General features: G+C 58.8%; 57 protein-coding genes and 1 riboswitch (2 of these 58 cut by a window edge). Of the genes, 31 read left to right on the top strand and 26 right to left on the bottom strand.

Going from position 1 to position 55351, the window contains the following annotated elements:
• Positions 1-284 carry the 5' portion of a manganese-binding transcriptional regulator MntR gene (gene mntR / locus WFN61_RS02250; RefSeq protein ID WP_144813263.1) on the bottom strand. 190 nt of this gene lie to the left of the window's left edge, so only the first 284 of its 474 coding nucleotides appear in the window; the start codon lies at positions 282-284; its stop codon lies off the left edge, out of view.
• 189 nt (positions 285-473) lie between these two features.
• Here mntR and mntS point away from each other — a divergent pair, with 189 nt between their 5' ends.
• Positions 474-602 carry a manganase accumulation protein MntS gene (gene mntS / locus WFN61_RS02245; protein WP_144813266.1) on the top strand — a complete coding sequence of 43 codons (129 nt, stop codon included), beginning with the start codon at positions 474-476 and terminating at the stop codon, positions 600-602.
• Positions 603-879: 277 nt separating this feature from the next.
• Positions 880-2463: a phosphoethanolamine transferase gene (locus tag WFN61_RS02240; RefSeq protein ID WP_144813269.1), complete on the top strand. Its 1584-nt coding sequence runs from the start codon at positions 880-882 to the stop codon at positions 2461-2463.
• 125 nt (positions 2464-2588) lie between these two features.
• Here WFN61_RS02240 and ompX read toward each other — a convergent pair whose 3' ends face one another.
• A complete protein-coding gene (ompX, locus tag WFN61_RS02235) occupies positions 2589-3098 on the bottom strand; it encodes an outer membrane protein OmpX (protein ID WP_144813277.1) in 510 nt (169 codons plus the stop codon).
• Between the two features lie 352 nt (positions 3099-3450).
• On the opposite strand from ompX, the gene rhtA reads away from it, so the two are divergent.
• The 6 genes from rhtA to ybiO all read left to right on the top strand — a co-directional run bounded on the left by rhtA (position 3451) and on the right by ybiO (position 10079).
• A complete protein-coding gene (gene rhtA, locus WFN61_RS02230) occupies positions 3451-4338 on the top strand; it encodes a threonine/homoserine exporter RhtA (protein ID WP_313575457.1) in 888 nt (295 codons plus the stop codon).
• A gap of 273 nt (positions 4339-4611) precedes the next feature.
• The gene (gene dps / locus WFN61_RS02225) at positions 4612-5115 is read left to right on the top strand and encodes a DNA starvation/stationary phase protection protein Dps (RefSeq protein ID WP_042392299.1); all 504 of its coding nucleotides are present in this window, start codon (positions 4612-4614) and stop codon (positions 5113-5115) included.
• 372 nt (positions 5116-5487) lie between these two features.
• The gene (gene glnH / locus WFN61_RS02220) at positions 5488-6228 is read left to right on the top strand and encodes a glutamine ABC transporter substrate-binding protein GlnH (RefSeq protein ID WP_042392298.1); all 741 of its coding nucleotides are present in this window, start codon (positions 5488-5490) and stop codon (positions 6226-6228) included.
• Positions 6229-6321: 93 nt separating this feature from the next.
• Positions 6322-6981, top strand: a complete 660-nt coding sequence (gene glnP, locus WFN61_RS02215; RefSeq protein ID WP_222889971.1) for a glutamine ABC transporter permease GlnP — start codon at positions 6322-6324, stop codon at positions 6979-6981.
• Entirely contained in the window at positions 6978-7700 is a 723-nt protein-coding gene (gene glnQ / locus WFN61_RS02210) for a glutamine ABC transporter ATP-binding protein GlnQ (RefSeq protein WP_337037438.1), read from the top strand. The genes glnP and glnQ overlap by 4 nt, the downstream gene beginning before the upstream one ends.
• A 123-nt stretch (positions 7701-7823) precedes the next feature.
• Positions 7824-10079 (top strand): mechanosensitive channel protein, encoded by a 2256-nt coding sequence (gene ybiO, locus WFN61_RS02205; RefSeq protein WP_337037436.1) that lies wholly within the window; start codon positions 7824-7826, stop codon positions 10077-10079.
• On the opposite strand, the gene rlmF is transcribed toward ybiO, so the two are convergent.
• Positions 10069-11007, bottom strand: coding sequence for a 23S rRNA (adenine(1618)-N(6))-methyltransferase RlmF (gene rlmF / locus WFN61_RS02200; protein ID WP_312235050.1), 939 nt, complete (start codon positions 11005-11007; stop codon positions 10069-10071). The two genes, ybiO and rlmF, sit on opposite strands and share 11 nt — an antisense overlap.
• A gap of 161 nt (positions 11008-11168) precedes the next feature.
• On the opposite strand from rlmF, the gene mcbA reads away from it, so the two are divergent.
• On the top strand, positions 11169-11432 hold the full coding sequence (gene mcbA / locus WFN61_RS02195; RefSeq protein ID WP_257757004.1) for a DUF1471 family periplasmic protein McbA: 264 nt from the start codon (positions 11169-11171) through the stop codon (positions 11430-11432).
• Between the two features lie 63 nt (positions 11433-11495).
• Here mcbA and WFN61_RS02190 read toward each other — a convergent pair whose 3' ends face one another.
• From WFN61_RS02190 to WFN61_RS02160, 7 genes are read right to left on the bottom strand one after another with little or no spacing between them, the layout of a single operon-like run.
• On the bottom strand, positions 11496-12731 hold the full coding sequence (locus WFN61_RS02190) for a Zn-dependent hydrolase (protein ID WP_337037434.1): 1236 nt from the start codon (positions 12729-12731) through the stop codon (positions 11496-11498).
• Positions 12731-13219 carry an L-2-amino-thiazoline-4-carboxylic acid hydrolase gene (locus tag WFN61_RS02185; RefSeq protein ID WP_103819927.1) on the bottom strand — a complete coding sequence of 163 codons (489 nt, stop codon included), beginning with the start codon at positions 13217-13219 and terminating at the stop codon, positions 12731-12733. The genes WFN61_RS02190 and WFN61_RS02185 overlap by 1 nt, the downstream gene beginning before the upstream one ends.
• Before the next feature lie 14 nt (positions 13220-13233).
• Positions 13234-14406: a branched-chain amino acid ABC transporter substrate-binding protein gene (locus tag WFN61_RS02180; protein WP_222889965.1), complete on the bottom strand. Its 1173-nt coding sequence runs from the start codon at positions 14404-14406 to the stop codon at positions 13234-13236.
• 27 nt (positions 14407-14433) lie between these two features.
• Entirely contained in the window at positions 14434-15156 is a 723-nt protein-coding gene (locus WFN61_RS02175; protein ID WP_312274511.1) for an ABC transporter ATP-binding protein, read from the bottom strand.
• On the bottom strand, positions 15149-15916 hold the full coding sequence (locus WFN61_RS02170) for an ABC transporter ATP-binding protein (protein WP_238083895.1): 768 nt from the start codon (positions 15914-15916) through the stop codon (positions 15149-15151). The genes WFN61_RS02175 and WFN61_RS02170 overlap by 8 nt, the downstream gene beginning before the upstream one ends.
• Positions 15913-17013: an ABC transporter permease subunit gene (locus WFN61_RS02165; RefSeq protein WP_144813319.1), complete on the bottom strand. Its 1101-nt coding sequence runs from the start codon at positions 17011-17013 to the stop codon at positions 15913-15915. Before WFN61_RS02165 ends, WFN61_RS02170 begins: the two co-directional genes overlap by 4 nt.
• A 7-nt stretch (positions 17014-17020) precedes the next feature.
• On the bottom strand, positions 17021-17971 hold the full coding sequence (locus tag WFN61_RS02160; protein ID WP_257756999.1) for a branched-chain amino acid ABC transporter permease: 951 nt from the start codon (positions 17969-17971) through the stop codon (positions 17021-17023).
• Between the two features lie 169 nt (positions 17972-18140).
• Here WFN61_RS02160 and WFN61_RS02155 point away from each other — a divergent pair, with 169 nt between their 5' ends.
• The 3 genes from WFN61_RS02155 (at position 18141) to ybiJ (ending at position 19900) form a co-directional block, all read left to right on the top strand.
• Positions 18141-19049, top strand: a complete 909-nt coding sequence (locus WFN61_RS02155; protein ID WP_222889962.1) for a LysR substrate-binding domain-containing protein — start codon at positions 18141-18143, stop codon at positions 19047-19049.
• A gap of 38 nt (positions 19050-19087) precedes the next feature.
• On the top strand, positions 19088-19354 hold the full coding sequence (locus WFN61_RS02150) for a DksA/TraR family C4-type zinc finger protein (protein WP_042392278.1): 267 nt from the start codon (positions 19088-19090) through the stop codon (positions 19352-19354).
• A 285-nt stretch (positions 19355-19639) separates the two neighbouring features.
• Positions 19640-19900 carry a DUF1471 family protein YbiJ gene (ybiJ, locus tag WFN61_RS02145; protein WP_042392277.1) on the top strand — a complete coding sequence of 87 codons (261 nt, stop codon included), beginning with the start codon at positions 19640-19642 and terminating at the stop codon, positions 19898-19900.
• Positions 19901-20035: 135 nt separating this feature from the next.
• On the opposite strand, the gene ybiB is transcribed toward ybiJ, so the two are convergent.
• The 3 genes from ybiB to rhlE all read right to left on the bottom strand — a co-directional run bounded on the left by ybiB (position 20036) and on the right by rhlE (position 24650).
• Complete coding sequence (gene ybiB / locus WFN61_RS02140; protein WP_144813329.1) at positions 20036-21001, bottom strand: DNA-binding protein YbiB; 966 nt, start codon at positions 20999-21001, stop codon at positions 20036-20038.
• Positions 21002-21029: 28 nt separating this feature from the next.
• Positions 21030-23174, bottom strand: a complete 2145-nt coding sequence (gene dinG / locus WFN61_RS02135) for an ATP-dependent DNA helicase DinG (RefSeq protein WP_222889961.1) — start codon at positions 23172-23174, stop codon at positions 21030-21032.
• Positions 23175-23273: 99 nt separating this feature from the next.
• Positions 23274-24650 (bottom strand): ATP-dependent RNA helicase RhlE, encoded by a 1377-nt coding sequence (gene rhlE, locus WFN61_RS02130; protein WP_144813336.1) that lies wholly within the window; start codon positions 24648-24650, stop codon positions 23274-23276.
• Between the two features lie 232 nt (positions 24651-24882).
• On the opposite strand from rhlE, the gene cecR reads away from it, so the two are divergent.
• Genes cecR through WFN61_RS02105 form a run of 5 tightly spaced genes read left to right on the top strand, consistent with a single transcriptional unit; the run spans position 24883 to position 30523 of the window.
• A complete protein-coding gene (gene cecR / locus WFN61_RS02125; protein WP_312174279.1) occupies positions 24883-25560 on the top strand; it encodes a transcriptional regulator CecR in 678 nt (225 codons plus the stop codon).
• Positions 25557-26552, top strand: a complete 996-nt coding sequence (hlyD, locus tag WFN61_RS02120; RefSeq protein ID WP_144813342.1) for a secretion protein HlyD — start codon at positions 25557-25559, stop codon at positions 26550-26552. The genes cecR and hlyD overlap by 4 nt, the downstream gene beginning before the upstream one ends.
• Positions 26545-28284 carry an ATP-binding cassette domain-containing protein gene (locus WFN61_RS02115; RefSeq protein ID WP_337037423.1) on the top strand — a complete coding sequence of 580 codons (1740 nt, stop codon included), beginning with the start codon at positions 26545-26547 and terminating at the stop codon, positions 28282-28284. Before hlyD ends, WFN61_RS02115 begins: the two co-directional genes overlap by 8 nt.
• Positions 28274-29407 (top strand): ABC transporter permease, encoded by a 1134-nt coding sequence (locus WFN61_RS02110; RefSeq protein ID WP_257756988.1) that lies wholly within the window; start codon positions 28274-28276, stop codon positions 29405-29407. The genes WFN61_RS02115 and WFN61_RS02110 overlap by 11 nt, the downstream gene beginning before the upstream one ends.
• A 9-nt stretch (positions 29408-29416) precedes the next feature.
• Positions 29417-30523 (top strand): ABC transporter permease, encoded by a 1107-nt coding sequence (locus WFN61_RS02105; RefSeq protein WP_144813350.1) that lies wholly within the window; start codon positions 29417-29419, stop codon positions 30521-30523.
• Here WFN61_RS02105 and WFN61_RS02100 read toward each other — a convergent pair.
• A complete protein-coding gene (locus tag WFN61_RS02100) occupies positions 30485-30895 on the bottom strand; it encodes a YbhQ family protein (protein ID WP_222889955.1) in 411 nt (136 codons plus the stop codon). The genes WFN61_RS02105 and WFN61_RS02100 overlap by 39 nt on opposite strands.
• Before the next feature lie 133 nt (positions 30896-31028).
• Between WFN61_RS02100 and WFN61_RS02095 the strand changes: the two genes are divergently transcribed.
• The 3 genes from WFN61_RS02095 to WFN61_RS02085 are packed head-to-tail and all read left to right on the top strand — an operon-like array spanning position 31029 to position 33996.
• A complete protein-coding gene (locus WFN61_RS02095; RefSeq protein WP_144813358.1) occupies positions 31029-31790 on the top strand; it encodes an endonuclease/exonuclease/phosphatase family protein in 762 nt (253 codons plus the stop codon).
• Positions 31787-33034, top strand: coding sequence for a cardiolipin synthase ClsB (gene clsB / locus WFN61_RS02090; protein ID WP_312282240.1), 1248 nt, complete (start codon positions 31787-31789; stop codon positions 33032-33034). The genes WFN61_RS02095 and clsB overlap by 4 nt, the downstream gene beginning before the upstream one ends.
• Positions 33034-33996 carry a lysylphosphatidylglycerol synthase domain-containing protein gene (locus tag WFN61_RS02085; protein ID WP_144813365.1) on the top strand — a complete coding sequence of 321 codons (963 nt, stop codon included), beginning with the start codon at positions 33034-33036 and terminating at the stop codon, positions 33994-33996. Before clsB ends, WFN61_RS02085 begins: the two co-directional genes overlap by 1 nt.
• A 50-nt stretch (positions 33997-34046) precedes the next feature.
• On the opposite strand, the gene WFN61_RS02080 is transcribed toward WFN61_RS02085, so the two are convergent.
• The 6 genes from WFN61_RS02080 to moaA all read right to left on the bottom strand — a co-directional run bounded on the left by WFN61_RS02080 (position 34047) and on the right by moaA (position 37513).
• Positions 34047-34751, bottom strand: a complete 705-nt coding sequence (locus tag WFN61_RS02080) for a Bax inhibitor-1/YccA family protein (RefSeq protein WP_144813368.1) — start codon at positions 34749-34751, stop codon at positions 34047-34049.
• 58 nt (positions 34752-34809) lie between these two features.
• Positions 34810-35262: a molybdopterin synthase catalytic subunit MoaE gene (gene moaE / locus WFN61_RS02075; RefSeq protein ID WP_144813372.1), complete on the bottom strand. Its 453-nt coding sequence runs from the start codon at positions 35260-35262 to the stop codon at positions 34810-34812.
• A gap of 1 nt (position 35263) precedes the next feature.
• Entirely contained in the window at positions 35264-35509 is a 246-nt protein-coding gene (gene moaD / locus WFN61_RS02070) for a molybdopterin synthase sulfur carrier subunit (RefSeq protein WP_042392254.1), read from the bottom strand.
• Positions 35502-35987, bottom strand: a complete 486-nt coding sequence (gene moaC, locus WFN61_RS02065; RefSeq protein ID WP_042392252.1) for a cyclic pyranopterin monophosphate synthase MoaC — start codon at positions 35985-35987, stop codon at positions 35502-35504. The genes moaD and moaC overlap by 8 nt, the downstream gene beginning before the upstream one ends.
• Positions 35988-35990: 3 nt before the next feature.
• Entirely contained in the window at positions 35991-36503 is a 513-nt protein-coding gene (gene moaB, locus WFN61_RS02060; protein ID WP_257756986.1) for a molybdenum cofactor biosynthesis protein B, read from the bottom strand.
• A gap of 20 nt (positions 36504-36523) precedes the next feature.
• Entirely contained in the window at positions 36524-37513 is a 990-nt protein-coding gene (gene moaA / locus WFN61_RS02055) for a GTP 3',8-cyclase MoaA (protein WP_144813379.1), read from the bottom strand.
• Positions 37501-37633, bottom strand: a riboswitch (molybdenum cofactor riboswitch). (Overlaps the previous gene by 13 nt.)
• A gap of 219 nt (positions 37634-37852) precedes the next feature.
• Here moaA and yvcK point away from each other — a divergent pair.
• The 4 genes from yvcK to pmrB all read left to right on the top strand — a co-directional run bounded on the left by yvcK (position 37853) and on the right by pmrB (position 42266).
• On the top strand, positions 37853-38761 hold the full coding sequence (yvcK, locus tag WFN61_RS02050) for a uridine diphosphate-N-acetylglucosamine-binding protein YvcK (RefSeq protein WP_337037419.1): 909 nt from the start codon (positions 37853-37855) through the stop codon (positions 38759-38761).
• Positions 38762-38854: 93 nt separating this feature from the next.
• On the top strand, positions 38855-40492 hold the full coding sequence (gene eptA / locus WFN61_RS02045) for a phosphoethanolamine transferase EptA (RefSeq protein ID WP_337037417.1): 1638 nt from the start codon (positions 38855-38857) through the stop codon (positions 40490-40492).
• A gap of 3 nt (positions 40493-40495) precedes the next feature.
• Positions 40496-41167 carry a two-component system response regulator PmrA gene (gene pmrA / locus WFN61_RS02040; protein WP_257756981.1) on the top strand — a complete coding sequence of 224 codons (672 nt, stop codon included), beginning with the start codon at positions 40496-40498 and terminating at the stop codon, positions 41165-41167.
• Between the two features lie 4 nt (positions 41168-41171).
• A complete protein-coding gene (gene pmrB, locus WFN61_RS02035) occupies positions 41172-42266 on the top strand; it encodes a two-component system sensor histidine kinase PmrB (RefSeq protein ID WP_337037413.1) in 1095 nt (364 codons plus the stop codon).
• 9 nt (positions 42267-42275) lie between these two features.
• On the opposite strand, the gene uvrB is transcribed toward pmrB, so the two are convergent.
• Positions 42276-44297 (bottom strand): excinuclease ABC subunit UvrB, encoded by a 2022-nt coding sequence (gene uvrB / locus WFN61_RS02030; RefSeq protein WP_154057303.1) that lies wholly within the window; start codon positions 44295-44297, stop codon positions 42276-42278.
• Between the two features lie 712 nt (positions 44298-45009).
• On the opposite strand from uvrB, the gene WFN61_RS02025 reads away from it, so the two are divergent.
• Positions 45010-45732: an ABC transporter ATP-binding protein gene (locus WFN61_RS02025; RefSeq protein ID WP_144813396.1), complete on the top strand. Its 723-nt coding sequence runs from the start codon at positions 45010-45012 to the stop codon at positions 45730-45732.
• Here WFN61_RS02025 and bioD read toward each other — a convergent pair.
• From bioD to bioB, 4 genes are read right to left on the bottom strand one after another with little or no spacing between them, the layout of a single operon-like run.
• Positions 45674-46396, bottom strand: a complete 723-nt coding sequence (bioD, locus tag WFN61_RS02020; protein WP_312178151.1) for a dethiobiotin synthase — start codon at positions 46394-46396, stop codon at positions 45674-45676. The two genes, WFN61_RS02025 and bioD, sit on opposite strands and share 59 nt — an antisense overlap.
• Positions 46389-47144, bottom strand: coding sequence for a malonyl-ACP O-methyltransferase BioC (gene bioC / locus WFN61_RS02015; RefSeq protein ID WP_337037411.1), 756 nt, complete (start codon positions 47142-47144; stop codon positions 46389-46391). Before bioC ends, bioD begins: the two co-directional genes overlap by 8 nt.
• Positions 47128-48285 carry an 8-amino-7-oxononanoate synthase gene (bioF, locus tag WFN61_RS02010; RefSeq protein ID WP_312273684.1) on the bottom strand — a complete coding sequence of 386 codons (1158 nt, stop codon included), beginning with the start codon at positions 48283-48285 and terminating at the stop codon, positions 47128-47130. Before bioF ends, bioC begins: the two co-directional genes overlap by 17 nt.
• A complete protein-coding gene (gene bioB, locus WFN61_RS02005; RefSeq protein ID WP_312178154.1) occupies positions 48282-49322 on the bottom strand; it encodes a biotin synthase BioB in 1041 nt (346 codons plus the stop codon). Before bioB ends, bioF begins: the two co-directional genes overlap by 4 nt.
• A gap of 85 nt (positions 49323-49407) precedes the next feature.
• Between bioB and bioA the strand changes: the two genes are divergently transcribed.
• The 5 genes from bioA to WFN61_RS01980 all read left to right on the top strand — a co-directional run bounded on the left by bioA (position 49408) and on the right by WFN61_RS01980 (position 53376).
• Positions 49408-50697, top strand: coding sequence for an adenosylmethionine--8-amino-7-oxononanoate transaminase (bioA, locus tag WFN61_RS02000; protein WP_436880842.1), 1290 nt, complete (start codon positions 49408-49410; stop codon positions 50695-50697).
• Positions 50698-50749: 52 nt separating this feature from the next.
• Entirely contained in the window at positions 50750-51226 is a 477-nt protein-coding gene (locus WFN61_RS01995; RefSeq protein WP_144813411.1) for a kinase inhibitor, read from the top strand.
• Positions 51227-51337: 111 nt separating this feature from the next.
• Complete coding sequence (locus WFN61_RS01990) at positions 51338-52621, top strand: putative acyl-CoA thioester hydrolase (protein ID WP_144813413.1); 1284 nt, start codon at positions 51338-51340, stop codon at positions 52619-52621.
• A 141-nt stretch (positions 52622-52762) separates the two neighbouring features.
• Positions 52763-53041 carry a type II toxin-antitoxin system RelE/ParE family toxin gene (locus WFN61_RS01985; RefSeq protein WP_144813416.1) on the top strand — a complete coding sequence of 93 codons (279 nt, stop codon included), beginning with the start codon at positions 52763-52765 and terminating at the stop codon, positions 53039-53041.
• A complete protein-coding gene (locus WFN61_RS01980) occupies positions 53041-53376 on the top strand; it encodes a HigA family addiction module antitoxin (protein ID WP_238083828.1) in 336 nt (111 codons plus the stop codon). The genes WFN61_RS01985 and WFN61_RS01980 overlap by 1 nt, the downstream gene beginning before the upstream one ends.
• Before the next feature lie 57 nt (positions 53377-53433).
• Here WFN61_RS01980 and pgl read toward each other — a convergent pair whose 3' ends face one another.
• Positions 53434-54429 carry a 6-phosphogluconolactonase gene (pgl, locus tag WFN61_RS01975; protein WP_238083826.1) on the bottom strand — a complete coding sequence of 332 codons (996 nt, stop codon included), beginning with the start codon at positions 54427-54429 and terminating at the stop codon, positions 53434-53436.
• A gap of 153 nt (positions 54430-54582) precedes the next feature.
• On the opposite strand from pgl, the gene WFN61_RS01970 reads away from it, so the two are divergent.
• On the top strand, positions 54583-55351 hold the 5' portion of the coding sequence (locus tag WFN61_RS01970; protein ID WP_312178157.1) for a pyridoxal phosphatase. It continues 50 nt past the right edge of the window; 769 of the gene's 819 nt are visible here — the first part of the coding sequence; it begins with the start codon at positions 54583-54585; its stop codon lies off the right edge, out of view.

Genomic DNA, 55351 nt, shown 5'->3' with positions numbered 1-55351 from the left:
GTCAGGAATACGCCGCGCCAGGGGATCTGCTCGATCAGCCCTACCGTTGCCAGACGTTTAAGCATTTTTGCCACCGTCGGCTGGGACACCCCCAGTCGGGCAGCCATATCCACCTGACGGGCTTCCCCTACCTCGCGGATCAGATCGGAGATCAGTTCCACATAGTCATCAATCAGCTCCCGCCGGTGCGCTTCCCGCACCTGTCGAAAGCCCTCAACGTGCTCCTCGACATTCACCAGCTGCGTCACTTTTTTTGTTGTTGTCTTGCCTACGCGACGGCTCATTGGACTTCCTCATGGGTAACGCGATAAATGCATCATATACGGTTGCGCTCAGTGTAAACCATAAGTAGACCAGCACAAAAAATTTGGCTAATAGCCGTAGCTATACAATATAGCCTGTGCTATATCTGTATGTAATGCAGACAACCTTCGTAGATTGAACGTCACGATATCATGCAGGAGGAGGTTGATATGAACGAACTCAAGAGGTGCCTAACCGTGTTTACCCACTCGCCATTCCAGGTCCGGCTGCAGTTGCTCAACATGCTGTGCGATATGTTTAACGGCAAACCGCAGCAGGACGATAAAAAATCCCATTAATGCGGCGTCGCGGTACGCCGCTTCATTTTTCTGTCACATTCTCTCGCCATACTGTCTCTCTGTCATAGAAAACCTTACTATTTGCTGATTTTGCAACCATCCTCGCAAAAGATTGCCCCGTAATCTGTTGATCTTCGTCTGCTCTCGCTCTATCTTCTCGCAGCCCTGCACAAATGCGGCTCGCGGATGCGGAACTCTTCCTCTTCTCCACGCCCTCTCCAGCAGGTTTTGACCCTCTACGCCAGGGTGAGCACATGGCGTTTTGTGATACAGCTATATGAATTTAACTATAAAAGAAACGCTTGCTGCCCGTAGCCAGGCTCTTAGCCCGTGGACGGGTTTCTATTTTCTTCAGTCGTTACTGATTAACTACGCGCTTGGCTACCCCTTTAGCCTGCTCTATACCACGGCGTTCGCCTGCCTGCTGCTGCTGCTGTGGCGTCATGCACCGCGTGCGCAGAAGGCAATCGTCGCGGTCTTCTCTCTGCTTGCCGCCTCCTACTACCCGTTTGGCCAGGCCTACGGCGCACCCAACTTCAATACCCTGCTGGCGCTGCACTCCACTAACATGGAGGAGTCCACGGAGATCCTGACCATTTTCCCGTGGTACAACTACGTGATTGGCCTGTTTATCTTTGGCCTTGGGGTGATGGCTATCCGGCGTAAGCAGAGCGAACGCGCCACCTGGGGAAAATGGGATCATCTTGGCGTCGCCTTCTGTCTGGCGACCGTCTTTGTCGCCCCGGTGCAGAACCTGGCGTATGGTGGCGTCTTTAATCTGAAAGATACCGGCTACCCGGTGTTTCGCTTTGTGAAGGACGTGGTGGTTAACAATCAGGAAGTGCTGGATGAGCAGAGCCGAATGGCACAGCTGGCCGGGATGAAAGACAGCTGGAACGTGATGGGCGTTAAGCCGAAGTATCACACCTATGTGGTGGTGATCGGCGAGAGCGTGCGCCGCGATGCAGTGGGCGCATTCGGCGGCCACTGGCAGAACACCCCCTTCGCCAGCAGCGTCAACGGCACCTTTTTTACCGACTACGTAGCAGCCAGCGGCTCGACGCAAAAATCGTTAGGCCTGACCCTGAACCGGGTAATGGACAACAAGCCCCAGTATCAGGATAACTTTGTTACCCTGGCCAACCGGGCGGGCTTCCAGACCTGGTGGTTCTCTAATCAGGGGCAAATTGGCGAGTATGATACCGCCATCGCCAGCATTGCCAAACGCGCCGACGAGGTGCAGTTCTTAAAAAGCGGTGACTTCGAGGCCGATAAGAACACCCGCGACGAGGCGCTGCTGAAGATGACCGAGCAGGTGTTAAGCACCGCCCGTAGCCAGCCGCAGCTGATCGTCCTGCACCTGATGGGCTCACACCCACAGGCCTGCGATCGCACCGGCGGCAAGTACACGGACTTTGTGCAGTCGAAGGAGACCTCGTGCTACCTCTACTCGATTACGCAAACCGATACCCTGCTCAGCAAGCTTTACGACCAGCTGCGTAACAGCGGCAGCACCTTCTCGATGGTCTACTTCTCCGATCACGGTCTGGCCTTTAAGGAGCGTGGCAAAGAGGTGCAGTATCTGGCCCATGATGATAAGTTCCAGCAGAACTTCCAGGTGCCGTTTATGGTGATCTCCAGCGACGATACCCGCCACCGGCTGATCAAAGCCCGCCGCTCGGCCAACGACTTCCTCAGCTTCTTTTCGCAGTGGACCGGCATCACGGCCAAAGAGATCGCCACCCGCTACCGCTTTGTCTCTAACGATAAAGCCGGGCCAACCTGGGTGACCAACTTCAAGCTGCAAAAGGTGGATTACAACCATCTGGGCACGGACCTGTTTGAGACCCGTTCCCGGTAAGGGATACCCACGCCCGGCGGCGCTCCGCTTGCCGGGCCTACGGCTTTTGCCGGGATCAATAAACTGCACCCATAAAAAAACGGCCCCTGAGGGCCGTTTTTGTGTCTAGACTATCACCGGGGTGATTAGAAGCGGTAACCCACGCCTGCGATCCAGGTGCCAACGTCAACGCTACGGATGCGGCTCTGCTCGTAGGAAACGTCGATAGCAACGTCTTCGATCGGGTTGAACTGCATGCCCGCACCGTAAGAGAAGCCGTAGTCGCTGCTGTCAGAATGGTTTACAACATCCTGAGACTGCTGGAATTTACCGTAGCCAACACCCACTACACCGTACACGCTTGCCCAGTCGTTCAGACGGAAAGCCGGACCAGCAGTTACGCCGTAGTACTGGGCTTTGTTGTACACGTTGCTTTCGGTACGATCTTTTTCAGTGTAGGTAAAGGAACCGATGTAACCCAGCGGAGTGTCGTTTTCGTAGCGATACTTCAGGTTGAAACCGTTAGCTTTGTTCGCCACGCCCTGCATGTCGCTCTGAGCATAACCGCCGGTAACAGTAGAGGTTGCCGCTACAGCGGAACCTGCGGATACAGCCAGAACAACTGCCAGTGCTGAAAGACATGCAATTTTTTTCATAACCACCTCAAATGTGCTTCAAGTAAGTCCTAAGTATTAAATATAACAAAAAAAAGTGAGAAACTCTTTGCGCATCACGCTGTCTAACCGGCCTTTTGATGTAACAGAACGTTTCCTCTTGCTCGTATCTCTTTCAAAAAAAAGCCTTTTTTCCGCTAATGCCGCTATTATGCCGCCATAAAAGCGACATATTCATCCAGATTATTCCTAAAGATACGGTGATTAATCCAGCAACTTGTCGCCATTGTACTGCTTTCGTGACATTTATTTTCAACGGCGTCTCAACCGCTGACATCTATTTCCATTACACTGCCCTCTCTACTCGGTTTGACATAAATTGACAGGAGAAAGGATGCCTGCTTTACCCCGGAAGTTGCCCACCTGGTTACCTATATTCATACTACTTGTCGCAATGGCGTCGATTCAGAGCGGTGCCTCGCTGGCAAAATCGCTCTTTCCGCTGGTCGGCGCGCCCGGCGTGACTGCCCTGCGTCTGGCGCTTGGGACAATTATCCTCGTGATTGTCTTCCGGCCGTGGCGGCTGCGTTTTACGCCCGAGCAGCGTAAGCCGCTGCTATTTTATGGGCTGTCGCTGGGAGCGATGAACTATCTCTTCTATCTCTCTATCCAGACGGTGCCGCTGGGTATTGCGGTGGCGCTGGAGTTTACCGGCCCGCTGGCGGTCGCGCTGTTCTCCTCCCGGCGTCCGATAGACTTTATCTGGGTAGTGCTGGCCGTGCTGGGGCTGTGGTTCCTTTTGCCGTTGGGGCAGGATGTCTCCCATGTCGACCTGACCGGGGCAGCCTGTGCGCTTGGCGCAGGTGCCTGCTGGGCTATCTACATTCTCTGCGGCCAGCGCGCCGGAGAGGATCATGGCCCGGCCACCGTGGCGCTGGGCTCTCTGATCGCTGCCGTGGTGTTTGTGCCTCTCGGCGCGATTCAGGCAGGCGATGCGCTCTGGCACTGGTCGATCCTGCCGCTGGGCCTGGGCGTGGCCATTCTCTCTACCGCCCTGCCCTACTCGCTGGAGATGATGGCCCTGACGCGCCTGCCCACCCGAACTTTCGGTACTCTTATGAGTATGGAGCCTGCGATGGCGGCGGTATCCGGGATGATCTTCCTGAGCGAAACGCTGACCCTTGTGCAGTGGCTGGCCCTGTCGGCCATTATTGCCGCGTCCATTGGCTCTACGCTCACCCTGCGCCGTGAGAGTAAAATTAAAGAAGTTGATATTGGTTGATTATTTATCTGCACGGCGTTGCGTCGTGCAGAATATCATTTCCTGCCTCGCTTATTTTGCTAATTAATATTCATTTACATTCTCAATGTCTGCCGTAAAATTAAGAATCATCTCCCGCAAGCAATATAACATACTGATAATTAAACGATTAATTTTGATCCCTCTTTATTTCTATCGAACCGATAGGTATATACTCGTCAGCAGAGCCGAAAACCGGTGCTATACTTAGCTCCAGTAATTACCTGGGAACACACATCAAGAGGATATGAGATTATGAGTACCGCTAAACTGGTAAAAACGAAATCATCCGATCTGCTTTATACTCGCAACGATGTAGCGGATAACGATAAAAAAGCGACTATTGAGCTGCTGAATCGCCAGGTGACCCAGTTCATTGACCTGTCTCTGATCACTAAACAGGCCCACTGGAATATGCGCGGCGCTAACTTTATTGGCGTGCACGAGATGCTGGACGGCTTCCGCACTACGTTGACCGATCATCTGGACACCATCGCCGAGCGTGCGGTTCAGTTAGGTGGCGTTGCACTGGGTACTACCCAGGTTGTTAACAGCAAGACCCCGCTGAAAAGCTACCCGCTGGATATTCACAGCGTTCAGGACCACCTGAAAGAGCTGGCCGATCGCTATGCCATTGTTGCTAACGACGTGCGTAAATCTATCGAAGAAGCGAAAGACGAAGATACCGCTGACATCCTGACCGCGGCATCCCGCGACCTGGATAAATTCCTGTGGTTTATCGAATCGAACATCGAATAAAGCATACGTTTTATTTATGACCCTCTCCCCTCCGGGAGAGGGTTTTGCACTTCTCTGGTGCAACCCCTCTGTTCTGCCGCGCTCTGCCCCCTCTACAAAGTAAATCACTTGTAATAATTACCTCACACAATCGTTAATCAAGGGTTGTTTTATCGCCGCTTTCTGCGCTTAATAGCAGCATATTGTGCAACATGCCAGCAACGCACCAGCATGGAGCCCCAACATGGTGCATTACGGCTGACAGAGCATAATTTTTGTACAGCGATAGAATATATCGTCTTTACAAAACAATGGGTTGTAAACCTGGCACGATTTTTTCATACTGCGTACGTTCTCTCAGGGGATCGCCCCGTGGATATAAAAGGAAATGTTATGAAGTCTGTGTTTAAAGTTTCCCTTGCTGCACTTACCCTGGCTTTTGCGGTCTCTTCCCACGCCGCCGATAAACTGGTGGTCGCGACCGATACCGCGTTTGTTCCGTTCGAATTTAAACAGGGCGATAAATACGTTGGTTTTGACGTGGACCTGTGGGCTGCCGTAGCGAAAGAGCTGAAGCTGGATTACACCCTTAAGCCGATGGACTTCAGCGGCATTATCCCGGCGCTGCAAACCAAAAACGTTGACCTGGCGCTGGCTGGGATCACCATTACCGACGAGCGTAAAAAAGCGGTCGACTTCTCTGACGGCTACTACAAGAGTGGTCTGCTGGTAATGGTCAAAGCCAATAACAACGATGTTAAAAGCGTAAAAGACCTCGACGGTAAAGTGGTTGCGGTGAAGAGCGGTACCGGCTCCGTTGACTATGCGAAAGCCAATATCAAAACCAAAGATCTGCGCCAGTTCCCGAACATCGACAACGCCTATATGGAGCTGGGCACTAACCGCGCTGACGCGGTACTGCACGATACGCCGAACATTCTCTACTTCATTCAGACCGCTGGCAAAGGCCAGTTCAAAGCGGTTGGCGACTCTCTGGAAGCGCAGCAGTACGGTATCGCCTTCCCGAAAGGCAGCGACCTGCGTGAGAAAGTGAACGGCGCGCTGAAAACCCTGAAAGAGAACGGCACCTATAACGAAATCTATAAAAAATGGTTCGGTACTGAACCTAAATAATTTTGCCTGAATTCAGGCTTGTAACGCCCGGTGGCGCTCGCGCTTACCGGGCCTACATTTTTAGTTTTTCACCACGGTATACAGGAATTCATCATGCAGTTTGACTGGAGTGCCATCTGGCCTGCCATTCCCATTTTGTTTGAAGGCGTCAAAATGACCCTGTGGATCTCGGTCCTCGGTCTGGCGGGCGGTTTACTTATCGGCCTTGCAGCCGGTTTCGCCCGCAGCTTCGGCGGCTGGATAGCAAACCACATTGCACTGGTATTTATCGAGATCATTCGCGGGACGCCTATCGTCGTTCAGGTGATGTTTATCTACTTCGCCCTGCCGATGGCCTTCAACGATCTGCGCATCGACCCATTCAGCGCCGCCGTTGTCACCATCATGATCAACTCCGGGGCCTACATCGCTGAAATTACCCGCGGCGCGGTGCTCTCGATCCACAAAGGCTTCAGCGAAGCGGGCCTGGCGCTGGGGCTCTCTAAGCGCGAAACCATTCGCCGGGTGATCCTGCCCCTGGCGCTGCGCCGTATGCTGCCGCCGCTGGGTAACCAGTGGATCATCAGCATTAAAGATACCTCGCTGTTTATTGTTATCGGCGTGGCCGAACTGACTCGCCAGGGCCAGGAGATTATTGCCGGTAACTTCCGTGCACTGGAGATCTGGAGCGCCGTGGCGGTGTTCTATCTCATCATTACTCTGGTACTGAGCTTTATTTTGCGTCGTCTTGAAAGAAGGATGAAAATCCTGTGATTGAATTTAAAAACGTCTCCAAGCACTTTGGTAAAACCCAGGTGCTGCACAACATCGACCTGAACATCACCCAGGGCGAAGTGGTGGTTATCATTGGCCCTTCCGGCTCCGGTAAGTCGACGCTGCTGCGCTGCATCAACAAGCTGGAAGAGATCACCAGCGGCGATCTGATCGTCGACGGTCTGAAGGTCAACGATCCGAAAGTCGACGAGCGCCTGATTCGTCAGGAAGCGGGCATGGTGTTCCAGCAGTTCTACCTCTTCCCGCACCTGACGGCGCTGGAAAACGTGATGTTTGGCCCGGTGCGCGTGCGTGGGGCAAGTAAAAGCGAGGCGGAGACGCTGGCGAATGCGCTGCTGGCGAAGGTTGGTCTGGCTGAGCGTGCGCACCACTATCCGTCTGAACTCTCCGGCGGCCAGCAGCAGCGCGTGGCGATTGCCCGTGCGCTGGCGGTGAAGCCGAAGATGATGCTGTTTGATGAGCCGACCTCTGCCCTTGACCCTGAGCTGCGCCACGAGGTGCTGAAGGTGATGCAGGACCTGGCCGAAGAGGGCATGACGATGGTGATCGTGACCCACGAGATCGGCTTTGCAGAGAAGGTTGCCTCGCGGCTGATCTTTATTGATAAGGGCCGCATTGCCGAAGACGGCAACCCGCAGGCGCTGATCGAAAACCCGCCCAGCCCGCGTCTGCAAGAGTTCCTCCAGCACGTCTCCTGAGTTATCAACGCTCTCCTTTCGGGGAGCGTTTTTTTTCTTCTCCCCGGATTCTTCCCATTTCCAGACGCAGCGCTGGCAGCATCTATACTTATCTTTTTGCACTATTTTCTCAGGAGAGAGACCGTGCCTTGGTTACTGCTGCTGCTTAGCCTGTTCATCATGCCGCTCCATGCGGCGAGCATCCCTGGCGTCACTTCCACATCCGCAGCGCCTGCTACCAGCGAGACAGCACCTGCCGCCGAGCCGGATCTGGAGCAGAAGAAAGCCGCCTACGGCGCGCTGGCGGACGTGCTGGAGAACACCAGCTCCCGGGAAGAGCTGATCGGCCAATTGCGTAAGGTTGCCGCCACGCCGCCACCGGAGCCGGTACCGACCATCGTTCCACCGGAAGAGGTCGGCGAAGAGAAGACGGTGCTGGAGAACGTCCAGGACGTTGGCCGACACTACGGTCAGGCGCTGTCGTCGCGCTTTGCCCAGCTCTACCGCAACATTACCGGCTCGCCGCACAAGACCTTCAACCCCCAGACGTTTATCAACGCCGCCGGGCACTTCCTGCTGCTTGCCGGGCTGGTCTTTGTCTTCTACTGGCTGGTGCGCCTCTGCGCCTTCCCGCTCTACCGCAGGATGGGCAAATGGGGACGCCGTAAGAATCATGACAGGGCCAACTGGTTACAGCTGCCCGCGATGATCGTCGGGGCATTTATTATCGACCTGCTGCTGCTTACGCTCACCCTCTTTGTCGGCCAGCTGCTGAGCGATAACCTCAACGGCGGCAACCGCACCATTGCCTTTCAGCAGAGCCTGTTTCTCAACGCCTTTGCGCTTATTGAGTTCTTCAAAGCGATCCTGCGCCTGATCTTCTGCCCGCACATCCCCGATCTGCGGCCTTTCTCGATGAAAAACGAGGCGGCGAAGTATTGGCACCTGCGCCTGAGCGCGCTGAGCAGCCTGATTGGCTATGGGCTGCTGGTAGCCGTGCCGATTATCTCGAACCAGGTTAACGTCCAGTTTGGCGCACTGGCCAACGTGCTGATCATGCTCTGTATCACCACCTGGGCGCTCTATCTTATTTTTCACAACAAGATGCAGATCCAGGAGCACCTTACCCAGCTTGCCGACCGCTCGCTGGCCTTCTTTAGCCTGTTTATTCGCGCCTTTGCACTGATCTGGCACTGGCTGGCCTGCGCCTATTTCGTGGTGCTGTTCTTCTTTTCGCTGTTCGATCCGGGCAACAGCCTGAAGTTTATGATGGGCGCGACGGTGCGTAGCCTGGCGATTATCGGCATTGTGGCCTTTGTTTCCGGCATGCTGTCGCGCTGGATTGCCAAGCGGATCACCCTCTCCGCTCAGGTGCAGCGTAACTACCCTGAACTGCAGAAACGGGTCAACGGTTGGCTGTCGACGGCGCTAAAGGTGGCGCGTTTTCTTACCGTGATTGTTGCTATCATGCTGCTGCTCAGCGCGTGGGGCCTGTTCGATTTCTGGAACTGGCTGCACTATGGGGCGGGAGAGAAAACCGTTGATATTCTGATCCGTATCGCGCTGATCCTCTTCTTCTCAGCGGTGGGCTGGACGGTGCTGGCGAGCCTGATCGAAAACCGGCTCTCCTCTGATATTCACGGTCGGCCGCTGCCCAGCGCCCGTACTCGCACCCTGCTCACCCTGTTCCGCAACGCGCTGGCGGTGGTGATCAGCACCATTACGGTGATGATTGTGCTCTCCGAGATCGGGGTGAACATCGCCCCGCTGCTGGCCGGGGCCGGGGCACTGGGTCTGGCTATCTCCTTCGGGGCACAAACCCTGGTAAAAGATATTATCACCGGGATCTTTATTCAGTTTGAGAACGGGATGAACACCGGGGATCTGGTCACCATCGGGCCGCTAACCGGCACGGTAGAGCGAATGTCGATCCGCTCCGTCGGGGTGCGTCAGGATACCGGGGCCTACCACATCATTCCGTGGTCGTCGATTACTACCTTTGCCAACTTTGTCCGGGGGATTGGTTCGATAGTGGCGAACTACGATGTCGATCGCCATGAGGATGCAGAGAAAGCCAATAACGCGCTGAAGGCAGCGGTGGGTGAGCTGATGGAGCAGGAGGAGATCCGCAAGCTGATCATTGGCGAGCCGACCTTCGTGGGCATTGTGGGTCTGACCAACACCGCCTTCACGCTGCGGGTGACCTTTACCACCCAGCCGCTGAAGCAGTGGACGGTGCGCTTTGCTCTCGACAGCATGGTGAAAAAGCACTTTGACCTTGCCGATGTGCGCCCGCCGGTGCAGACCTACCAGATGCTGGCTAACCCAGCGGCCGCGCAGCCGGGGGCCGCAGAGCCAGGGGGCGGACAGGCCCTGCCCCCTGCGCAACCTACGCTTTAAATCGCGTCTGTGCCCAGCGGCGACGCTGGGCCTCATCTAAAAAGGTCCAGGCAATGAAGCGGCTCTGCTTCTGCCCCTGGGCCATCTCTTTTTTTACTACCTTCACCGCGCCGGCAGCGGTCAGAGCGCGATAGAGCGGAGGCAGGTTCTCGCCGCGTGACACCAGCGAGGTGAACCACAGCACCTGACGGCCAAAGGCCTGACTCTCGGCAATCATCTTGCTGATAAACGCCACTTCCCCACCCTCGCACCACAGCTCCTGCTGCTGACCGCCAAAGTTAAGCCCGCTCGCCTCGCTCTGGCCAAGGTTGCGCCGCTTGCGGTCGTTGCCCGCCTGCGCCGCTGCCGCCGAGTCATGGAACGGTGGGTTGCACATCGTGGCATCGTACTGTTCGTTCTTGTGGATCATGCCGTTGAGAATGGCGGCCGGATCTTTCTGCCGACGCAGGCGTACCGCACGGGTCAGACCCGGATTGCCAGTCACAATAGCCTGGGCGCTGGCAAAGGCCGCATCACCTACCTCGGTGCCGGTAAAGCGCCAGCCGTATTCGTGGTGGCCAATCAGCGGATAGATGCAGTTTGCACCGGTGCCGATATCCAGCACGCTCGTCTGGCGTGGGATCGCACCGTCGACGCTGGTTTCGGCCAGCAGATCCGCCAGATGGTGGATATAATCCGCGCGCCCCGGCACCGGCGGGCAGAGAAAACCGTCAGGAATATCCCAGTGCTTCACGCCATAGAAGTGCGCCAGCAGCGCTTTGTTTAACGCCTTGACGGCCTCGGGATCGGCGAAATTCACCGTCGGCTCACCCGCAGGCGTCGCGATAATAAACCCGCGCAGGTTGGGTTCGTCGATACAAAGGGCGTCGAGATCGTAGCGGCTGCGGTGACGGTTACGCGGGTGTAACCCCGGCTTCTGGGCATTCATGGCATTCTCCTGTAATAAGCGGCGTAAGATACCCCCTGAAGCCAGCGCGGTAAACAGCCATTCATGCAAAAAAGCGCAGCATGTTGCCGAAATTTTTGCCCGTAAGCCTCTCTTCGCCACGCCTAAACTTAAGCTGCGGTTCCCCTATTAGAGGATGTCATATGAAAAAATATCTGGCACTGGCTGCCGCCCTGGCGTTTTCCGCCATGACGGTCAGCGCCTTTGCCGCACCACAGCAGCTAATGAGAGACGATACCGGGACGTTGCGCCCGGCGGGCACGGTCTCTGCCCACGGCGCGCTAAGCCTGGACGATCTCCAGGACGAACTGGCGCAAAAAGCCCGCGAGCAAGGCGCAAAAGGGTTTGTGATTGACTCTGCTGGCGGTGAAAATCAGATGTACGGCACGGCAACCATCTACAAATGAGTTACCTTCACCTCGCCCCGAAAAGCCACTATGACTTTTACGGGGCGTTGCGCTGAACGGCTGTCAGCGTTCGTTAGCCGCCAGCAGCAGGGTATTGAGCAGCACGTTTGCCCCGCGCTCTGCCCACTGCGGAGTGATATTTTCCGCCTCATTATGGCTGATGCCCTTTTCACAGGGGATAAAGATCATCGCGGTAGGTGCCACGCGGTTAACGTAGCAGGCGTCGTGACCAGCACCGGAGACCATCCGACGCTGGGAGTAGCCCAGCTCGCGGGTAGCCTGCTCGATGCGCGTGATGCAGTGCTTATCAAAGTCCACCGGGGCGTAATCAAAGATGCGCTCCCAGGCGACGTCGATACTGCGGGCCAGCAGCCCGTTCAGCGCCTCGATCAGCGCCGCCTCCATTGCCACCAGCGCAGCAGTCTCTGGATGGCGAAACTCCACGGTGCAGAAGACCGCTGACGGTACGACGTTGCGCGAGTTAGGTGTCGCCTGCACGCTGCCTACGGTGGCGCGCCCGTCCGGCGCAAAGCGGCGGCCAATGGCCTCAACCGCCAGGGTCAGCTCGGCAAAGGCACACAGGGCGTCGCGACGCAGATCCATTGGCGTGGTGCCCGCGTGGGCAGCAAAGCCGGTCAGGTTGATCTCGTACCAGCGCTGACCCATGGCAGCATGAACCACGCCGATATCCGTCTCCTCTGCCTCGAGCAGCGGCCCCTGCTCAATATGCAGCTCATAGCAGGCATGCAGCGGAATAGCCGCCGCCGGACGCTGGCCCTGATAGCCGATAGCCGCCAGCGCCTGGCCCACGCTGATGCCGTCGCGATCCTCCCGCGCCAGGGCATAGGCTTCGCTGAATACGCCCGTCCAGACGCCGGAGGCCAGCATCGCTGGGGCAAAACGCGCCCCCTCTTCGTTGGTCCAGTTCACCAGAATGAGGTCGCGCTCGGTAGTGATACCGCGATCGTTAAGGGTGCGCAACGCCTCCAGCCCGGCGAGCACGCCGTAGATACCGTCGTAGTTGCCGCCCAGCGGCTGGGAGTCGCCGTGTGAGCCGGTGAGCACCGGGGCCAGATGGGGATTGCTGCCCGTCCGGCGCATAAACATATTCCCCAGCCGGTCAACTTCACAGCTAAAACCCGCTTCACGCGCCCAGGTGGCGAGCAGGTCGCGCCCGCGCCGATCTTCATCGCTCAGCGCCAGCCGGGTCACCCCGCCCCCCGCCGTTGCGCCAAGCGTGGCAAACTCGTTGAGGGTCTGCCACAGACGCGCGCTATCAACCTGTAGAGGAGAGGCCATCACGCCTCCTTGTCTTTGACGCGATAGCGGAAATCGCAGCACGGCGCGCCGGACATAATGGTCTGGGTGCGGGTTAGCTCAACGTCCGGCGCGTAGCCAACGATAAACTTGTCATCCCTGGCACAGGAGAGCAGGTGGCCGATCTCGCCGAGCCCCATCTCGTGGTACATCTCGGCGTAGCGGCAGCGCGTCACGTCATAGTCGTAGCGCTGGCCGTCGTCCTCAATCACCCGCACGTCGAGGGCGTTATCCTTCTCCCAGAGATATTGCAGATCGACAAAGCTGCGCAGATCCGCTTTTTTCGGCTCCGCAGCGGCAAAGTTCTGCCCGGCCTGGATGGCCGCCTGCTCGATGGCTTCGCCAATCACCGCCTGGGCGCGGGCTTTACCCACCTCACGCACCAGGATCTCATAGATAGGTTTAATTATTTCAGCTTCAATTTTACGGCGGGCGAGAATGCCCAGCTCTTGTTTTTGCTCACAGCTCATCATTGCCTCACAAATTACTTCGCGCTACCGCCCAGCACGGTCTGGGGTTCCCACTTACCGTTCACCACTTTGTAGACGGTAAAGGATGGATTTTTCAGGTTGCCCTGCTCGTCAAAGGCAATATTGCCGGTCACGCCGGTATAGTTAATGGCGCGCAACGCAGGCAGATAGTCCCCGGCGTCAACGGAGTCGGCTTTCTGCATCGCAGCAATCAGCACCCGGGTGGCGTCGTAGGCAAACGGCGCATGAAGTTCGATATGGGTATGGTATTTAGACTGGTAGGCCTGCTCGAACGCTTTCCCGCCCTGCATCTGATCCACCGGCAGACCCGGCTCCAGGGCCACGACGCCTTCGCCCTCTTTCTGCGCCAGGCTCAGGAAGGTCTGGCTAACGAAGCCGCCCGCACCCATCAGCGTGGCCTTCATGCCCAGCTGCTTGAGACGACGCGCCAGCGGAGCCGCCTGGCTATCCACGCCGCCGAAGAAGACCAGGTCAGCATTTTTGCTACGGATGGCGGTCAGCACGGCGTTGAAATCCACGGTCTTCTCATCAACGTACTGGCGGTCAACCGGCTTGATGCCCTGCGCTTCCAGCGACTTGATAAACTCGTCGGCCAGGCCCTGACCGAAGGCAGTACGATCGTCGATCACCGCGATGCGCTTCGCCTTCAGCGTCTGCACGGCATATTTTGCCGCGTAGTCGCCGCCGTCATCGTCGTGGCCCATCACGCGGAAGCTGGTGTCAAAACCCTGCTGGGTATAGGCGTGACCGGTGGCGACCGGAGCAACCTGAGCGATGCCCGCATCGTGATAGATACGCGCCGCCGGAATACTGGTCCCGGTGTTCCAGTGACCGACAACCCCTGCCACTTCGCTGTCGACCAGGCGCTGAGCCACAGCGACGGCGGTACGCGGATCGGACTGGTCGTCCTCGGATTGCAACTTAAAGGTCACCGCTTTGCCGCCAATCGTCGGGTGGGTTTTATTCACGTCGTCGATGGCAAGTTGCGCGCCGTTCTCCAGATCCTTGCCGATACGCGCCGACGGGCCGGTCAGCGGGCCAGCCAGACCGATAATCACGGTGTCATCGGCCTGGGCCGGATTTACCGCTGCTCCGCCGAGGGCGGCGAGTGCGATCGTGGCGCTTAGCACTTTATATCGCATGGTTTTACGCTGATTAGTTTTCATTATTGTTTCCCTGATGTTGGTGGTGTTTTAAACGGCAACTTCGCCTAAATAAATTTCCTGAATTCGGTTATCGGCCAGCAGTGCAGCAGAGTCGCCGTGATGGGCGACAGAGCCGCTGTCCATCACCCACGCGCGGTGTGTGACCTCCAGCGCCAGCCGGGCGTTCTGCTCAATAAGCAGCAGCGTGACGCCGGCATCACGCAGGGCGGCAATCTCTTTAAAAATGGTTTCGACCATGATCGGGGCCAGCCCCATCGACGGCTCGTCAAGGATCAGCAGGCGCGGCTGGCTGAGCAGCGCCCGGCCGAGGGCCAGCAGCTGCTGTTCGCCGCCGGAGAGCAGCCCGGCCAGCTGATCTTTGCGCTCACCGAGGCGGGGGAAACGCGCATAGAGCTGGGCCATCTCCTGCTTCACCGCCTGGCGTCCCTTGCGCTGCCAGGCCCCCATGAGCAGGTTCTCCTCTACCGTCATACGGGTGAAGATGCCCCGTCCCTCGGGCACAAGAACAATCCCGTCGCGGAGCAGATCCTGCGGGGCGCGGCGGTGAATCGATTTGCCGCGCCAGAAGATCTCCCCGCCGTAGGGTTGCAGCCCGGCGATGGCCCGCACGGTGGAGCTTTTGCCCGCGCCGTTGGCGCCCAGCAGCGTGCCCTGCTCACCTTCGTTGAGGCTAAATTCGATCCCGCGAACGGCCTGGATGCCGCCGTAGTGCACGGAGAGGTTGCGCACCTGCAAAACAGGTTCAGACATGGGCGTTTCCTCCCAGATAGGCGCGGATCACTTCCGGATGGCGACGAATGGCCTCCGGTTCTCCTTCGGCAATCACTTTGCCGTAGTCCAACACGCTGATGCGGTCGCAGAGGCTCATAATCAGCTTCACGTCATGCTCAATAATTAAAATGGTTTTGCCATCGTCACGAATACGGCGCAGCAGCTCGCCGAGGGCGACTTTCTCCGCCGCGTTCATGCCTGCCGCCGGCTCGTCGAGGGCCAGCAGCTTAGGGTCGGTTGCCAGCGCGCGGGCAATCTCAAGACGACGCTGATGGCCATAGGCGAGATCGCAGGCGCGGTAGTGGGCAAACTGGGCAATGCCGGTATACTCCAGCCAGTACCAGGCCTGGCGCTCGGTCTCGGCCTCCTCCTCCCTCGCCCGCTTATGCCGGGTAATGGCGGCCCACAGACCGTTGCGGGTGCGGACGTGGCGACCGATCATCACGTTCTCCAGCACGCTCATGTCGTTAAACAGGCGCAGGTTCTGGAAGGTGCGGGCGATGCCCGCCTGGGTCACTTTCTCAATCGCCTTTGGCGAGTAAGGCGCATCGGCCAGGCTAAACTCGCCGCTGTCAGCGGTATAAAGACCGGTGATCAGGTTGAAGCAGGTGGTTTTGCCCGCGCCGTTGGGGCCAATCAGGCCGTAGATCTCCCCCGCCTTCACCGACAGGCTGACGTCGTTGACCGCCACCAGGCCGCCGAAGCGTTTGTTCAGATTACGGATCGTTAACAAGCTCATGCTTTTACCCCCGCGTGTTTAGCGGGCCAGACGCCCCCCGGACGGAAAATCATCACCAGCACCAGCGCCAGGCCGTAGAAGAGCTGACGCAGGATCTCCGGATCCACCAGCACGGTACCGAACAGCGCCTCCTGCACCGGCACGGCCTGGCTGCGCAGCAGCTCCGGCAGCGCCGAGAGCATCACTGCGCCGAGGATCACGCCCGGCACGTGGCCGATGCCCCCCAGCACCACCATCGCCAGCACGACGATGGACTCCTGCAACGTAAAGGATTCCGGGGAGACGAAGCCCTGGAATGAAGCAAACATCACCCCGGCGACGCCGCCAAAAGAAGCGCCCATTGCGAAGGCCAGCAGCTTAAAGTTGCGCACGTTGATGCCCATCGCCCGCGCCACGTCCTCATCCTCGCGGATGGCGTGCCAGGCCCGCCCTACCCTGGAGCGTTGCAGACGGATACAGATAAAGACGATCGCCACAATCAGCGCGGCAAACAGGTAGTACCAGAGATAGAGCGCGGGAATTTTCACCCCCAGCAGGTGGTAGACGCCGCGGAATTGCAGGCCAAACAGGCTCAGGGAGTCGATACCCGAGATGCCCTTCGCGCCGTTGGTAATATTGACCGGGCGATCGAGGTTGCGCATCAGGATGCGGATAATCTCCCCGAAGCCGAGAGTCACAATCGCCAGATAGTCCCCGCGCAGGCGCAGGGTCGGCGCGCCGAGCAGGATGCCGCAGATCCCGGCAATGAAGGCCGCCAGCGGGATTAGTACCCCGTAGGAGACGTGCAGCCCATCGCTAAAGTAGCCCTGCAATACCGGGAAGGCATCGAGCAGGTGCGGGGAAGCGAGCAGCGCCGCAAGGTAGGCCCCGACAGCGTAGAAGGCGATAAAACCCATATCCAGCAGACCGGTAAAGCCGACCACAATATTCAGTCCCAGGGCGAGCATGATGTAGAGCAGGGTAAAGTCGATCACCCGCACCCAGTAGTTGCCACCGGCGGCAGAGGCCAGCCACGGCGCAAGCAGCAGTCCGGCCACCAGCAGAATAATGCCAAGGTTAAGACGCGGTGCGCTGCGTTCGGAGGTTAAAATAGTCATAGGATCCTCAGGCACGCTGTGCAACCCGCTCGCCTAACAGGCCAGCGGGACGGAAAACCAACACCAGGATCAGCACGATAAACGCCAGAATGTCCTGATAGTTACTGCTGAACGCGCCGCCGGTGAGATCGCCCAGGTAGCCAGCGCCCAGCGCCTCGATCAGCCCGAGCAGGATCCCACCCAGCATGGCACCGCGAATGTTGCCGATACCTCCCAGCACCGCGGCGGTAAAAGCTTTGATGCCCGGCAGGAAGCCCATAGAGAAGCTGGCACTGCCGTAGTTGCTGGCCATCATTACCCCCGCCAGGGCGGCAAACGCGCCGCCGATAGCGAAGGTCAGGGTGATAATCCGGTTGGGTGAGACGCCCATCAGGCTGGCAACCTGCGGGTTTTCCGCGACGGCGCGCATCCCGCGCCCCAGACGGCTGTACTCCACCAGCAGCCACAGGCCAAACATGACCAGAAAGGTGACGGCCAGAGTCACTATACCGGTCACGGTGATAATCGCGGGCGGATGCTCGGCGCTGCCCGCAGTGATCGCAATGGGATCCATAGGCAGGATCTGCGGAAACATCAGCGGGTTACGGCTCCAGATCAGCATGGCGACGGTTTGCAGCAGCACTGAGATGCCGATCCCGCTGATCAGCGGGGCCAGCCGGGGCGCGTTGCGCAGGCGACGATAGGCAAAACGCTCTACCGCCATCGCCAGCAGCGCGCAGACCACCATCGCCGCCAGCAGGGCAAGGGTGAGCTGCACCAGCAGGTTCATGCCGGGAAACCACTGGGAGAGAAGAGTGATCCCTGAAAGGGTGGTAAGCGCGCCGACCATTAAGATGTCGCCGTGGGCAAAGTTGATGATGCGCAGAATGCCATACACCATGGTATAGCCGAGGGCAATCAGGCCATAGATGCTGCCCAGCATCATACCGTTGATCAATTGCTGAATTAGTGTGTCCACAATACGTGCCTGCTGAGAATTTTTTCAGCGTAAGCATCCAACAATTGAATTTAATTTTGAAATACGGATATATTCTTTCTTATTATAAAAGCGTATTTCATTAACTTACTGATATTCAATTATAAAATAAAAACGTTTTTTAGGAATCAGACAGGGTTTGCTTCAACATATGAAAAAAACAGAAGAGTCAGGTGAAAGCGGGCTGGCGGACGATCCGCCCCTGCGTGCGGTACGGGCGTTTGAGGCCATCGCCCGGCTGGGCAGCGTCTCCGCCGCCGCGGAGGAGCTGAACGTCTCTCCCTCGGCGGTCAGCCACCAGCTCAAGGTGCTGGAAAGCTTTCTCCAGCTTCCGCTGACCCATCGTCAGGGACGCCATCTGGTCCTCAGCAGCGAGGGGCGCGAGTATTACCGCTCGATACGCGCCGCCTTTAGCGTGCTGCGCCAGGCCACCGGTCAGCTGTTTGAGCAGGGCCGCTCGCGTCAGGTGACGATCAGCCTGATCCCGCTCTTCGGCATGGGCTGGTTTATTCCCCGCCTGCCGCGCTTTATCCAGGCCCACGCCCAGATGGAGATCAACGTGGTCTACGCCAACCATCGCAACTATCTGAGCGACGCTTCGGATATGTCGATCCGCTTTGGTACCGGGCAGTGGGTGGGCTACCGCAGCGAGAAGCTGATCTCCGGGCGCATGATCCCGGTATGCAGCCGGGAGTTTATTCGTCTGCATGGCTACATCGAGACGCCTACGCAGCTGGCGCAGATGCCGCTCCTGCACGACGAAGAGCGCGCCACCTGGACGCAGTGGTTTAGCGAGCAGCAGGTGAAGCGGGTGCGCCGGGACGGGGCGATGTTTGAAGATGGGCTGCTGACCCTGGCCGCCGTGCAGGCCGGTCTGGGCTGCGCCCTGATGCGTGAGCCGATGATCCTGCCCTATCTGCAAACCGGCGAGCTGGTGAAGATCTTCGACCTGCCCATTGACGACGGTCGCGACTACTACCTCTGCGTGCGCCAGGACGTGGAGATGACCCACGAGGGTAAGCTGCTCCAGCAGTGGCTGCGTGAGGAAGCCGGGAGATAGTCTAAACTTAAGTCATACTTCTCACTAAGGAGAGCGCTATGGCTTCAGGTTGGGCAAACGACGGTGCTGTTCAGGACCAGATCGACAGCACCATTGACGATGCGGTCGCCCGCGCGCGCCGCGAACTGCCGAAGGGTGAGAGCCTGCACGAGTGTGATGAGTGTGGCGCAACTATTCCCGAAGCGCGCCGCAAAGCGATCCCAGGCGTACGCCTGTGCGTGGCGTGCCAGCAGAAGAAAGATTTGAAAAATGCCTCGTTTTCAGGATATAACCGTAGGGGTTCGAAAGACAGCCAGCTTCGTTGACCACAGAACAGGGGTTAGCCCAGGGCAAGCGGTTGCTATCCGCATCACAAAAAACAGGGAAAGAAGTGGCATTTCGTGCCGCTAACGCAGCGGCACGGCGACGGTTCGCTTTCACTTGAATAATTCTTGTTAAAAATCATTCGTTTTCAATATATTAACGATCGTTCAAAATTTTAGATGAAGGTCGTCAATTCTATTCGATTTAATCTCTCGCAAAAAAACGTGATACTCATCACATCGACGGAACATCGTCCCCCATACAGAATAAACTGCGAGAATCGAACCGTGAAAACCATTAAATATGCTGTTGCTGCTCTGGCCCTGACTACCCTCTCCTTCGGCGCATTCGCTGCCCAGCCGGTGACCGCTGAGCAGGCGCAGAGCATGCACAAAATGGGCGTTGTGACTGCGCAGGGCGCGACTACGCTGGATGGCCTGGAAGCACAGCTGGCTGAGAAAGCCGCTGCCGCAGGCGCAAAAGGCTATAGCATCACCTCTGCTAACGCCTACAACAAAATGAGCGGTACTGCGGTTATCTATCAGTAATCGCCTTACCGTGTCTGCCCCGCTGGCTCATCATCGGCGGGTTGTATTACCCCTCATTATTACTGCATTGACCCTGTTTGTTGTTACCCTTGTTGCCCGTCCGGTTTGGACGGGCTTTTTTTTGCCCGCGGTTTATTAAAAAGCGCTCGCTACCCGTGCCAGACCCTCTTCCAGGGTTTCTACTTGCCCCGTTCCCACAAAACAGCAGGCGATCTGACGCTTCAGCGATTCCGGCACCGGCTCGCTGCCGACCAGGCAGCGCTCTGTCCAGCGGGCGGTCACCTCGGGATCTTTGCTGGCGGGCAGCACAGGCTGGAGCGCCGTTTCATCTTGCCGCTCGCTTAAGACGCGCGTGCCCTGGGCATCAATCAGCGTGAGCTGTGGGCAGCGCTGGGGATTGGCATACACCTCCCCCTCCGTGCCGTGCATCAGCAGCCCGCGCCCGCCGATATCGCCAAAGAACTTCGCTACCCGCGTGACGTATTCAGGATGGGAGACGCTGGAGAGGCGCAGCGCGGCGTCCTCAGCAAAGGGCGTTGCCAGCTTGGCCAGGGTGTGGGCGCTGTTACGCACTCCCATGCGCCAGCGCATATCCAGCTGTTTCTCCAGCGGCGGACAGAGCGCGCTAACGGGCACGTACACCGGGTTACGCCCCTCCAGCTTCGCCTGCGCCTGCCCGGCGGTCAGGGTCGGCTCAATACCCAGCAGGGTAAAAATGGTTTCCGAGATCACGCGATCGCGATCCTCGCTCACGCCGTGAACCAGCACCGGAAAACCCAGCCGCTGTAGCAGCATCGCCAGCAGCGGGGTCAGGTTCGCCTGCCTGCGCGCGCCGTTATAGCTGGGAATGACGATGGGCATCGGCTTCGCCACCGGCGGCGTCAGGCGCATGGTCTGGGCCTGCATCGCCTCGTAGAAGCCCAGCATCTCCGCCTCGCCCTCACCTTTAATGCGCAGGGCGATCAGGATCCCGCCCATCTCCAGATCCGCTACTTCGCCGTTCAACATGTGGGTGTATAACGCGCGTGCGGTATCAAAATCCAGATCGCGGGCGTGATTTTTACCGCGCCCAACCTCTTTGATGATGTGGCGGAAATCCATAGCTAACTCCTTGCGTCATAGGTGATGGTCAGCGTCGCCGACGACGATTCTGTTTTGGTTTACTTTTTACTATAACGTCAGGCACGTCCGGTTGGGAAATAGGAAAAACAGGCAGGGCGTCGAGCAGCCGTTTTCCATAGCCTTTCGAGAGCAGCCGCCGGTCGTAGATCACCACTTCGCCCCGGCAGCTGTGGCTACGGATCAGCCGTCCCACCTGCTGGATCAGGTTAAAGGAGGCGCTCGGCAGACTCTGCACCTCAAACGGGTAGCGGTTGAGGCTCTTCAGCCACTCACCTTCGGTGATCACTACCGGGCTGTCGATAGGCGGAAAGGCGATCTTGTGGATGTGTACCTGGGTCAGGTAGTCCCCTTTCAGATCCAGCCCCTCGGCAAACGACTGGAGCCCGACCAGCACGCTGCGCCCGCCCTCGTCGATGCGCTTGCGGTGTAGCTCCACCAGCCGGTAGCGGGGCTGATCCCCCTGCACCAGCAGCATCAGGCGCAGATCGGTGACAAAGGTCAGAAAGAGCTGCATAGCGCGATTGCTGGCAAACAGTACCAGCATGCCGGGGTGCACTTTTTTCTCAACCTGCTCGCGGAAGTAGGCCGCCATTTCGGCGATGTGCTTCTCTTCATGCTCCATCAGCGGCTCGTAGCGCATCTGCGGGATCACAAGCTGGCCCTGCTCAATGTGGTTAAAGGGCGAGTCGAGGGTCACAAAGCGATCCCCGGCCTTCTCTTTCAGGCCGCTCATCTCCTGCAAACGGGAGAAGCTGTTCAGGGAGCGTAAGGTGGCCGAGGTCACGACGATATGCGGCACGCTGCGCCACAGCAGCTTCTCCAGCTGGTCGCTGACGCGAATACCGACGCAGTGGAAAAAGAGGTGCATCTGCCCCTCAACCAGCTCACGTGTGGCCCACTTGGTCACCGGCGCGCCCGACGCCTGGGCCATCGAGGCCAGTCGCCACAGCTTGCTCTGGCTCTCGAACATACCCAGGGCGCGGTTCATCTGTAAAATGACCCGGTGCAGGCGGACGATATCGTGCTGGCCGGTCTTTTCGCTGAGATCGTTTAAGAACAGCTCTGCCAGCCCACGCAACATCTCGGTCAGCTTCGCCAGCCGCAGGCAGATCTCCATCACTTCGTCAGGCAGCTCGCCCATGGCAAAGCGATGCTCTGCCTCGGTGCCGGCAGGCATGTAGAGCCCGAGGATAGAATTCAGCGAGGCGATAAGCTCATACAGCTCTTCGCAGTGGGCGTTGAGCCGCTCCGGCAGCGCCAGCGGCGGCGTGGTCTTCGGACGAAACTGCTCCATGCAGGTCGCCACCAGCTTGGTAAAGAGATCGAGCTGGAGTCGATACCAGGGGGCGGTGATCTCGGCGCTCATCTCCAGCGCGTCGCGGGCGACGTCCGGCAGATGATGGCCCTCGTCCAGCACCAGCAGCAGGTTTTTCGGCTCCGGCAGCACCGCTTCGGACTCCATCGCCGCCATGACTAAGGCGTGGTTGGCCACCACGACTTCGACCTCCTGCACCTCCCGGCGGGCGACAAAAAACGGACACTCGCGGTAGTAGTGGCAGTTGCGGTTCAGGCAGCTGGCTTTGTCGGTGCTGAGCCGCCGCCACAGGTTATCTTCAATGTTCTGATCGGTGTGATCGCGCAGGCCGTCCCAGCGGTAGCTGTCGAGATCGGCCTTGAGTTTGGCGCAGCGCTGCTGCTCCTCTTTGCTGTTCGGCGTCAGCTCGTCGTCGAGAAAGGCCAGCAGATCCTGCTGGGTAGCCTCGCTGCTGGCAAGGGCCGTCAGATTGCGCGGACAGACGTAGCGCCCGCGGCCAAAGGCGGCGGTAAAGCGCAGATCGGGGATGATCTTCTTCAGCAGAGGCAGATCTTTACTGAAGATCTGATCCTGTAACGCCACGTTGGCGGTGCTGATCACCAGCGTCTTCTGCTCTTCGCGAGCGATGGCGATGCCGGGAATAAGATAGGAGAGCGTTTTGCCGACGCCGGTGGGCGCCTCAATGGCCAGATGCCGCCCCTCTTCCCCAGCTAGGGTTTTGGCGACGTCAGCAATCATCTGCCGCTGCGGTGCGCGCGGAATAAAGTCGGGGATCTGTTGCTGTAGCGCCTTATACCAGGCGGCAATCTGCGCTTTCAGCGCGGCGGAAAGAGCCATCGGGAGACCTGAAATACTGTATAAACAGCCACTATTGTCTCACGATCGCCGGTCTGCGGCAAAAGAAAAGCCCGGCTTTGCGGCCGGGCTTCAGGATTATTACTGCGATGCCGCGGGTTTACGCGGACGGCGACGGCGCGCCTGCTCCCCGGCGGGTTTCGCATCGCCGCTGCGGCGCGGCTGGCTTGATTTCGGCGCACCACCTTCGCTGCGACCTTCGCTGCGTCCTTCATTACGGCGCGGCTGCTGCTGACCACGACCGCCGCCCTGTCCGCGTCCACCGCCGCCGCCGCCACGCTGCTGGCGACCGTTTTGGATCGGCTCGGCTTTGATAGAGGCGTCCGGCTCATAGCCCGGCAGGGCAATGCGTGGGATCTCTTTTTTCAGCAGGCGCTCGATGTCACGCAGCAGCTTGTGCTCATCGACGCAGACCAGCGACAGCGCTTCACCGGTAGCCGCGGCACGGCCGGTACGACCGATGCGGTGCACATAGTCTTCCGGCACGTTCGGCAACTCGTAGTTAACCACGTGCGGCAGCTCTTCAATATCCAGACCACGAGCCGCAATATCGGTTGCCACCAGCACGCGGATGTCGCCGGATTTGAAATCGTCCAGCGCGCGAGTACGTGCACCCTGGCTCTTGTTACCGTGGATCGCGGCGCTGCGAATACCGTCTTTATTCAGCTGCTCTGCGAGGTGGTTGGCACCGTGCTTGGTGCGGGTGAAGACCAGCACCTGCTGCCAGTTACCCTCGCCGATCATCTGCGACAGCAGCTCGCGCTTGCGTTTCTTATCAACAAAGTGCACATGCTGAGTGACCTGCTCGGAAGCGGTGTTGCGACGCGCCACTTCGATCTCCAGCGGGTTATGCAGCAGCTTCTCCGCCAGGGTTTTGATCTCATCCGAGAAGGTCGCAGAGAAGAGCAGGTTCTGGCGCTTGGCCGGCAGCTTCGCCAGCACGCGGCGAATATCGTGGATAAAGCCCATGTCGAGCATGCGGTCAGCTTCGTCCAGCACCAGGATCTCAATGCCGTCGAGCTTAACGGCGTTCTGGTGCTCCAGATCCAGCAGACGGCCTGGGGTAGCGACCAGCACATCAACGCCGCCGCGCAGCTTCATCATCTGTGGGTTAATACTCACGCCACCGAAAACCACCAGCGAACGCACGTTGAGGTACTGACTGTACTCCCGCACGTTCTCACCCACCTGGGCCGCCAGCTCGCGGGTTGGGGTGAGGATCAGCGCCCGCACCGGGCGACGGCCTTTGGCATGGGGTTCGCTGGAAATAAGACGCTGCAACAGTGGCAGGGTAAAGCCAGCGGTTTTACCAGTACCGGTCTGGGCGCTGGCCATCAGGTCGCGCCCCTGCAGCACGGCGGGGATCGCCTGCTGCTGGATAGGGGTAGGTTCGCGGTAGCCCTGCTCGGCAACGGCGCGCAGGATCTCAGGGTCTAAACCCAGTGCTTCAAAAGACATAACAACTCCGAACCGCCCCGACCGTTTCAGGTGTAGTTTTCAGGGAGATAGGTAACGAAACAGATGACAAAAACCACAGTGTCATGAAGGGGCGCAGTGTAGCAGCTTTTGTGATGCGGCGCATAAAATATCCCGTGTCCATTCATTAACAAAATAATTCTCCGGCTGCATAGACATGCTCAAAAAACCGACATAATATTAATCAATCGATTGATTAATTTTTTGCGACGCTATGAATACTATCCCGACCACAACGAAAGGTGAGAACGCGAAGCGTCAGCTTATTGCCGCCGCCCTTGCCCAGTTTGGCGAATACGGTCTGCACGCCACGACCCGCGATATCGCCGCGCAGGCTGGACAGAACATCGCGGCAATCCCCTACTACTTCGGGTCGAAAGAGGATCTCTATCTCGCCTGCGCCGACTGGATCGCCGACTTTATTGGCAGCCAGTTTCAGCCGATGGTGGAGGCCGCCGCCGCGCTGCTTAGCGCCCCGGTGCCGGATCGGGATGCTATTCGCCAGCTGATCCTTAACGCCTGCGGCAATATGATCCAGCTCCTGACCCAGGACGATACGCTGAGCCTGAGCAAGTTTATCTCGCGGGAACAGCTCTCCCCCACCGCGGCCTATCAGCGGGTTCACGATCGCGTCATTGCGCCTATGCACACCCATCTGACCGAGCTTATCGCCGCCTATACCGGCCGCGATCCCGCTGATACCCAGACCATTTTGCATACTCATGCCCTGCTGGGGCAGGTGCTCGCCTTCCGTCTGGGTCGGGAGACCATTTTGCTCCGCACCGGCTGGACACAGTTTGATGAGAGTAGCGTCGCGCAGATTAATGAGGTTATCGCCTGCCATCTTGATCTGATCCTGGTTGGCCTTACGCAAAGGAGCCTGAAGCCATGAAAAAACCCGTCATCGCCCTGCTGGCGGTGGTTGTTGTCATCGCTGCCGCCGTCGGCGGCTGGCTGTGGTATCAAAGCCAGCAGGAGCGCGGTTTGACCCTCTACGGCAATGTCGATATCCGCACGGTCAATATGAGCTTTCGCGTGGGCGGTCGCCTCGCGTCCCTTGCCGTTGACGAAGGGGATGCGATTAAAGCTGGTCAGGTATTGGGAACGCTGGATAAAGCGCCCTATGAAAATGCGCTGATGCAGGCCAAAGCGAGCGTCGCCGTTGCCCAGGCGCAGTACGACCTGATGCAGGCGGGCTATCGCGACGAGGAGATCGCCCAGACCGAGGCGGCGGTGCGACAGGCCAAAGCCGCCTACGACTACGCACAGAATTTCTATGCCCGCCAGCAGGGGCTATGGAAAAGCCGCACCATCTCCGCCAACGATCTGGAAAACGCTCGTTCGTCCCGGGATCAGGCCCGGGCGACGCTGAAATCTGCCGAGGACAAGCTGAGCCAGTACCGCACCGGCAATCGCCCGCAGGATATCGCTCAGGCGAAGGCCAGCCTGGAACAGGCCCAGGCCCAGCTGGCACAGGCCGAACTGGATCTGCATGATACCACCCTGGTCGCGCCTGCTGACGGCACGCTGATGACGCGCGCCGTGGAGCCTGGCAGCATGCTCAATGCGGGTAGCACCGTGCTGACCCTGTCGCTCACCCGCCCGGTATGGGTGCGTGCCTATATTGATGAACCTAACCTGGGCCGGGCTAAACCCGGCAGCGAACTGCTGCTCTATACCGACGGCCGCCCGGACAGGCCATATCACGGCAAGGTAGGTTTCGTCTCCCCCACCGCCGAATTCACGCCGAAAACCGTGGAAACGCCGGATCTGCGCACCGATCTGGTCTATCGCCTGCGCATTATTGTGACCGACGCCGATGACGCCCTGCGCCAGGGGATGCCAATCACCGTTCGGTTTAACGATGGGCAGCGCAATGAGTGACACGGCGATCCAGCTTAATGGCCTGGTAAAACGCTTTGCCGGCATGGAGAAGCCCGCCGTCGCGCCCCTGACCTGTACCATCCAGAGCGGGTACGTCACCGGGCTGGTTGGTCCCGACGGGGCGGGTAAAACCACGCTGATGCGTATGCTTGCCGGGCTGCTCAAGCCCGACGCGGGGAGCGCCCGCGTGCTGGGTCTCGATCCCATTCACGACGATCGCGCCCTGCACGCCTCGCTGGGCTATATGCCGCAGAAGTTCGGCCTGTATGAGGATCTGACGGTAATGGAGAACCTGACCCTGTATGCCGATCTGCGCAGCGTGGTGGGTGAGACGCGGCAGAAAACCTTTGCCCGGCTGCTGGAATTTACCGCCCTCGGTCCCTTTACTAACCGGCTGGCGGGCAAGCTCTCCGGCGGGATGAAGCAGAAGCTGGGCCTGGCCTGCACCCTGGTGGGCGAACCGAAAGTGCTGCTGCTGGATGAACCCGGCGTCGGCGTGGATCCGATTTCCCGCCGCGAGCTGTGGCAGATGGTGCACGAGCTGGCGGGCGAAGGGATGCTGATCCTCTGGAGTACCTCCTATCTTGATGAAGCCGAGCAGTGCCGCGACGTGCTGCTGCTCAACGAAGGGGAGCTGCTGTATCAGGGCCAGCCCACCACGCTGACCCAGAGCATGGCCGGGCGCAGCTTTCTGCTGCACAGCCCGCAGGAGTCCAACCGCAGGCTGCTGCGGCGGGTGCTGAGGCTGCCCCAGGCGAGCGACGGCATGATCCAGGGTCGCTCGGTGCGCCTGATCCTCAAGAAAGAGGCCAGCGCAGAGGATATTCGCCGCGCGGAGGGGATGCCGGAGATTGAGATAGCCGAAACCACGCCGCGCTTTGAAGATGCGTTTATCGACCTGCTTGGCGGGGCGGGAACCCAGGAGTCACCGCTCGGGGCGATCCTGCATACCGTGGAGGGATCGCCGGAGGAGACGGTGATTGAGGCAAAATCGCTGACCAAAAAATTTGGGGATTTTGCGGCGACGGATAACGTCGATTTTGCCGTGAAGCGCGGCGAGATCTTCGGCCTGCTGGGACCAAACGGTGCAGGCAAATCCACCACCTTTAAGATGATGTGCGGCCTGCTGGTTCCCACCGCCGGTAAGGCGCTGGTGCTGGGCATGGATCTCAAGGTCAGCTCTGGCAAAGCCCGCCAGCGGCTGGGCTATATGGCGCAGAAGTTCTCTCTCTACGGCAACCTCACCGTGGAGCAGAACCTGCGCTTCTTCTCCGGGGTCTACGGCCTGCGCGGGCGGGCGCAGAACGAGAAGATCGCCCGCATGAGCGAGGCGTTTAGCCTGACCAGCATCGCCTCCCACGCCACCGACGCCCTGCCGCTGGGCTTCAAGCAGCGGCTGGCGCTGGCCTGCTCGCTGATGCACGAGCCGGACATCCTGTTTCTTGACGAGCCGACTTCCGGCGTCGATCCCCTTACCCGCCGCGAGTTCTGGCTGCATATCAACAGCATGGTAGAGAAAGGTGTTACCGTGATGGTGACCACCCACTTTATGGATGAGGCAGAGTATTGCGACCGCATCGGGCTGGTCTATCGCGGGAAGCTGATCGCCCATGGCACGCCGGACGATCTGAAAGCCCAGGCCGCAGACGCTGAACAGGCGGACCCGACCATGGAGCAGGCGTTTATTCGGCTGATCAACCGCTGGGATAAGGAGCATACCGATGAGCGCTAGCGCAGTGTCATGGCGGCGGGTACGCGCCCTGTGCGTTAAAGAGACGCGGCAGATCGTCCGCGACCCCAGCAGCTGGCTGATTGCAGTGCTGATCCCGCTCCTGCTGCTGTTTATTTTCGGCTACGGCATTAATCTCGACTCCAGCCGTCTGCGGGTTGGGATCCTGCTGGAGCAGCGCAGCGAAGAGGCGCTGGACTTCGCTCACGCCATGACCGGCTCACCCTATATTGATGCCACTATCAGCGACAGCCGTCAGGAATTAATTGCCAAAATGCAGGCCGGACGCATACGCGGCATGGTGGTGATCCCGGTGGATTTCGCCGCCAACATGGCACGCCCTGGCGTTGATGCTCCCATTCAGGTGATTACCGACGGCAGCGAGCCGAACACCGCCAACTTCGTGCAGGGCTACACGGAGGGGATCTGGCAGCTGTGGCAGATGCAGCGGGCGGAAGATCGGGGCGAAACGTTTGAGCCGCTGATCGACGTCCAGACCCGCTACTGGTTTAACCCCGCCGCCATCAGCCAGCACTTTATTATCCCTGGCGCGGTGACCATCATTATGACGGTGATCGGGGCCATCCTGACCTCGCTGGTGATCGCCCGCGAATGGGAGCGTGGCACCATGGAGGCCCTGCTCTCGACGGAGGTGACCCGCGTAGAGCTGCTGCTCTGCAAGCTGATCCCCTACTACTTCCTCGGCATGCTGGCGATGCTGCTCTGCATGCTGGTCTCGGTGTTTATCCTCGGCGTGCCCTACCGGGGCTCGCTGATCCTGCTGTTTTTTATCAGCAGCCTGTTTTTGCTCAGCACGCTGGGGATGGGGCTGCTTATCTCCACCGTGACCCGCAACCAGTTTAACGCCGCGCAGGTGGCGCTCAACGCCGCGTTTCTGCCGTCGATTATGCTGTCGGGCTTTATCTTTCAGATCGACAGCATGCCGGCGGTGATCCGCGCGGTAACGTGGATTATTCCGGCGCGCTATTTCGTCAGCACCCTACAAAGCCTGTTTCTGGCTGGCAATATCCCGGTGGTGCTGATTGTAAATACGCTGTTTTTGCTGGCGTCGGCGGTGATGTTTATCGGCCTGACATGGCTGAAAACCAAACGGCGACTGGATTAAGGAGCACATATGTTTCACCGCTTATGGACGCTGATTCGCAAAGAGCTGCAATCCCTGCTGCGGGAGCCGCAGACGCGGGCGATCCTGATTGTTCCGGTGCTGATCCAGGTGCTGCTGTTCCCCTTTGCCGCTACTCTTGAGGTGACCAACGCCACCATCGCCATCTACAGCGAAGATAGCGGCAGGCATTCGGTGGAGCTGACCCAGCGCTTTGCCCGCGCCAAAGCCTTTACCCACGTTCTGCTGCTACACAGCCCGCAGGCGATCCGGCCCACCCTCGATACGCAAAAGGCGCTGCTGCTGGTACGCTTCCCGGCAGACTTCTCACGCAATCTCGATACCTTCCAGCCTGCGCCGATGCAGCTGCTGCTCGACGGGCGTAACTCCAACAGCGCGCAGATTGCCGCTAACTATCTTCAGCAGGTGGTCAAAGAGTATCAGCAGGAGCTGATGGCGGGAAAAGTGAAGCCCAACAACAGCGAGCTGGTGGTGCGTAACTGGTATAACCCCAACCTCGACTATAAATGGTTCGTGGTACCGTCGCTGATCGCCATGATCACCACCATCGGCGTGATGATTGTCACCTCGCTGTCGGTGGCCCGCGAGCGGGAGCAGGGAACGCTGGATCAGCTGCTGGTTTCCCCCCTCGCCACCTGGCAGATTTTTGTCGGCAAGGCGGTCCCGGCTCTGATCGTCGCCACCTTCCAGGCCAGCATCGTGCTGGGGATAGGCATCTGGGCCTACCAGATCCCCTTCGCCGGATCGCTGATGCTCTTCTATTTCACGATGCTGATCTACGGCCTGTCGCTGGTGGGCTTTGGCCTGCTGATCTCCGCGCTATGCGCAACGCAGCAGCAGGCATTTATCGGCGTGTTTGTCTTTATGATGCCGGCGATCCTGCTCTCCGGCTACGTGTCGCCGGTGGAGAATATGCCGGTCTGGCTGCAGCATTTGACGTGGGTGAACCCGATTCGCCACTTCACCGATATCACCAAGCAGATCTATCTGAAGGATGCGAGTCTGGATATTGTCTGGGGAAGCCTGTGGCCGCTGCTGGTTATCGCGGCCACAACGGGATCAGTGGCCTACGCGATGTTCAGGCGGAACGTTGCGTAGCTTCTTATCTTTGGTCAGCAGGGAGAGCACCGCTGGCCCGGCAAGGATCGCCAGCCCTACCGGCGCGAGCAGCAGATCGTTGTGCAGCACGCGGGAGAGCAGCCACAGCGCAATGATGGAGGTACCGAAATACCAGGAGGTGGTCAGCTCCTCAAGAAAATCGCCTACTTCACGCCAGCGCCCGTCATGATGACGTTGCAGAGCCAGCATCAGCAGCACCGTGACGCCGTAAACCACGCATAGGCTCAAGCCGACGCGCACCAGCGCCCCGCTCATCCAGCCCATTACCAGCGCCGCCACGACGATGAAATGCGACACAATCTGCCAGCAACCGAGGCCGGTTGCCACACGAATACGCTGTTGCCACTTCATGGATTTACTCCTGAAGAATTTTATCTGTAATTGAGAGTACCGGACTTTACGGAAAAATCCGTAAGGCCGCATCTTTTTGTGACAGATACTACACTTTATTTCCAACAGGACAGCGTCACTGGCGGGATACAAGATGACAGAACAGAATCAGCCATTCTCTTTAAAAGTACTTACGATTAACACGCACAAGGGTTTCACCGCGTTTAACAAACGCTTTATTTTACCAGAGCTACGCGACGCGGTTCGTACCGTCGGCGCAGATATCGTCTGTCTGCAAGAGGTGATGGGCGCGCACGAGGTGCATCCGCTGCATGTGGAAAACTGGCCCGATACCACCCACTATGAATTTTTGGCCGATACGATGTGGAGCGACTTCGCTTACGGTCGTAACGCCGTCTATCCTGAAGGGCATCATGGCAACGCCGTGCTCTCCCGCTATCCGATAGTGCACTATGAGAACCGCGACGTCTCTGTGGATGGCAGCGAGAAACGCGGCCTGCTCTACTGCCGCATTGTGCCGCCGCAGCACAACCGCCCGATTCACGTTATCTGCGTCCACCTGGGCTTACGTGAGGCCCACCGCCAGGCCCAGCTCACGATGCTGGCCGAATGGGTAAACTCCTTCCCTGAAGGGGAGCCGGTGCTGGTGGCGGGCGACTTTAACGACTGGCGGGTGAAAGCCAACCACCCGCTGAAAAAACAGGCCGGGCTGGAGGAGATCTTCACCCGGGCGAAGGGCCGCCCGGCGCGTACGTTTCCGGTCAGCCTGCCGCTGCTGCGTCTTGACCGTATCTACGTTAAAAACGCTAACGCCAGCGCCCCAGAGGCACTGCCGCTGCGTAACTGGCGTCATTTGTCTGACCATGCCCCACTGAGCGCGGAGATTCACTTATGAAATGCGGATGGCGAGAAGGAAACCGCATCCAGCTGCTGGAGAACGGTGACGAATACTACCCAGCTGTGTTCAAAGCAATCGACAATGCACAGCGTAAGGTGATCCTGGAAACCTTTATCTGGTTCGAAGATGACGTGGGCCGCAAGCTGCACGCGGTGCTGCTGCGTGCTGCCCAGCGTGGAGTCAATATTGAGGTGCTGCTGGATGGCTACGGCTCGCCCGATCTCAGCGATGAGTTCGTCGGCCAGCTCACCGCCGCTGGCGTGGTGTTCCGCTACTACGATCCGCGCCCGCCGCTGTTAGGGATGCGCACCAACGTGTTCCGCCGGATGCACCGTAAGATTGTGGTGATCGACAGTATCGTGGCGTTTGTCGGCGGCATTAACTACTCTGCCGAACATATGAGCGACTACGGCCCTGAGGCCAAGCAGGACTACGCCGTGCGGGTTGAAGGCCCGGTGGTCGAAGATATTCTTCAGTTCGAACTGGAGAACCTGCCGGAGCACGCCCAAACCCGCCGCTGGTGGCAGCAGCGCCGTCGTCACCAGGCACCGGATAACCGCAAGCCCGGTGAGGCGCAGGCGCTGTTTGTCTGGCGCGATAATGACGATCATCGGGACGACATTGAGCGCCACTACCTCAAAATGCTGGCCAATGCCAAACGCGAAGTGATCATTGCCAACGCCTACTTCTTCCCCGGCTACCGTCTGCTGCATGCGATGCGCAATGCGGCCCGTCGTGGCGTAACGGTAAAGCTGATCGTCCAGGGCGAGCCGGATATGCCCATTGTTACCGTGGGTGCGCGCCTGCTCTACAACTACCTGGTGAAGGGCGGCGTGCAGGTGTATGAGTACCGTCGCCGTCCGCTGCACGGCAAGGTGGCGGTGATGGACGATCACTGGGCCACCGTGGGCTCCAGCAACCTCGATCCCCTCAGCCTGTCGCTTAACCTGGAGGCCAACCTGATTATTCATGACCGTGCCTTTAACCAGACCCTGCGCGACAACCTGAACGGCATTTTGCAGCACGACTGCGTGCGGGTTGATGAAACCATGGTGCCAAAACGCACCTGGTGGAACCTGGCTAAAAGCGTGGTGGTGTTCCACTTCCTGCGAAAATTCCCGGCCATGGTGGGTTGGCTGCCGGCGCATACGCCTAAGCTTTCGCTGGTAAAGCCGCCGGTTCAACCGGAGATGGAGACGCAGGATCGCGTCGATACGGAAAGCAGAGAGGTTAATCCCTGATGAGCAAATCACATCCGCGCTGGCGGCTGGCGAAAAAAATCCTGACCTGGGTCTTCTTTATTGCCGTGACGGTGCTGCTGGTGGTCTATGCCCGTACGGTGGACTGGGGCGACGTGTGGAACGTTATTCGCAACTATAACCGCACGCCGCTGCTGATCTCCGTCGCGCTGGTGGTGGTGAGTTACCTGCTCTACGGCTGCTATGACCTGCTGGCTCGCGCCTACTGCGGACACAAGCTGGCGGCGCGCCAGGTGATGCTGGTGTCGTTTGTCTGCTACGCCTTTAACCTGACCCTTAGCACCTGGGTGGGCGGCATTGGCATGCGCTATCGCCTCTACTCTCGCCTCGGCCTGCCCAGCAGCACTATCACCCGCATCTTCTCGCTAAGCATTACCACCAACTGGCTGGGCTACATTCTGCTGGGCGGGATCATCTTCTCCTTTGGCATCGTTCAGCTGCCCTCGCACTGGTACATCGACGAGGGCACGCTGCGTATCGTTGGCGTCGTGCTGCTGCTGATGATCGCCGCTTACCTCTGGTTCTGCGCCTTTGCCAAACGTCGGCATATGACGGTGAAGGGCCAGAAGCTGGTGCTGCCGTCGTTTAAATTTGCTATTGCACAGATGGTGATCTCCAGCGCTAACTGGATGGCGATGGGCGCGATTATCTGGCTGCTGCTGGGCCAGGAGGTGAACTACTTCTTCGTGCTGGGCGTGCTGCTGGTGAGTAGTATTGCAGGGGTCATTATCCATATCCCGGCGGGGATTGGCGTGCTGGAGGCAGTGTTTATCGCGCTGCTGGCGGGGGAGCACGTCTCGCACGGCAAGATCATCGCCGCCCTGCTTGCCTATCGCATGCTCTACTACTTCCTGCCGCTGATGCTGGCGCTGGTGTGCTATCTGGTGCTGGAGAGCCGGGCGAAAAAGCTGCGGGCGAAGAACGAAGAGGCGATGCAGAAGTAACAAGAGAAGAGATTGTAGCCGGGTGAACGTAGCGCCACCCGGCGTTTTACTTACCGACGGTTGCCAAAAATCCGCAGCAGCATCAGGAACAGGTTGATAAAGTCCAGATAGAGCGTTAGCGCACCGAGGATGGCATATTTACGCAGGTTGCCACTGTCGCTCACGTCGATCTGCTCGCCGATACGCTTAAGTTTCTGCGTGTCATAGGCCGTCAGACCCACGAAGACAATCACCCCGATGTAGGTCACTATCCACATCAGCGTTTCGCTCTTCAGCCAGAAGTTGACCAGCGAGGCCAGCACAATACCAATCAGCGCCATAAACAGCATATTGCCGAAGCCGCTCAGATCACGCCTGGTGGTGTAACCGTAGAGGCTCATGGCACCGAACATGCCGCCGGTCACCACAAAGGTGCTGGCGATGGATGAGTAGGTGTAGACCACAAAGATACTGGCAAGGGTCAGGCCGGTCAGCGCCGAATAGAGCATAAACAGCGTGGTGGCCATCGCCGCGCTAAGCTTGTGCACCAGCCCGGAGAGGACAAACACCAGCGCCAGCTGAGCGATGATCAGGCCAAAGAAGGTGATTTTGCTGGAGAAGACAAACATCATCACCGCGGGGGTGTTGGCCGCGAACCAGGCGATAAACGCCGTCAGGAACAGCCCGCAGGTCATCCAGCCGTAGACCTGGGCCATGTAGGTTTGTAGCCCGCTGCGGGTCTGGACAATTGAATCGGATCGTGGGAATCGGTCCATGATTAACTCCTGTTAAGTGAACACGCTTCTAAGGGTAACACATCCGGGAAAAAGCGACTTACCAGCGCTTCGCTGCCTGCTGGTCGCTCTCCCGCGCCTCGACCCAGCGATCGCCCTCTTCCGTTGCCTCTCGCTTCCAGAAGGGGGCGCGGGTCTTCAGGTAGTCCATAATATACTCCCCGGCGGCAAAAGCACTCCCGCGATGAACGCTGGTGACGCCGACGAAGACAATCTCATCTCCCGGCCACAGCTCGCCAATGCGGTGCACCACCGTGACGCGGCCCAGCGGCCAACGATCCCGGGCCTGCTGAACAATATCCGCCAGCGTTTTTTCAGTCATGCCAGGGTAGTGCTCCAGGGTCAGGGCGTGCACGCTATCGCCGAGATTGTGGTTACGCACCTTGCCGGTGAACGTCACCACCGCCCCGTCTTCATCGCGTTCCGCCAGCCAGGAATACTCCTCGCCAACGCTAAAGGAAGCATGGCCTACGCGAATGCGCGTTTCGCTCATCTTAGCCTCCGGTTACCGGCGGGAAGAGCGCGACTTCATCGCCGCTCACCACCGGATGGTCAAAGCTCACCAGGGTCTGGTTGACCGCGGCCAGCAGACGCCCCTCTTCCAATGCCAGCGCCCAGCGATCGCCCCGGGCGGCCAGCGCCTGACGCAGGGCTTCAACGCTTTGAAACTCGCTCTCCAGCGTCAGACTATCGCAGCCCACCAGCTCCCGTACCTGGGCAAAAAAGAGCACTTTAATCATCGTTATCCGCCCTGAAATCACCGGATTTGCCACCGCTCTTCGCCAGCAGACGAACCGGGCCAATCACCATATCTTTCTGTACCGCTTTGCACATGTCATAAATGGTCAGCGCCGCCACCGAGGCCGCCGTCAGCGCCTCCATTTCGACGCCGGTTTTCCCGGTCAGACGACATAGAGTGGTAATGCGCACCCGGCTCTGCTCCGGCTGCGCCTCGAGATTCACCTCGACCTTGCTGAGCATCAGCGGATGGCACAGGGGGATCAGCTCCCAGGTACGCTTCGCCGCCTGGATACCGGCAATACGCGCGGTGGCAAAGACGTCGCCCTTGTGGTGACTGCCGTCGATAATCATCGCCAGCGTCTCAGGGAGCATAGTAACAAAGGCTTCCGCCTGCGCTTCTCGCACGGTCTCTGCTTTTGCCGAGACGTCAACCATGTGCGCTTCGCCCGCGGCGTTAATGTGGGTCAGTTGAGACATAGTCTATTTCTTTAAATGAGGGTGGAAATTGCACGGGCGGGTGCGCGCATCGATCTGCGGCGCGATGATATTCTCCCATGCGGTTCGGCAGGCTTTGGTCGAGCCGGGCATCGCAAAAATCAGCGTGTTATTGGCGATGCCGGCCACCGCGCGGGACTGCAGCGTGGCGGTGCCGATCTCTTCAAAAGAGAGCATGCGGAACACCTCGCCAAAGCCTTCAATTTCACGATCGAAAAGCGGCAGCAGCGCCTCTGGGGTCTGGTCACCGGCGGTAAAGCCCGTGCCGCCGTTGATCACAATAACCTGCACCTCGTCGCTGGCGATCCACGCCGAAACCTGAGCCCGAATGGCGTAGCGGTTCTCTTTGACGATGGCTTTCGCCACCACCAGATGCCCCGCGTCATGGGCCGCGTCGCGCAGGAAGTGGCCGGAGGTATCCTCCTCTTCGCCGCGACGGCTGGAAACGGTCAGCACGGCAATGCGTGCCGGGATAAACTCTGCGCTGGCCTGACTCATAAACTGCCTCCTTGTAAGGTCTATCCGCCGATATAGGAAAGGTTTTGCGTGATACCGGTATTGCCCTGATGCAGGAAGTGGGTCTGCTTCTTGTGCGTTAGCGCAGCGGCGATGCGTGCCTCCAGCTCCGCCTGCTGGGTATCTTCCGCCAGCAGATCGCGCAGGCTCACGCCACCGTCGCCAAACAGGCAGAGATGCAGCTTGCCCACCGACGAGACGCGCAGACGATTACAGCTGGCGCAGAAGTCTTTCTCGTAGGGCATGATCAGGCCGATCTCCCCGGTGTAGTCCGGATGGCAAAAGACCTGCGCCGGGCCGTCGCTGCGGCCGCGCAGCTTCTGGATCCAGCCGCGACGCAGCAGCTCATCGCGCAATACCATGCCAGAGAGGTGGTGCTTGCGGAACAGGTCGCTCCCCTCGCCGGTCTCCATCAGCTCAATAAAGCGTAGCTGGATGGGACGGGTCTGGATCCACGCCAGGAAGGTATCAAGCTGATGGTGGTTAACGTCGCGCATCAGCACGGTATTGACCTTGACCTTCTCGAAGCCCGCCTCGAAAGCGGCATCGATACCCTGCATCACCTGGTGGAACTTATCCTGCCCGGTGATGGCGTGAAACTGGCGGGCATCGAGGCTGTCAATGCTGACGTTGATCGCGGTCAGCCCGGCGTCGCGCCAGCTGGCCACGTCCCGCGCCAGGCGGTAGCCGTTAGTGGTCACCGCCAGCTGGCGGATGGCGGCATTCTCCCGCACCGCCGCAATGATCTCGGTAAAGTCGCGGCGCAGCGAGGGTTCCCCGCCGGTCAGCCGCACCTTCTCGGTGCCGAGCGCAGAAAAGGCGCGGGTCACCCGCCGAATTTCATCGAGGGTCAGAAAGCTTTTGTTGGTTACCCCGCCCGGCTTGTAGCCATCGGGCAGGCAGTAGGTGCAACGAAAATTGCACACGTCGGTAATAGACAGACGCAGGTAATAGAACTTACGCGCGAATGCATCGGTAAGCTGTGAGGCCATGTACACCTTTCCAAATACGGGAGATGCAGTCATTTCTTCCTGCACCCTGGTGGCAATTGCCACGGCCAAAGCATCATATCCGGGGACGTAGACGCAGAGGCTAGAGTGTGTGTTTGTAACGCTATAAGTAGCGATAGTAGCGCGATAACGTGATTTTCGCCATCCCCGCCTATCGCTATATAAATTACTATATAGCGCCATGATCGTGCATTTTCGTTACAGAATACGTGAAAATCAGCCTCTTGCCTTGATATGCATCATTTTCACCCGCTTGGGGCATCGTCTTTTAGTGGTATTTACGTTAACGTAGCGCAGTTTTTTAGCCATTAAGGAAGAGTTATGCGTAGTCGTACGCTTGCGGATCTTGACCGGGTCGTTGCCCTTGGCGGCGGACACGGGTTAGGACGCGTTATGTCCTCGCTGGGGTCGCTGGGTTCAAGGCTGACGGGGATCGTCACCACCACTGATAACGGCGGGTCAACCGGGCGTATTCGTCGCGCCGAGGGCGGCATCGCCTGGGGCGATATGCGTAACTGTTTGAACCAGTTAATTACCGAGCAGAGTGTCGCTTCGGCGATGTTTGAGTACCGTTTTACCGGCAATGGCGAGCTTTCCGGGCATAACCTTGGAAATCTGATGCTAAAGGCGCTGGATCACCTTAGCGTCCGGCCTATGGAGGCGATCAATTTAATTCGTAACCTGCTTAAGGTCGATGCGTTTCTGATCCCCATGTCGGAGCAGCCGGTAGATCTGATGGCTATCGACAGCGAGGGGCACACGGTCTACGGCGAGGTGAACGTCGACGGGCTGACAACGCCGATTCAGGAGCTGATGCTCTTCCCTTCCGTGCCCGCTACCCGCGAAGCGATAGAGGCCATTGCCGAAGCGGATCTGATCCTGATTGGCCCGGGCAGCTTTTACACCAGCCTGATGCCGCTGGTGCTGCTTGGCGATCTGGCCCAGGCGCTGCGCCGCACGCCTGCCCCGGTGGTCTATATCGACAATCTTGGTAGAGAGCAGAGCGCCGAGGCGGCGCGGATGGATCTGTGCGCCAAGCTGTCCTTGCTGGAGCAGCGCGTTGGCAAGCGGATTGTGGATGCGGTGGTGGTCGGGCCCGAGGCAGAGACAGCGGCACTCAGCGATCGCCTTGTGGTACAGGAGGTACTAGAGGCCAGCGATGTTCCCCATCATCACGATCGCCATCTGCTACGCGTCGCGCTGGAGCAGGCCGTCCAGCGGCTGGGCTGATGTTTACCCCTTCCAGACTTTTCTGAAGATCTTAAGGTTGCCTTAACTCTCTTCTGGGAGCATACGTAGCATACTCTTTTCAGGAAGTTATGTATGCGTATGTTCCCGTTCTACAGGCCAGCCTTAGGGCGCATGACCTTTATCATCCTGTTCTCATTTTATATCGCCGTTGCGCTGAACCTTGCCTTTTATCATCAGGCCTGGACGCTGCTGGCGGTGCACTCGCCGTGGTCGCTGGCGGTATTTTTATCGATGCCGATCGTGACCTTTTGCGTGATCAACATCCTGACCACCCTGGCCTCGTTTATCTGGCTGGATCGGCTGCTGATCTGCCTGTTTGTTGTGCTCTGCGCAGCAACCCAGTTCTTTATCTGGACCTACGGCGTGATTATCGACCGGACGATGATTGCCAACATTCTTGATACCACCCCCGCAGAGAGCTTTGCGTTGATCACGCCGCAGCTGCTGCTGACGGTAGGCATCTCCGGGGTGCTGATGGCCATACTGGCCTGCTGGCTGCGGATCAAAAAATCCCCTTCAGGCTGGCGTAGCGTGCTGATCCGCGGCGCGAATATTCTCGTGTCGGTCGCCGTGGTGCTGGTGATAGCGCTCTTTTTCTATAAGGATTACGCCTCGCTGTTTCGTAACAACCGTGAGCTGGTGAAATCCCTTGGGCCCTCTAACAGCATTACCGCCGCTTACTCCTACTATAAGCACCACCGCATGGATAACCTGCCGCTGGTGAAGCTCGGAGAAGATGCCACGCGGGTGCCGCAGATGCATCAGGGCACGAAGAAGAATTTAACCATTCTGGTGGTGGGCGAAACCTCACGGGCAGAAGATTTCTCCCTCTCCGGCTACGGGCGTGAAACAAATCCACGGCTTAAGCAGGATAACGTGGTCTATTTCCCCCAGACCAGCTCCTGCGGTACGGTGACGGCGGTCTCCGTTCCCTGCATGTTCTCCGGGATGGCGCGCAAAAACTACGATGAGCAGCTTGCTCACCACCGGGAAGGGCTATTAGATATCATCCAGCGCGCGGGTGTTCAGGTGCTGTGGAACGAAAACGACGGCGGCTGTAAAGGGGCCTGCGATCGGGTTTCTCATCAGGACGTTACCCAGCTCAACCTGGCCGACCTCTGCAAGGCGGGGGAATGTCATGACGATATTCTGTTCCACGGTCTGGAGCAATACATCGATAAGTTACAGGGCGACGGGCTGATTGTGCTGCATACCATCGGCAGCCACGGCCCGACCTATTACGATCGCTATCCGCCGCAGTTCAAAAAATTTACCCCGACCTGCGATACCAACGAAATCCAGACCTGTTCGCAACAACAGCTTAAAAATACATATGATAATACGGTACTGTATGTCGACTATGTCGTCGATAAAGCAATAAAGTTGTTGCAGGCACAGCAGGATAAGTTTACCACCAGCCTGGTCTATCTCTCCGATCACGGCGAGTCCTTAGGCGAAAATGGCGTCTATCTGCATGGCCTGCCTTACGCCATTGCGCCGGAGTCACAGAAACATGTGCCGATGCTGATCTGGCTATCGCCCGATTTCAAGCAGCGCTACCGGGTAAGTGAGTCGTGCCTGCAAAAACGTGCTGCCAGCGAATCTTTTTCGCAGGACAATCTGTTTTCAACCATGCTGGGCATTACGGGCGTGCAAACCCACGTATACCAGCCAGCCGATGATATTCTGGCCGCCTGCAGGGAGTCATAGTGTATGAAAATATTAATCGTAGAGGATGATACCCTGCTGTTGCAGGGGCTGATGCTGGCCATGCAGTCAGAGGGCTACGCCTGCGACGGCGTGAGCACCAGCCGGGAGGCCATGCTCAGCCTGGCGTCTGGGCACTATAGCCTGATTGTCCTCGACCTCGGGTTACCGGATGAAGATGGCCTGCATCTGTTGCAGCGGCTGCGGCGGGAGAAGGTCTCTCTGCCGGTGCTGATCCTGACCGCCCGCGATACGGTGGAGGATCGCATCTCCGGGCTGGACGCTGGCGCAGATGACTATCTGATTAAGCCTTTTGCGCTGGAGGAGCTTAACGCCCGTATCCGCGCGCTGCTGCGTCGCCATAATAACCAGGGCGACAGTGAAGTTGTCGTGGATGATCTGCGCCTGAACGTCAATACCCGTCAGGTGTGGCTGGCCGGGCACTCGATGGATCTGACCCCAAAAGAGTATGCCCTGCTGTCACGTCTGATGCTCAAGGCGGGCTGCCCGGTACATCGGGAGATCCTCTACAATGACATCTACAACTGGGATAACGAGCCGGCCACCAACACCCTTGAGGTACATATCCATAACCTGAGGGATAAGATTGGTAAAGATCGCATCCGCACGGTGCGTGGTTTTGGCTATCAGCTGATTAAGATGGAGCAGACAACCTAACCCTATGCCAGAGAAGATAAAAAAGAGGCTCTCCCCTGTCCGCTGGACCCTGCGCGGACGCCTGCTGCTGACCATTGGCTCGATCCTGGTGCTGTTTCAGCTCATCAGCGTCTTCTGGCTATGGCATGAGAGCAAAGAGCAGATCCAGCTGCTGGTGGAGAGCGCTATCTACAAGCACAACAACCATGCGCATATTGAGCGCGAGGTGCATGAGGCGGTTGCTAGCCTGCTGGTACCGAGCCTGTTTATTATCGGCATGGCCCTGCTCATCTGCATGCAGGCGGTAAAGCTGATCACCCGTCCGCTGCGCGATCTGCAGCGGGAGCTGGAGATCCGTACCTCTGATAACCTGCAGCCGATTGTGCTCAACAATCCCTCGGCGGAGGTAGAGGCGGTCAGTTCGGCCATTAACCAGCTGGTGGCGCGCCTGAACCTGACGCTCGATCGCGAGCGGCTCTTCACTGCCGACGTGGCCCACGAGCTGCGCACCCCGCTGGCGGGACTGCGTCTGCACCTGGAGCTGCTGGCAAAAAGCCACCCCTCCGTTGATGTCAGCCGCCTGATCTTACGTATTGACCAGATGACGGAGAGCGTCTCCCAGCTGCTGCAGCTGGCGCGCATGGCGCAGTCGTTCTCGGCGGGCAGCTACCAGCAGGTGATGCTCATCCGCGACGTCATGCTGCCTCTGCAGGATGAGCTACAGACGATGCTGGGCACTCACCAGCAGACGCTGGCGCTGCCCGAGGATCAGGAAGACATGGCGGTACGCGGAGACGCCGTTCAACTTCGGGTGCTGCTCAGGAACCTGGTGGAGAATGCGCACCGCTACAGCCCGGAGAAGAGCGTGATTACCCTCAAACTTGAGCAGACGCCTGCGCCGGTGCTGGCGGTGGAAGATGAAGGCCCCGGCGTGGACGAGGCGAAAAGCAAAGAGCTCAGCAAAGCCTTTGTGCGGATGGACAGCCGCTACGGCGGGATCGGACTGGGGCTGAGCATCGTCAGCCGCATCGCCCAGCTGCACGATGGGCAGTTCTACCTGCATAACCGCACGTCCAGGCCCGGCGTACGGGCCTGGGTGCAGTTTCCGCCTGTTGTTTAGGCAGGCAGATCAGGAGGCGGCAATAAAGAGATCGCGAAGCTGATGGAGGCGATCGCGCAGCTGCGCCGCCTCTTCAAACTCCAGGTTCTGCGCGTGCTGTAGCATCTGCGCCTCCAGTTCGTGGATTTTCTGTTGCAGCGCCTTCGGCGTCAGCGCCAGCTCTGACTCGTCCACCACCACCGGCGAACGGGACTTACCGCGTCCTTTGGCTTTGGTCTTGGCAATGTTCTCGCCCAGCGCCAGAATATCGACCACCTTCTTATTCAGGCCCTGCGGCGTAATGCCATGCTCTTCGTTGTACTCCTGCTGCTTCGCCCGACGCCGCTCGGTTTCACTGATGGCCCTCGCCATTGACGGCGTGATTTTATCCCCATAGAGGATAGCCTTGCCGTTCACGTTACGCGCCGCACGGCCAATGGTCTGGATCAGCGAGCGCTCCGAACGCAGGAAGCCCTCTTTATCGGCGTCAAGGATCGCCACCAGCGACACCTCCGGCATGTCCAGCCCCTCGCGCAGCAGGTTGATGCCCACCAGCACGTTGAACTCGCCCAGACGCAGGTCGCGGATGATCTCCATACGCTCAACGGTGTCGATATCCGAGTGCAGATAGCGCACCTTCTCGCCGTGCTCCTCCAGATACTCGGTAAGATCCTCGGCCATGCGCTTGGTCAGCGTGGTGACCAGTACGCGCTCGTTAATGGCGACGCGCTTGCGGATCTCCGACAGCAGATCGTCCACCTGGGTACCCACCGGGCGGACTTCGATAATCGGGTCAAGCAGGCCAGTGGGGCGCACCACCTGATCGACAATCTCTTCCCCGGATTTCTCCAGCTCGTAGTTGCCCGGCGTCGCTGAGACATAGATGGTCTGCGGGGCTAACCCTTCGAACTCTTCAAACTTCATCGGACGGTTATCCAGTGCCGACGGCAGGCGGAAACCATACTCTACCAGCGTCTCTTTACGCGCCCGGTCGCCGCGGTACATGCCGCCAATCTGCGGAATGGTGACGTGGGACTCGTCAATCACCAGCAGGCCGTCGGCAGGCAGGTAGTCAAACAGCGTCGGCGGTGCTTCGCCCGGCCCGCGCCCGGAGAGGTAGCGGGAGTAGTTCTCGATGCCCGAGCAGTAGCCCAGCTCGTTCATCATCTCAAGATCGAACTGGGTGCGCTGGGTAATGCGCTGCTCTTCCAGCAGCTTATTGTTGGCCAGCAGCGTCTTACGCCGGTCCGCCAGCTCGACCTTGATATCTTCCATCGCCTGCACGATGCGTTCGCGCGGGGTCACGTAGTGGGTCTTCGGATAGACGGTGTAGCGCTGAATAGTGGACTCAACGTGGCCGGTCAGCGGATCGAACAGCGACAGGCGCTCAACCTCCTCGTCAAACAGCTCAACGCGCAGCGCCACGTCGTCTGACTCCGCCGGGAAGATATCGATCACCTCGCCGCGCACGCGGAAGGTGCCGCGCTGGAAGGCCTGATCGTTACGCGTATATTGCAGCTCCGACAGGCGGCGCAAAATATCGCGCTGGTTGATGATCATGCCAATGGTCAGGTGCAGCATCATCTTGAGGTAGAGATCGGGGTCGCCGAGGCCGTAGATAGCCGACACCGAGGCCACCACCACGACGTCACGGCGCTCCAGCAGCGCTTTGGTTGCCGAGAGACGCATCTGCTCGATGTGCTCGTTTACCGAGGCATCCTTCTCGATAAAGGTGTCGGAGCTCGGCACGTAGGCTTCGGGCTGATAGTAGTCGTAGTAGGAGACGAAGTACTCCACGGCGTTGTCCGGGAAAAACTCCTTCATTTCGCCATACAGCTGTGCCGCCAGGGTTTTGTTCGGCGCAAGCACCATCGTCGGCCGCTGTAGATCGGCGATCACGTTGGCAACGGTAAACGTCTTCCCTGAACCGGTTACCCCGAGCAGGGTCTGGTGCGCCAGTCCGTCCTCCAGCCCCTCTTTCAGGCGGCGGATGGCTTCTGGCTGATCGCCAGAGGGACGAAAAGCGGAATTCAGTTTGAATGGTTTACTCATGAATGGCTACCTGATGAAGGAATGAGCGGGCAGGTGAGTAATTTTACTCGCGGCGGCGGATTTTGCCAATAAATTATACTGGATGAAAACCCAGTGGCAGATAGGAATATCTGTGTTAGATAAGGCAATTTCAAGTGCCGTAAGGAAAATTTGCGTCTGGCGCAGAATTAAAAACTAAAAAAAATATCTTATCCCCAGAACTTTTTGCGATTTAACATTTGTCAAGTCGGGTGGTGAAAGTTTTGTGTCAGTGGATGACACTTTTCTTACACGCATTGCTTTTATTTAACGTATTGATTTTATAATAATTATCTAAAAAGCCGCGTTTCGCATCAATTCATGCCTAAGCCGCGTGCTCTCTCGCTTTGCACGCGTTTTCTAACTCTAATGCACAAGGTTATCCACAGGAATAGTGGATAACTGTCGCCAGCCCGTACCCCCTGTGACTCAGCGAAAATCGCATTTTGCGAAACGGCACGCAGGTAAAAAAATTTTCCCACCATTTTTTATCGCATTCCGACGCGACTGCACCACCAAAAATCAGATCCGCCTGCATCTAGCACTAACAGCGTGCAGATGCAATCAGGCAGAGCGGTGGAAAAGAGGAATTTAGCGTTTTTTCGTCATCCTGCTCCGAAAAACAGAGCATAACACGCTTCTGGCAAGGCTTTTGCAACATATCATTTACAGACCAGGTCCGGGAGAGGAACCGATGTTGAGCTTACGAGCAGTGAATCATTATTACGGCGATCGGCATACGCTTTGGAATGTCGATCTCGATCTTATCCCGGGCACCTGCACCTGCGTAATGGGGCTGCCAGGAATGGGGAAAACCACGTTGGTCAACTGCATCTCTGGCTATCTGCCTGTGGAGAGCGGCAGCATGACCTGGCAGGAGGTCGGGGCGGCCCCGCTGAACCTGTTGCAGGTAAAAATGGAGGATCGTCCGGCGATGGGCATTGCCTGCGTACCGCAGGAAAAGCGGATCTTTTCCCAGCTTACGGTGGAGGAGAATTTACAGATCGCCTGGCTGGCGGTCGGCGAGCCAGGTAGCGCGGTGACACGGGATATCTACGATCTCTTTCCCGAACTGTATGCCCTGCGCCAGGTTAAGAGCGCCGGGCTATCAGAGGATAACCAGCATCAGCTGGCGCTGGCCCGGGCGCTGGTGACCCGTCCGCGCCTGCTGATCCTGGATGAGCCAACCCGCGGGCTGGGTCAGGCCTTTGTCCATAAGCTGGGTAACCTGCTGGTGCGCCTGAACCAGGAGTTCGGCATGACTATCCTGCTGGCGGAGCAGCACCTGACATTTGTACGCCGCGTCGCTGACCACTTCTATCTTCTGCATCAGGGTCGCAACGTGGCCCAGGGAAGCGTTACACAGCTGGACGATCCGCTGCTTTCCCAGTGGATGACGCCGAACCTAACGCACTGAGATCGAGCCAGTGGCCGATGTCACTCTCAGGCGCGGCGTTCTCCAGCCACGGGATCTCCCCGAGGAACGGCGCGGGCAGCATGCGCTTAAGCGTTGCCAGATACTCAGTGTGGCGTTGTCCTGGCGGCACCACGTCGTTAGCAACCCAGCCCGCCAGCCGCAGCCCGGCCTGCTGCACCGCCTGGGCGGTCAGTACCGCATGGTTGATGCAGCCAAGCTTAACGCCCACCACTAAGATCACCGGCAGCTGCTCCTGAGTAGCCCAGTCGGCAAAGGTCAGGGTTTCTGAGAGCGGCGTAAACCATCCCCCGGCCCCCTCTACCAGCACCCACTCCGCCTGCGCCTCCAGCATGCGCAGCCCTGCCGAGAGCGTTTCGGCCTCAATAGGCTGTCCAAGGGCGGCGCTGACGATGTGCGGCGACGTGGGCTCAGCAAAGGTATACGGGTTCACGGCCTCGTAGCGCAGGGCCAGGGTACTGTTGTGCTGCAGGGCCAGCGCGTCGCTGTTACGCAGCCCCTCTGGCGTCATCTCACTGCCCGAGGCGACCGGTTTGTAGCCTGCGGTTTGCCATCCTGCCTGGGCGGCGGCCTGCAACAGCGCACAGCTGGCTACCGTTTTCCCTACTTCCGTATCCGTGCCGGTAACAAAGTAACGTTCAGTCACGTTCAATAACTCCCCAAAAAAGTGAATAGGTCAGCAGGCACCTGCCCTGCTGCTGCGGCCACGCCAGCTGCAGGCGCTGAAGCTGACCGCGGGTCAGGGGCGTGTTATGCCTGCCAGCGTGCAGGTGCGTCGCGCCGATGCCCTTTAGCGAGCGCATGGCCGCCAGGGCATCGTCAAAGTCCAGCGTGACAGGCTCAATGCCCCACTGGCCGCGCCAGGCGCTAACGGTTTCCGCCAGCGTCTCTTCTGCTAAAAATCGATTTGCGTGAAGTCGGCTGTCTACCGCTTGCCAGGCCTGGTGCAGCTCCGGCAGCGATCCGCTCGCCAGGGTGGTAAAGGCCACCGCCCCGCCGGGGCGCACGACGCGATGCAGCGCCTTCAGCGCCTGGCCTAAATCGTTGCACCACTGCACAGCAAGGTTGCTCCAGGCGAGATCGAACCGGGCGTCGGCCAGAGGCAGCGCCTCAATATCCGCTGCAACATAGTGCTGCGCGGCCTGCTGACTCTGCGCCTGCCTGAGCATCGGCAGGGAGAGATCGAGGGCGGTGACTTCAGCCCCCGCGTCCCGCCAGTAGCGGCTCATGCTGCCCGGCCCACAGCCCGCGTCCAGCACGCTTGCAGGCCTGCGTTCACCCAGCCTCGCCAGCAGCAGATCCGCGCTCTGGCGCTGCAGCTGAGCATGACTGTCGTAGCTCTGTGCCGCCCGGCCAAAGGCCGCCGCTACCGCACGCTTATTCACCAGACTCATGCAGGACCTCCAGCAGACGATCGATGTCCTCGGGCTGATGGGCCGCCGTCAGGGTCAGACGCAGGCGCGCCGTGCCTGCGGGGACGGTGGGAGGACGAATAGCGGTCACCCAGCACCCTTTCTGTCGCAGGCGCTCCGCCAGGCTCAGCGCCCGGCTGTTATCGCCAACGATCAGCGGCTGGATGGCGCTTTGGGAATGGGTGATGCGCCCCGGCAGCGCCGCTGCGCCATGGCGAAAGCGCTGAATGAGCCCGGCGAGCGCCGCCCGGCGTTGGTCGCCCTCCTCTCCCCGGATCACGCTCAGCGCGGCGCTGAGGGCCACGGCCTGAGCGGGAGGCATAGAGGTGCTGTAGATCAGATGGCGAGCAAACTGTTCGAAGTAGGTGGCAACCGCCTCGCTGCACAGCACCGCCGCGCCGCTGACGCCGAAGCCTTTGCCAAAGGTGACCACCAGCAGCTCGGGCTTCACCTCCTGCTGCTGGCAGCTACCGCGCCCTTCGTGACCGGTGACGGCGATGCCGTGGGCATCATCTACCAGCAGCCAGGCCCCGGCGCGGCGTACCTGCTCGGCAATAGCGGCCAGCGGCGCGCTGTCGCCATCCATACTGAAGACGCCTTCGGTCACCGCCAGCTGCTGGCCGTCACAGGGTTTATCCAGCAGCGCGGCGAGCTGGCTGACGTCGTTATGAGCAAAGCGCCGCAGCTGAGCCGGACTGAAGCTGGCGGCTTCCAGCAGAGAGGCGTGGCTGAGCTTATCCGCCACGATACGATCCTCTTTGCCGGTCAGGGCGGCAATCACCGCCTGGTTGGCGGCAAAGCCGGAGATAAACAGCAGCGCCCGAGGGTAGCCCAGCCACTCCGCCAGCTCGCTCTCCAGAGCATAATGCGCCCGGGTATAGCCGCTGACGTGCCCGGAGCCACCGCTGCCCACGCCGTACTGCTCCGCTCCCTGCTGCCAGGCACGCACGATAGCCGGGTGCTGGCTTAAGCCAAGATAATCATTGCTGGAGAAGTTGCAGTAGCGGCTGTCGCCCACCGTCAGCCAGCGCCCCGCGCCCTGCTCGACCACCCGGCGCGTACGCAGGGCGTCGGCGGCCCGCCGGGTCGCTAACGCGGTATCGATGCGCTGCTGCCAGCTCATAGTGCCGCCGCGTTGTAGAACTGGTCGGTGTCGGCGTTAAAGATCTGCTGCTCCAGCTTTTGCTGCTGCTCGTTATCGCCGGTCATCACGTCAGTCTGCTGCGGGTTCAGCCCAAGCTTGCGGAACAGCTGAACGTCTTTGTCCTCTTCCGGGTTCGGGGTGGTAAGCAGCTTGCAGCCGTAGAAAATGGAGTTGGCCCCGGCCATAAAGCACATCGCCTGGGTCTGCTCGTTCATCTGCTCGCGACCGGCGGAGAGGCGCACAAAGGAGGTCGGCATCATGATGCGCGCCACCGCGATGGTGCGAATAAAGTCGAAGGCGTCGACGTCGTCGTTATCCGCCAGCGGAGTGCCCTTGACCTTCACCAGCATGTTGATCGGCACGCTCTCCGGCGGCGTCGGCAGGTTAGCCAGCTGCAGCAGCAGGCCTGCGCGATCCTTGACCGTTTCACCCAGGCCGACGATGCCGCCCGAGCAGACCTTGATCCCCGCGTCGCGTACCTTATCGAGGGTGTCGAGACGCTCCTGATAGGTACGGGTGGTAATGATGTTGCCGTAGAACTCCGGGGAGGTGTCGAGGTTGTGGTTGTAGTAGTCCAGCCCCGCCGACGCCAGCCGCTGGGCCTGAGTTTCGTCAAGGGTGCCGAGGGTCATGCAGGCTTCGAGGCCCATCGCTTTGACGCCCTGCACCATCTGCTCCAGGTAAGGCATATCGCGCTCGTGCGGGTTCTTCCACGCTGCGCCCATACAGAAGCGGGTCGACCCGGCGTTTTTAGCCTTGCGGGCCGAGTCCAGCACCTGCTCCACCTCCATCAGGCGCTCCGTCTCCAGTCCAGTTTTGTAGCGCGAACTTTGCGGGCAGTATTTGCAATCTTCCGGACAGGCCCCGGTTTTGATCGACAGCAGGGTGCTGACCTGAACCTGGCGAGGGTCGAAGTGCTGACGATGAATGGTCTGCGCTTCAAACAGCAGGTCGAGCAGCGGTTTGTCAAACAGCTCGGTAACTTGCGACAGTGTCCAGCGTGCGTGGTGAGCCATGGGGCTTCTCCAAAAGGTGAAATGAGTTCATGTTTGGGTTATGATCGTAAACCTAAATCTTTTTAATTTGGTTTACAAGTCGATTATGACCCAGGACGATCTCGCCTTTGACCGCCGCCATATCTGGCACCCCTATACCTCCATGACCTCCCCGCTGCCGGTCTATCCCGTGCAGTCTGCGCAGGGGTGCGAGCTTCAGCTTGCTTCCGGCGAGCAGCTGGTGGACGGCATGTCTTCGTGGTGGGCGGCCATCCACGGCTATAACCACCCGCACCTCAACGCAGCGATGAAAACGCAGATCGAGGCGATGTCGCACGTGATGTTTGGCGGCATTACCCATGCCCCGGCGGTGTCGCTCTGCCGTAAGCTGGTGGCAATGACACCCGAGGCGCTGGAGTGCGTCTTCCTGGCCGACTCTGGCTCGGTAGCGGTAGAGGTCTCAATGAAGATGGCCCTGCAATACTGGCAGGCGAAGGGGGAGCCGCGCCGTCGCTTCCTGACCTTCCGTCGCGGCTATCATGGCGATACCTTTGGTGCGATGTCGGCCTGCGATCCGGATAACTCTATGCACAGCCTGTGGGCAGGCTACCTGCCGGACAACCTCTTTGCCCCCGCGCCGGAGAGCCGCTTCGACGGCGAGTGGGACGAGCGGGATATCGTGGGCTTTGCCCGCCTGATGGCCGCCCATCGCCATGAGATTGCCGCCGTTATCCTCGAGCCGATTGTGCAGGGCGCGGGCGGGATGCGCCTCTACCATCCAGAGGTGCTTAAGCGCATCCGCCGGATGTGCGACCGGGAGGGGATCCTGCTGATCGCCGATGAGATCGCCACCGGCTTTGGCCGTACCGGCAAACTCTTTGCCTGCGAGCATGCGGACATTACTCCGGATATTCTTTGCCTCGGCAAAGCGCTGACCGGCGGAACGATGACCCTGTCGGCGACGCTCACCACCCGCGAGGTGGCTGAAACCATTAGCAACGGCGAAGCAGGCTGCTTTATGCACGGCCCGACCTTTATGGGTAATCCGCTGGCCTGCGCAGTGGCGAACGCCAGCCTTGAGCTGCTGGCGCGCGGCGAGTGGCAGGTGCAGGTTGCCACCATCGAGGCGCAGCTGAAACGCGAGCTGGCTCCGGCGAGAGCCGCAGAGACGGTGGCCGACGTGCGGGTGCTGGGAGCTATTGGCGTAATCGAAACCCACCAGCCGGTGAACATGGCCGCTCTGCAGCGCTTTTTTGTCGAGCAGGGGGTGTGGATCCGCCCCTTTGGCAAGCTGATCTACCTGATGCCGCCCTATGTTATCTCACCGGAACAGCTCAGTAAGCTAACGGACGCGGTGCTGGCGGCGGTGGCTCATCCCGCACATTTTGCGCCCTGAGAACGCACGGGCTATTCTAGCCTTAGGGTTGACCACTCACAGAGGAACGACAATGAGACTTATCAGCCAGGACATTCGCGAGGGCGAAAAACTACATAATCGCCATGTTTTTAACGGCATGGGCTACGAAGGCGACAATATTTCGCCGCATCTGGCATGGGACGAGGTGCCGCCGGGCTGCAAAAGCTTTGCCGTCACCTGCTACGATCCCGACGCGCCTACCGGCTCCGGCTGGTGGCACTGGGTGGTGGTCAATCTGCCTGCCGATACCCGCGTGCTGCCGCAGGGATCCGGCTCGTCGCTGGTTCCACTGCCCGAGGGCGCGCTGGAAACCCGCACCGACTACGGTAAGGCCGGATACGGCGGCGCGGCACCGCCGAAGGGCAGAACCCACCGCTATATCTTCACCGTTCACGCCCTGGACGTAGAGAAGCTGGACGTCGATGCCGATGCCAGCGGGGCGATGGTTGGATTTAATATCCACTTCCACTCTCTCGATCGTGCATCGATCACCGCCCTTTATAGCTAATCAACACGATATTGAAGCCGATTCACACAATCGGCTTCCCGTTTCGCTCAACTTAGTATAAAAAAGCAGGCTTGATAGCAACTTATTTAACTATTACGTCTGGAGTACCTCTTGAACACATTTTCGGTTTCCCGTCTGACGCTGGCCCTGGCTTTTGGCGTGACGCTGACTGCCTGCAGCTCAACGCCGCCGGATCAGCGTCCTTCCACGCAGGCCGCCCCCGGTAACGCAGCGCGTCCGGTGCTGTCTGCTAACGAAGCGCAGAACTTTGTCCCAGCTCACTACTTCTCATCGATGGATCAGAACGCGGCCCCGTGGAGCCCGTCCGCTATTCGTCTGCCTGCACAGCCGACCTTCGTTGTTGGCCCGGCGGGCACCGCGGGCGTGACGCACACCTCTATCCAGGCGGCGGTTGATGCAGCCATCAACAAGCACACCAGCGAGCGCCAGTATATTGCCGTTCTGCCGGGTGAGTATGAAGGCACCGTATTTGTTCCCGCTGCACCGGGCAGCCTGACGATTTACGGTACCGGCGACAAAGCCGCCGAGGTGAAGATTGGCCTGGCCGTGGATTCCGAAATTGATGGCAACAGCTGGCGTCGTCTGGTTAACCCAGGCGGGAAATATATGCCGGGTAAACCGGCGTGGTATATGTTTGATACCTGCCAGCGTAAAGGCAGCGCCAGCGTAGGCGTGATGTGTTCAGCGGTCTTCTGGTCGCAGAATAACGGTCTGCAGCTGCAGAACCTGACCATCGAGAACAACCTTGGCGACAGCGTTGATGCCGGTAACCACCAGGCCGTGGCCCTGCGCAGCGATGGCGATAAGGTACAGATCAACAACGTCAACATTCTGGGTCGCCAGAACACCTTCTTCGTGACCAACAGCAGCGTGGATAACACCCTGCGTAACGATCGCCAGACCCGTACCCTGGTCACCAACAGCTACGTTGAGGGCGATGTGGATATCGTTGCTGGCCGTGGCGCGGTGGTCTTTGATAACACCGATTTCCGCGTAGTGAACTCCCGCACCCAGCAGGAAGCCTACGTCTTTGCCCCGGCTACGCTCTCTAATATCTTCTACGGCTTCCTGGCTACCAACAGCCGCTTTACCGCGGCCGGTGACGGCGTAGCCCAGCTCGGCCGCTCGATGGACGTTGATCAGGCGACCAACGGCCAGGTGGTGATCCGCGACAGCGTGATCAACGAAGGCTTCAACATGGCCAAACCCTGGGGCGATGCCGCCGTGTCTAAACGTCCGTTCTCCGGCAACACCGGCGCGGTGGACGATAAAGGCAACGTCACACGTAACCTGAACGACGCCAGCTTTAACCGCATGTGGGAGTTCAACAACCGCGGCGTAGGTAGCCAGGTTGTCGAAGCACCGAAGCAGTAACCCGCCTTAACGCCCGGCGGCGCAACGCTTGCCGGGCCTACTCAGTCTGAACGTAACCTCTCCCATTTCTATCCTTTTAGGTATTGCACGTCGTGTAACACCGATCTAGAATATTACACGTCATGTAACAGGGATAGGATCATGATCAAGTCATTCAAACACAAAGGCCTGAAACAACTTTTTGAAAAGGGGATTGTTTCTGGAATTCCAGCACAGGATGCTGAACGAATTAATGACCGCCTGCAGGCTATCGACACGGCCAACGAGATTGGCGAGCTGAACCGTCAGATCTATAAGCTGCACCCGTTGAAAGGGGAGCGCGAGGGCTACTGGTCAATTACAGTGCGAGCAAACTGGCGCATCACATTTCAATTTATTAACGGGGATGCGTATATTTTGAATTATGAGGATTATCACTAATGAGACAGTTTAAAATTTCCCATCCGGGCGAAATTATCGCTAGAGAGTTAGAGGAACTGGGCATTAGTGGTCGTCGGTTTGCGCTTAATATCGGTGTAACTCCCGCTACGGTATCGCGCTTTCTGGCTGGCAAAACCGCCATAACGCCTTCGCTGGCAATTCGTATTGCTGCCGCGCTAGGCAGTACACCTGAATTTTGGCTGCGCCTGCAGAGTGCTTACGATCTTCGCCAGCTCGAAAATCAGATCGATACATCCCGTATTGTCCTGTATGGCGACAGAAATGAGAAGTCGCCCGGCGGTGCAACGCTTGCCGGGCCGACCAAACCGCAATAGCGTCATTCGTGTAGGCCGGGCAAACGCAGTGCCGCCCGGCGTTACGGTGCTAACCCGTTAGTGTGCGTGCACCACCACCCACATCGGCCCCTGCCCGACGGCATAACGGCCCTTCTCTTCCAGCAGACCCTGCGCGCCCTGAATCGCATACAGCGCGATATGGTGCGACTTCTGCCCTGCGGCAATCAGGTACTTACCGCTGTGGTCGATGTTGAAGCCGCGCGGCTGGGTTTCGGTCGGCTGGTAGCCTTCTACGGCCAGCACGCTACCATCTTCCGAGACGCTAAAGATCGTCACGATGCTGGCGGTACGGTCGCAGGCGTAGAGGTGACGTCCGTCCGGCGTAATGTGAATATCCGCCGCCCAGCGGGTATCAGCGAAGTCGGCAGGCATCATATCCAGAGTCTGCACGCACTCGATCTGACCGTGGGCATTGCTAAGCTGCCACACGTCTACCGAGCCGTTGAGTTCGTTAACGCAGTAGGCGTACTGCTGGTTCGGGTGGAACGCCATATGGCGCGGACCGGCCCCTTCAACGGTGGTCACTTCAGCCGGGGTCTGCGCGGTAAGCTGGCCGTTATCGCCAAGGGTAAACAGGCAGATACGATCCTGCTTCAGTGCCGGTACCCACAGGGTGGCGTTATCCGGGGAGATATTGGCCGAGTGGCACCCGTCCAGACCCTCCACCAGGGCAGTAATTTCGCCCGGCAGGCCGTCATTCAGCGGGGTAACGCTGACGCTGCCCGCGTTGTAGGAGGCGGTAAAGAGAAAGCGGCCTTGGCGATCGGTGGAGATATGCGTCGGGCTACCGGACAGCGGCGCTTCTGCGGTAAAGGTCAGCGCGCCATCTTCCGGTGCGATGCGGTAGGCCAGCACGCGAAACTCCGGACGCACGCCAACATAGAGAAAGCGCTTGTCTGGGCTAACCACCATCGGCTGCACCTGGCCCGGCACGTCAACGACCTGCACCAGGGTCAGCGTACCTTCGTCATTCAGACGCCAGACGTGGATCTGCTGGCTCTCGGGGCTGGCGGTATAAACGGTTTGCTGCATAATTTCTCCTTGATCGCAAAAGCAGTGAAGTAGATAACCACGATAGTCTTTTTTAGCGCTGAATGCTCTATTTCTGCCCGACGTTTTGCCAGGCCGTCATGCCGGTGTACCATGCGTAACGAGTTGAATTTCATTCTCTACCTGGAACCCGACATGACCTCGCGAGTTATAGCCCTGGATTTAGACGGCACGCTGCTGACCCCCACAAAGACCCTGCTCCCCTCTTCGCTTCAGGCGCTGGCGCGCGCCAGGGATGCGGGCTTCACGCCACTGATTGTGACCGGCCGACACCATGTTGCCATTCATCCTTTTTATCAGGCACTGGCCCTCGATACACCTGCAATTTGCTGTAACGGCACCTATTTGTATGATTATCAGGCAAAAAAGGTGCTTGAGTCCGATCCGCTCCCCGTGGTTCAGGCGCTGCAACTCATTGATATGCTCAATGAGCATAAGGTTCACGCCCTGATGTATGTTGATGATGCCATGGTGTACGAGACGCCTACCGGACACGTGCTGCGCACCATGAACTGGGCGCAGTCCCTGCCGCCGGAGCAGCGCCCGGTCTTTACCCAGGTCGGTTCGCTGGCGCAGACCGCCCGCGAGGTGAACGCGGTCTGGAAGTTTGCCCTTACCGATGAGGACAGCGCCAAACTTAACGCCTTCGCCCTTGAGGTTGAACAGCAGCTTGGCCTGGAGTGTGAGCGTTCATGGCACGATCAGATCGATATTGCCCGCCAGGGCAACAGCAAAGGCAAGCGCCTGGCTCAGTGGGTTGCTTCTCAGGGGCTGTCAATGCAGGACGTGGTGGCCTTTGGCGATAACTTCAACGATATCAGCATGCTGCAGGCGGCGGGCATGGGTGTAGCGATGGGTAATGCGGCAGACGAGGTGAAAGCCCACGCCAACGTGGTGATTGGCG

The sequence above is a fragment of the Pseudescherichia sp. AS216 genome (assembly GCF_037152055.1).
GTDB lineage: Bacteria > Pseudomonadota > Gammaproteobacteria > Enterobacterales > Enterobacteriaceae > Pseudescherichia.
This window is presented reverse-complemented; position numbering and strand designations above follow the sequence as displayed.

Bases quoted from the DNA above. Each gene is read 5' to 3' on its own strand.
- mntS (WP_144813266.1), top strand. From the start codon at position 474: ATGAACGAACTCAAGAGGTGCCTAACCGTGTTTACCCACTCGCCATTC.
- WFN61_RS02240 (WP_144813269.1), top strand. From the start codon at position 880: ATGAATTTAACTATAAAAGAAACGCTTGCTGCCCGTAGCCAGGCTCTT.
- ompX (WP_144813277.1), bottom strand. From the start codon at position 3,098: ATGAAAAAAATTGCATGTCTTTCAGCACTGGCAGTTGTTCTGGCTGTA.
- rhtA (WP_313575457.1), top strand. From the start codon at position 3,451: ATGCCTGCTTTACCCCGGAAGTTGCCCACCTGGTTACCTATATTCATA.
- dps (WP_042392299.1), top strand. From the start codon at position 4,612: ATGAGTACCGCTAAACTGGTAAAAACGAAATCATCCGATCTGCTTTAT.
- glnH (WP_042392298.1), top strand. From the start codon at position 5,488: ATGAAGTCTGTGTTTAAAGTTTCCCTTGCTGCACTTACCCTGGCTTTT.
- glnP (WP_222889971.1), top strand. From the start codon at position 6,322: ATGCAGTTTGACTGGAGTGCCATCTGGCCTGCCATTCCCATTTTGTTT.
- rlmF (WP_312235050.1), bottom strand. From the start codon at position 11,007: ATGAATGCCCAGAAGCCGGGGTTACACCCGCGTAACCGTCACCGCAGC.
- mcbA (WP_257757004.1), top strand. From the start codon at position 11,169: ATGAAAAAATATCTGGCACTGGCTGCCGCCCTGGCGTTTTCCGCCATG.
- WFN61_RS02190 (WP_337037434.1), bottom strand. From the start codon at position 12,731: ATGGCCTCTCCTCTACAGGTTGATAGCGCGCGTCTGTGGCAGACCCTC.
- WFN61_RS02185 (WP_103819927.1), bottom strand. From the start codon at position 13,219: ATGAGCTGTGAGCAAAAACAAGAGCTGGGCATTCTCGCCCGCCGTAAA.
- WFN61_RS02180 (WP_222889965.1), bottom strand. From the start codon at position 14,406: ATGAAAACTAATCAGCGTAAAACCATGCGATATAAAGTGCTAAGCGCC.
- WFN61_RS02175 (WP_312274511.1), bottom strand. From the start codon at position 15,156: ATGTCTGAACCTGTTTTGCAGGTGCGCAACCTCTCCGTGCACTACGGC.
- WFN61_RS02170 (WP_238083895.1), bottom strand. From the start codon at position 15,916: ATGAGCTTGTTAACGATCCGTAATCTGAACAAACGCTTCGGCGGCCTG.
- WFN61_RS02165 (WP_144813319.1), bottom strand. From the start codon at position 17,013: ATGACTATTTTAACCTCCGAACGCAGCGCACCGCGTCTTAACCTTGGC.
- WFN61_RS02155 (WP_222889962.1), top strand. From the start codon at position 18,141: ATGAAAAAAACAGAAGAGTCAGGTGAAAGCGGGCTGGCGGACGATCCG.
- WFN61_RS02150 (WP_042392278.1), top strand. From the start codon at position 19,088: ATGGCTTCAGGTTGGGCAAACGACGGTGCTGTTCAGGACCAGATCGAC.
- ybiB (WP_144813329.1), bottom strand. From the start codon at position 21,001: ATGGATTTCCGCCACATCATCAAAGAGGTTGGGCGCGGTAAAAATCAC.
- dinG (WP_222889961.1), bottom strand. From the start codon at position 23,174: ATGGCTCTTTCCGCCGCGCTGAAAGCGCAGATTGCCGCCTGGTATAAG.
- rhlE (WP_144813336.1), bottom strand. From the start codon at position 24,650: ATGTCTTTTGAAGCACTGGGTTTAGACCCTGAGATCCTGCGCGCCGTT.
- cecR (WP_312174279.1), top strand. From the start codon at position 24,883: ATGAATACTATCCCGACCACAACGAAAGGTGAGAACGCGAAGCGTCAG.
- hlyD (WP_144813342.1), top strand. From the start codon at position 25,557: ATGAAAAAACCCGTCATCGCCCTGCTGGCGGTGGTTGTTGTCATCGCT.
- WFN61_RS02115 (WP_337037423.1), top strand. From the start codon at position 26,545: ATGAGTGACACGGCGATCCAGCTTAATGGCCTGGTAAAACGCTTTGCC.
- WFN61_RS02110 (WP_257756988.1), top strand. From the start codon at position 28,274: ATGAGCGCTAGCGCAGTGTCATGGCGGCGGGTACGCGCCCTGTGCGTT.
- WFN61_RS02105 (WP_144813350.1), top strand. From the start codon at position 29,417: ATGTTTCACCGCTTATGGACGCTGATTCGCAAAGAGCTGCAATCCCTG.
- WFN61_RS02100 (WP_222889955.1), bottom strand. From the start codon at position 30,895: ATGAAGTGGCAACAGCGTATTCGTGTGGCAACCGGCCTCGGTTGCTGG.
- WFN61_RS02095 (WP_144813358.1), top strand. From the start codon at position 31,029: ATGACAGAACAGAATCAGCCATTCTCTTTAAAAGTACTTACGATTAAC.
- clsB (WP_312282240.1), top strand. From the start codon at position 31,787: ATGAAATGCGGATGGCGAGAAGGAAACCGCATCCAGCTGCTGGAGAAC.
- WFN61_RS02085 (WP_144813365.1), top strand. From the start codon at position 33,034: ATGAGCAAATCACATCCGCGCTGGCGGCTGGCGAAAAAAATCCTGACC.
- WFN61_RS02080 (WP_144813368.1), bottom strand. From the start codon at position 34,751: ATGGACCGATTCCCACGATCCGATTCAATTGTCCAGACCCGCAGCGGG.
- moaE (WP_144813372.1), bottom strand. From the start codon at position 35,262: ATGAGCGAAACGCGCATTCGCGTAGGCCATGCTTCCTTTAGCGTTGGC.
- moaD (WP_042392254.1), bottom strand. From the start codon at position 35,509: ATGATTAAAGTGCTCTTTTTTGCCCAGGTACGGGAGCTGGTGGGCTGC.
- moaC (WP_042392252.1), bottom strand. From the start codon at position 35,987: ATGTCTCAACTGACCCACATTAACGCCGCGGGCGAAGCGCACATGGTT.
- moaB (WP_257756986.1), bottom strand. From the start codon at position 36,503: ATGAGTCAGGCCAGCGCAGAGTTTATCCCGGCACGCATTGCCGTGCTG.
- moaA (WP_144813379.1), bottom strand. From the start codon at position 37,513: ATGGCCTCACAGCTTACCGATGCATTCGCGCGTAAGTTCTATTACCTG.
- yvcK (WP_337037419.1), top strand. From the start codon at position 37,853: ATGCGTAGTCGTACGCTTGCGGATCTTGACCGGGTCGTTGCCCTTGGC.
- eptA (WP_337037417.1), top strand. From the start codon at position 38,855: ATGCGTATGTTCCCGTTCTACAGGCCAGCCTTAGGGCGCATGACCTTT.
- pmrA (WP_257756981.1), top strand. From the start codon at position 40,496: ATGAAAATATTAATCGTAGAGGATGATACCCTGCTGTTGCAGGGGCTG.
- pmrB (WP_337037413.1), top strand. From the start codon at position 41,172: ATGCCAGAGAAGATAAAAAAGAGGCTCTCCCCTGTCCGCTGGACCCTG.
- uvrB (WP_154057303.1), bottom strand. From the start codon at position 44,297: ATGAGTAAACCATTCAAACTGAATTCCGCTTTTCGTCCCTCTGGCGAT.
- WFN61_RS02025 (WP_144813396.1), top strand. From the start codon at position 45,010: ATGTTGAGCTTACGAGCAGTGAATCATTATTACGGCGATCGGCATACG.
- bioC (WP_337037411.1), bottom strand. From the start codon at position 47,144: ATGAGTCTGGTGAATAAGCGTGCGGTAGCGGCGGCCTTTGGCCGGGCG.
- bioF (WP_312273684.1), bottom strand. From the start codon at position 48,285: ATGAGCTGGCAGCAGCGCATCGATACCGCGTTAGCGACCCGGCGGGCC.
- bioB (WP_312178154.1), bottom strand. From the start codon at position 49,322: ATGGCTCACCACGCACGCTGGACACTGTCGCAAGTTACCGAGCTGTTT.
- bioA (WP_436880842.1), top strand. From the start codon at position 49,408: ATGACCCAGGACGATCTCGCCTTTGACCGCCGCCATATCTGGCACCCC.
- WFN61_RS01995 (WP_144813411.1), top strand. From the start codon at position 50,750: ATGAGACTTATCAGCCAGGACATTCGCGAGGGCGAAAAACTACATAAT.
- WFN61_RS01985 (WP_144813416.1), top strand. From the start codon at position 52,763: ATGATCAAGTCATTCAAACACAAAGGCCTGAAACAACTTTTTGAAAAG.
- WFN61_RS01980 (WP_238083828.1), top strand. From the start codon at position 53,041: ATGAGACAGTTTAAAATTTCCCATCCGGGCGAAATTATCGCTAGAGAG.
- pgl (WP_238083826.1), bottom strand. From the start codon at position 54,429: ATGCAGCAAACCGTTTATACCGCCAGCCCCGAGAGCCAGCAGATCCAC.